We start from the raw sequence: 57,531 nt of genomic DNA on the forward strand, positions 1-57,531 counted from the left end.
GGCGTCAAGGGCGCCCAGCTCCGCAAGATCGAGCTGGCCCGGCCGCGCAGCGTGATCGGCAAGAACACGGTCGAGGCCATGCAGGCGGGCATCGTCTACGGCTTCGCGGGCCAGGTCGACGGCGTCGTCCAGCGGATGAAGCGCGAACTGGCCGACGAACCCGAGGACGTGACGGTGATCGCCACCGGCGGCCTGGCCCCGATGGTCCTCGGAGAGTCCTCCGCGATCGACGAGCACGAGCCCTGGCTGACGCTGATCGGCCTGCGCCTGGTCTACGAGCGGAACGTCTCGCGCATGTGACGCCCCGCGCCCGGTGTGCGGGCGCACGGCCACGCGACGGGTGTGCCCGGAGGACGCCGGGCGGAGCCCCTGCTTCCCCGGCCGCGGCGCTCCCGGTGGTCGGAGCCCGCAGAGGGGCGGGCCCCGGGGCCCACGGACGCCCGGGCGGCGGCCCGGCCCGTGGACGCCGTCCGCGGGCGCGGTCACCGGCAGGCCCCTGCAAGCGGAGGCGAGGGTCCGCCGCGGGTCCGCACCGGAGCGGCGGCGGGCCCGTGGGCGGGTGCCGGGCGGTTCCCGCAGGGCCGCCGCGGAAGCCGTCGTGGTGCCGCACGCACGCCGCGCCGCAAAAGAGACGTTAAACGAATTTTGTCCGATTAGCGCGTATCGTCGGCCCATGCCCACGCCATACGGATCCCGCGGCGGCATGGCGTTCAGCACGGACGAACTGCGTGTGCTCCGCCGCGCTCTCGCCATCGCCCTCAACCCCGACCAGTCCCCTCGCGCCGACCGGGGCGACGGCCCCGGCGCGAACACCGCCCAGGAGTATCTGCGGCTCGCACAGTCCGTGGACGAGGCCGTCCGCGAGGCGGGCCGGCTGCGGGCCTTCCTGCTCGCCGACCTGGCGCGGTACCGCGACGCCCTCCCCGGCTCCGCGAGCGGCTATCTGGAGCTCCTTCAGGAGGCCCTCGCCGCGGGCCACGACCCCACTCCCGAGGATCTCGCGGCCCTTCGCTCCCTGCGTCGCACGCCGCTCTCCACGGCCCTCCTGGAGCGCTGCCAGGGCATCGCCGAGGAGTCCGTGCGCGCCCGGCTGGCCGCACGGGCCGCCGCCCGGGCGTCCGCGGCGACCCCGTCGCGCGTCCGCCTTCAGGCCCTGCCCGGGGGTCGCGCCGCGGCCGGGGACAAGCAGGAGCCCCGCCCGGCGTCCCCGAAGCCCGCCCGCCCGGCCCCCCGCCCGGACCGCCCCATCCCCACCCCCGGCGAGGTCTTCCCGCCACGCCGCCGTCCGGCGCCCCCGCCCGAGAAGCGGGCGGCCGGATAGCTACTCTGGAGGGCATGGACTACGTATCCGCGCTCCTGCCCCCGGTCGTGATGGCCGCGTTCTTCACCGCCCTCGTCGTCACGATCGTGAAGAGCCAGGGCGGCCCGAACAAGGCCAAGGAGGACGCCGCCGTGGACGCGGCGATCGCCCGCGCGGAGGCCGACCGCCGGCCCACCCCGTCGGACCGCCCGACCGAGGCCTGACACCGGTCGCCATCGGCTGCTCACAGGACGTACGGCTCATCGCGGCCGTACGTCCTTTTTCGTACCCGAAGTACGTCAATAGCCAGGCATTACGACATCTCCGACTATGGTGGCGATGTGCCCCGCCAATTGGGAGACCTCGAAGACGCCGTCATGACGCGCATCTGGCAATGGAACCGCCCGGTGACGGTGCGCGAAGTGCTGGAAGATCTCCAGCAGGAACGGTCCATCGCCTACACCACGGTCATGACCGTAATGGACAATCTCCATCAGAAGGGCTGGGTGCGCAGGGAAGTCGAAGGCCGCGCCTATCGATATACCGCGGTCTCCACCCGGGCCGCCTACTCCGCCGCACTGATGAACGAAGCCTGGTCGAAGAGCGACAACCCCGCGGCGGCCCTTGTCGCCTTCTTCGGCATGATGTCGCCGGAGCAGCGCCAGGAGCTCAGGGACGCGATCCGCGTCGTTCAGCGCGACCCCGCGGAAGAGACCGCGGAACCGGAGCGGGAAGGGTCTTCGCAAGGAGCGGCGGAGGGTTCTCCCGAACAGGATGCCGAGGGCGCCCACGGCGCGGACGGGGCGGGGCGATAGCGTCCGGTCATGTCGTCAGCGCAGCCGCTTCCCAATGCCGCAGCAAATGCCGTCACGGTCCGTCGGGCCAGGACCGGCGATGTGCCGGCCGTACGCCGTCTCGTGGACCCGTACGTGAGCGAAGGCATCCTGCTCGACAAAGCGACCGTGACGCTTTACGAGGACATCCAGGAGTTCTGGGTCGCGGAACGCGACACGGACGCGCAGGTGGTCGGCTGCGGTGCCCTCCACGTGATGTGGGAAGACCTCGCGGAAGTGCGCACGCTCGCCGTGGACCCCCAGTTCAGGGGCGGGGGTGTGGGCCATCATGTGCTGGACAAGCTGCTGCACACCGCCCGCTGGCTGGGTGTGCGGCGGGTATTCTGCCTGACCTTCGAAGTCGACTTCTTCCGGAAGCACGGCTTCGTGGAGATCGGTGAGACTCCGGTCGACGGAGATGTCTACAGTGAGCTGCTGCGTTCCTATGACGAGGGTGTCGCCGAGTTCCTCGGTCTCGAACGGGTGAAGCCGAACACCTTGGGCAACAGCCGGATGCTTCTGCACCTGTGATCCCGCTTCGACGGCAAGCGGAAGCGGGACTCAGCCCGGCGCCGAACCCCTATGTCCGAATCGCGCACGTTTCCCGCGTTCCCCGGGTTCTGAACCTCTGCCGAGGGTTTGTGTTTTCCAGAGAAAAGCGGTTTCCTTTCCGCGTACTGCATTTTCGATGAAAGGAAATCCGGTGGCACAGAAGGTTCAGGTCCTTCTTGTCGATGACCTCGACGGCGGCGAGGCGGACGAGACCGTGACGTTCGCTCTGGACGGCAAGACCTACGAGATCGACCTCACCACCGCCAACGCGGACAAGCTCCGCGGTCTGCTCGAGCCCTACACCAAGGGCGGCCGGCGCACCGGTGGCCGTGCCACGACCGGCCGTGGAAAGGGCCGTGCCGCATCCTCGACGGGCAGCAAGGACACCGCCGAGATCCGGAAGTGGGCGAAGGAGAACGGCTACAGCGTCAACGACCGCGGCCGCGTCCCCGCCGAGATCCGCGAGGCCTACGAGAAGGCCAACGGCTGAGCAGTCGTCCGCGGCCCTGCCGCACACGTCCGCATCAGACGGGCCCGGTGGCAGGCGTTCGCCGCCGCGTCCACGAGCCGTACGAGGTCGGGGGTGCCGCCCGCGCCCCCGGGCCCGGCACCGCGGCGCCCGACGGCGGCGAACGCCGGCAGTGACGGCTCCACCTCGCGCCCCGGCTTCGGGGGCCGCAGCCATTCGGCGGCCCCCTGCGGCGCCCCGGCCGGGACGGTGCACCCCGGGGGCGCCGGGGCGGGTACGCACCCGCCCCGCCCGTGAGCGGTGAGCTCCAGGCCGATGCCGCCCCACTCCAGCCAGTCGAGCAGCCCCGGCAGCTCCTCGGCGCTGCCCGCGGCGACCAGGAGCAGAATTCCGTTCCCCGCCCTGGCGACCGGCCCGGTCCGTCCACAGCGCCGCAACAGAGCCGTTCCGGCGTCCGCCGGCAGCTCCAGAACGTCGAACCGCAGCCCGGTGATCAGCCGTACCGGTGGCCCTTCGGCCGTAGCCCAGCCAAGCTCGTTCTTGTACCACCTTGCGCCGCCGTCATCGAGCGGCACGCGAGGTGCCGGGAGAGTGAAGGCCATGTCCGTGGAACTGCCGGGAGGACCCCGTGGTTACGGATCGTCAGGCAATCGTCACGCATGGTGCCGGGACGGAGGTGACAAGGGCGTGCTCGGGGGCGCAAGGGTGTTCGCCCGTAGCTGAGGGAACCGGCGTGCGCCGCATGGAGTGTCCGTCCATACGGGTAAGACATCCCTAGTGGGGACGGGTGACACGCGGGCTCCGGGGTCTCACGTTCGCCATCGGCGTACTGATGGCACGGGTAACTGCCTGGCCTGCGGGAACATCGTCTCGCACCATCGGGTTGGAGCATTTGTCGGCGTTCGGGGCAGGAGGCCACAGACGGGTGTCGGCAGTTGGAATGAGCGGTCCCCGCTTGCGGGACTAAGCTGCGGAAGGACAGGGAGGGGATCGACCCCTAACTGACTGACCGCTCTGAGGAGCGATTAACGATGTTCGAGAGGTTCACCGACCGCGCGCGGCGGGTTGTCGTCCTGGCTCAGGAAGAAGCCCGGATGCTCAACCACAACTACATCGGCACCGAGCACATCCTCCTGGGCCTTATCCACGAGGGTGAGGGTGTCGCCGCTAAGGCCCTGGAGAGCCTCGGGATTTCGCTCGAGGCGGTCCGCCAGCAGGTGGAGGAGATCATCGGCCAGGGCCAGCAGGCCCCGTCCGGGCACATCCCCTTCACCCCTCGTGCCAAGAAGGTCCTGGAGCTGTCGCTCCGGGAGGCTCTCCAGCTGGGCCACAACTACATCGGCACGGAGCACATCCTGCTCGGCCTGATCCGCGAGGGCGAGGGCGTCGCCGCCCAGGTCCTCGTGAAGCTGGGCGCCGATCTCAACCGGGTGCGGCAGCAGGTCATCCAGCTGCTCTCCGGTTACCAGGGCAAGGAGGCCGCCACCGCCGGCGGTCCGGCCGAGGGCACGCCCTCGACCTCCCTCGTCCTCGACCAGTTCGGCCGGAATCTCACCCAGGCGGCCCGCGAGTCCAAGCTCGACCCGGTCATCGGGCGCGAGAAGGAGATCGAGCGGGTCATGCAGGTGCTGTCCCGCCGTACCAAGAACAACCCGGTCCTCATCGGCGAGCCCGGCGTCGGCAAGACCGCCGTCGTGGAGGGCCTGGCGCAGGCCATCGTCAAGGGCGAGGTGCCCGAGACCCTCAAGGACAAGCACCTCTACACCCTCGACCTCGGCGCGCTGGTCGCCGGCTCCCGCTACCGCGGTGACTTCGAGGAGCGCCTGAAGAAGGTCCTCAAGGAGATCCGCACCCGCGGGGACATCATCCTGTTCATCGACGAGCTCCACACCCTGGTGGGCGCGGGTGCCGCCGAGGGCGCGATCGACGCCGCCTCCATCCTGAAGCCGATGCTGGCCCGTGGTGAGCTGCAGACCATCGGTGCGACGACGCTCGACGAGTACCGCAAGCACCTGGAGAAGGACGCGGCCCTCGAGCGCCGCTTCCAGCCCATCCAGGTCGCGGAGCCGTCCCTGCCGCACACCATCGAGATCCTCAAGGGTCTGCGCGACCGCTACGAGGCGCACCACCGCGTCTCCATCACGGACGAGGCGCTGGTCCAGGCCGCGACCCTGGCCGACCGGTACATCTCGGACCGCTTCCTGCCGGACAAGGCGATCGACCTGATCGACGAGGCCGGTTCCCGGATGCGCATCCGCCGGATGACCGCTCCGCCGGACCTCCGCGAGTTCGACGAGAAGATCGCCGGTGTCCGCCGGGACAAGGAGTCCGCGATCGACTCCCAGGACTTCGAGAAGGCGGCCTCCCTCCGCGACAAGGAGAAGCAGCTGCTGGCGGCGAAGGCCAAGCGGGAGAAGGAGTGGAAGGCCGGCGACATGGACGTCGTCGCCGAGGTCGACGGCGAGCTGATCGCCGAGGTCCTCGCCACGGCCACCGGCATCCCGGTCTTCAAGCTGACGGAGGAGGAGTCCTCCCGTCTGCTCCGCATGGAGGACGAGCTCCACAAGCGCGTCATCGGCCAGAAGGACGCCATCAAGGCGCTGTCCCAGGCGATCCGGCGTACCCGCGCCGGTCTGAAGGACCCGAAGCGCCCCGGTGGTTCGTTCATCTTCGCCGGACCGTCCGGTGTCGGTAAGACCGAGCTGTCCAAGACGCTCGCCGAGTTCCTCTTCGGCGACGAGGACGCGCTGATCTCCCTCGACATGTCGGAGTTCAGCGAGAAGCACACGGTCTCGCGCCTCTTCGGTTCCCCGCCCGGATACGTGGGTTACGAGGAGGGCGGCCAGCTCACCGAGAAGGTGCGCCGGAAGCCGTTCTCCGTCGTCCTCTTCGACGAGGTCGAGAAGGCCCACCCCGACATCTTCAACTCCCTGCTCCAGATCCTGGAGGACGGTCGTCTGACCGACTCCCAGGGCCGGGTCGTGGACTTCAAGAACACGGTCATCATCATGACGACCAACCTCGGGACCCGGGACATCTCGAAGGGCTTCAACCTGGGCTTCGCCGCCCAGGGCGACGTCAAGACCGGCTACGAGCGGATGAAGGCCAAGGTCAACGACGAGCTGAAGCAGCACTTCCGGCCGGAGTTCCTCAACCGCGTCGACGACACGGTCGTCTTCCACCAGCTGTCGCAGGACGACATCATCCAGATCGTCGACCTGATGATCGCCAAGGTGGACGAACGGCTGAAGGACCGCGACATGGGCATCGAGCTCAGCCAGGAGGCCAAGCTCCTGCTGGCGAAGAAGGGCTACGACCCGGTCCTGGGCGCCCGTCCGCTGCGCAGGACGATCCAGCGCGAGATCGAGGACCTGCTCTCCGAGAAGATCCTGTTCGGCGAGCTGCGTCCCGGTCACATCGTGGTGGTCGACACCGAGGGCGAGGGTGAGGAGAAGAAGTTCACCTTCCGCGGCGAGGAGAAGTCGGCTCTGCCGGACGTCCCGCCGATCGAGTCGGCGGCCGGCGGCAGCGGGCCGAACCTGTCGAAGGACGCCTGAGCGTTCCGAGCGCACGTCGAAGGGGCTGCCCCCGGACCCGAGGGTCCGGGGGCAGCCCCTTGGTGATGCGTGCGGCCGGGAACGGGACCTCCCCCGCGGCTGGACTGCCGCGGGGGAGGTACGCGCCGCCCGGGAGGCCCGGACCGTACCCCCGTGGGACGGACCCGGGCCACGGGCTTCAGCAGACGTCCGGCTTCCGCCAGGTGCACTCGAGATCGGCGGGTGCGGTCCGGGGGGCGTTCCGCAGGGCCGGTTCGGACGTGGTGGCGATCGTGCCGCCGGCCGTGTCGGACCTGGCCAGCGTCACCACGATCGCGTCCTCGATGCTCTTCACGGAGGACGCGAGGTGGTTGTTGAGCACGATGCTGAAGACCAGTTCGCGGCCACCGGCGTCCTCGACGTACCCGGAGAGCGCCGAGGCGCCGGTCAGGGAGCCGGTCTTGGCACGGGCGTTGAGGGCAGCCGGGGTGTTGCACATACGGGTGCGGAGCGTGCCGCCGACGGCGCGGTCGGGGTTGCAGGCGACCGGCAGCGACGCGTTCCAGTCGGCGTACCAGGGCGCGTCGCGGACCGCGAGCAGGAGGCGGGTGAGCTGGTCGGCGGGGAAGACGTTCATCCGGGACAGGCCGGAACCGTCCGCCTGGCGCAGTTTCGCCGCCTCGACCCCCTCCTTCCTCAGATAGCCGTCGATGGCGGAGAGCCCCGCGCTCCAGGTGCCGTGTCCGGACGTCTCGTAGCCGAGCGTCTTGGTCAGCGTCTCGGCGTGCATGTTGTTGGACAGCTTCATGAAGGGCAGCATCAGTTCCCTGAGCGGCATGGAGCTGTGGGTGGCGAGGACCTTCGCGCCGGGTGGCGTGGGCCTGCCCAGGCGGGGGGTGCCGGCGACGCGTACGCCCTGCTCGGCCAGGGCGTCGGCGAAGACGGACGCGGCGTAGCCGGTGGGCTCCCAGACGGTGATCCACTCCTTGGTGGTGGAGCCGCCGACCGGGATGTCCCCGCTGATCACGATGGTGTTGGTGCCGTGCTCGCGCTCGACGGCGAGGGTGTCGGTCCCGCCGGCGGGCACGGTGCGGCCCCGGACGTCGACCCGCACGTAGTCGGTGGGCGGGGTGAGCTTCACCTTCGGCCTGTCGCCCGCGGTGGCGCCGGGGGACGCCTCCACGATGACGGTCCCGGAGTCGTAGTCGGTGTCGGGTGCGACCGTCAGCGGGGAGATCTGGGCGGAGTAGTAGGAGGACTCGTCGTCCGCGGCCCAGGAGCGGCCCAGACGCTGGGTGTCGAACCGGGTGTCGTCGGCGACGATGCGGCCGGTGACCGCGCGGATGCCCGACTCCCGCAGCTGCGCGGCGAGCCGCCCGTAGTCGGAGGCGAGTGCGGTGGGGTCGCCTCCGCCGCGGAGGTACAGGTCGCCGTGCAGGACCGAGCCGTGACGGCGGCCCGTGGACAGGACGTCGGTACGGAACCGGTGGTCGGGGCCGAGCAGCGCCATGGCCGCGGCGGACGTGGCGAGTTTCGTGTTGGAGGCGGGCATCAGCCGGTCGCCGGCGTCGCGTTCGTAGAGCCGCTCCCCGGTGGTGGCGTCGGCGACGACGACGCTCGCGGCACCGCCGTCCATCCGGGGGTCGGCGAGGATCGTGTCGATGGCGCCCTTGAGTCCGGTGTCGGACGGCCCCGCCCCGGCGGGTGCGCTGCCGCTGCTCCAGGCGAGTGCGGCGACGAGGCCGAGGGCGAGTGGCCAGGTCCGGGCGTGGAGGACACTGCGGCGGAAGCGGTCACGGCGGAGCCGCCCGCTCCGGTTCAGGCTCATCACGGGTCTGCTCATGTCACAGGAGGATGGCGGACCGGGCCGGGGGCGGGAAGGAGGCGTGACGCAACACCCGTGCTATTCGGGCATCCTGACGGTCACTGAGACATGGCCGGGAAAGCCGTCCGCCCCCAGGACCAGGGCGGGATCGCCGACGACGAGGATCCGGCGGAGCCCGTCCACGGCCGTGAGCGGTGACAGGTCCACGGGTTCGTCCTGCCACAGGTGGACGACGGAGAGGAAGGGCAGGCCGGGGAAGAGCTCCGGGACGCGGCGCAGGGTCGGTTCCGCCCGTCTCAGCTCCACTTGGACCCCCTCCACGTCCGGTACCCGTGCCACGACGGCCAGTTGGCTGTCGTCGAGGAGGAGCGTGGTCAAGGGGCCCACGGCCGAGAGGTCGGTGAGGGCGGGACAGCGGTCGATCTCGACGTCCCTCGGCGGCACGGGTGCGTCCGTCAGGCAGTCGAGGCCGGTCAGCCGCGGGTTCCGGGAGATCCGGACCGCGGGAGGCGCACAGGACCGGACCGTCGCGGCGATGAGCTCCTCGGGCAGGTCCCCCTGGAAGTGCACCGCGCGGCCGCCGCCGAGGGCGGCGAGCGAGCGCGCCTGCTCGCCGTTGCGCACCGTGAAGTACAGCCCCGAAGGGTCGATCGCGGCGATCACGTCCCTGGCGTACTCGGCGTGGTCGTACCGGTCCCAGGACCACACGAGCTGCGAGCGCACCCGCACCGAGGGGTGCCCGGCGTACCGGGCGAGGAAGGGGACCGCCGCGTCGGAGTCGACGAGCGAGGCGGTGACGACCGTCATGTGCGCCACGTCGTCGCCCCCCGCCTCCTCGGGTCCCGGCAGCAGGTCGAGCACCAGGGGGCCGGCGGCGGACAGGGCCCGGGCCTCCTGGACGGTCCTCGGCGGAATGGCCTCGGCCGTGCGGCTCAGCAGCGCCTCGCGGACGGACGGCGCGATCTCCGTCGCCTGTTCCATCGCCGCCGCAGCGACCACCAGGATCCGCAGCTGTGCGGCGCGGTCGGGCGCCGCGTCCGCAGCGGCGAGCAACTCCGTGAAGATCTCGGCGCATTCGCGCGGCCGTGCATGGGCCACGCTCATGCGGATCACGTCCTCCCACTGGTCGTCCGCCGCGTGCCGGACGAGGACGCCGATGTGCCACTCGTCGACGATGGCCTTGGCGGCGAGGTGGTCCTGGAAGGTGCGGTGCACGAAGTCCACCGCGCCGGGGGAGGATTCGCGCAGCAGCCCGCTGCGGTGCAGCAGATGGGCGAAGACCGCCTGCGGGTCCCCGGCGGCGGCCGCCTCGGGGACCGCCGGGATCGCGCCGAGGACCAGCGACTCGGCCCGGGAACGGTCCATCTGGGTCCGGCCGTTGAGCGTCATCCAGTACGCCAGCCGCTGCACGAGCTGGATCTGCGGGGCCTCGGCGAGGTCGACCCCGGAGGGCGCACCCATGTCCCGCTCCCGGTCCCGGCGGGTGAGCAGCATCGCGAGCGCCGCCTCGTAGAGGGCCTTGCGGCCCCGGGGGAGGAAGCCGCGCCGGTCGCGGTGGAGTGCGCAGATCAGCCCGCACATCAGGGGGTTGGTGGCGAGGGCGGCGAGGTCCTGCTTGCTGCGGAGGGCGTCCTGGAGCGGTTGCTCGTACGTTCGGGCGTCGGCACCCGCGGCCCGGTGCCAGCGCTGGACGAACGTCGTGACCGCCCGGCGGCTCATGGGGGAGAGGGTGAGGTCGGTGAAGCCGTCGGCGGCGAGCCAGTCGTCGCGTACGGCGGAGGGCCGGGACGTGACGAGCCAGCGGTTGCCGGCGCCGTAGGCGCCCAGCAGATCGCGGAGCCACCGGCGGGTGCGGCTCCGCTCGGCCTCGGGGACCTCGTCGACGCCGTCGACCAGGATCAGTCCGCGACCCGCGGTGAGGACCCGGTCCGCCCAGTCCTCGGGCGGGGTGAGGGGGCAGCCCACGGCCGACAGGAACCCCTCGGGGGCGGGCAGCCGCTCGCCGTGGCGGGTGAGGGTGCGCAGAGGCAGGACGAAGGGGACGCGGTCGTGGAGGTAGCTCATCCGTTCGTCCGGGTCCTCACCCGGGACACGGGTGGCGGACACGGCCAGCCACTGGACGAGGGTGGTCTTGCCGGAGCCGGCGACGCCGCGGAGCAGCACCCGGTCGTGGGCGGCGAGGGCCTGGTCCGCGGGCACGGGCTCCGCCTCGGGATCGTCCGCGCCGCGCGCCCTGCCAGGCCACCGGACGCCGTCGCCCGGCGGCTCCTGGCGGTCCGCGGCCGGTCCGGGCTCCAGGTCGGGCCCGGTCGGGTCCGTGGCCGGTGCCGGGCCGGTCCGCGGGTCAGGGGCCGGTGCCGTCCGGGCGGAGGCGTCCAGACACAGGTAGGCGACGTCCAGAGGCCACTCGTCCGGTGAGTCGTGCAGGTCGATGCCGTAGATCGTGAGGTCGCCGTGCCTCCGCGCGACGTACTGGAGGTAGCGGCGCTCGAACTCCGTGTCACGGGCGTCCGCGCGGGGCACCCGCCGGATCAGCTCGTCGAGCTTCCTGATCAGCTCGGCCTGGGTGCGGCTCTGCTCGACGAGGGTGCGGGCGACGAAGGACGAGCGCTGGGTGAAGAACTGCAGGATGTGCAGGCAGGCCCACTCGGTGATCGAGTCGAGGTAGAGGGTGGCGTCCGCGGACAGTCCGGCGGCTGCGCGCCGTGCCGCGGGCGTGGTGCGCAGCCGCCGGGCCAGTTCGCGGTGGCCGTGGCGGACGGCCTGGACGTCGTCCATCTCCAGCTCGCCGAGGGCGAGCAGGGTCCGGGCCAGGGCGTCGGCGACGGCTTCGGCCTCGTCGCCGGGGAACGGCGCCTCACCGGGGCGGGCCAGCGACTCCCGGACGAGGGTGCCCGCGAGCTTGTGGACGTCCCGCTCGGTGAGGGTGCGCTTCTCGCCCCGGAACGAGACCAGGCCCGCGAGTCGTACGGGTCTGTCCGTGAGGGCCGCGCCGACGCCCTCCTGCACCAGGAGGCGTCTGACGAGCGGGGAGAGCGCCGCCGACGCGAGGCGGCTGCCGATCAGTGCGGGCTCCATCGGACTCTCCCCCGTGTCCAGAGGGGCATATCCCCTCAAACCTCGCGTTCCGGGCGCACCGCCCGAAGTCAGTCAGCGCTCGTGGCTAACGGGACTTTGGTCCCGAAACGGACGGACTTTGGTCCCACCGCCCGTGACAAGGCGCACAGGCGTTTCCGAGCCTACTAGGGCGCTTAGTGGGGTTGCGGGGCCGTGCGCGGGGGTGTCCGGACCCTCAGGGGTGGCGTCGGGGGCCGTGCGGGCCCGGTGCGGCGGCGGTCCGGACCGGTCAACGTATCTGTGCAGCCCCCACGTGCTAATAAACCATCCTTCGTCCGGAGATTTCGGGCAATGGCGGACGAGAGTTGCGGTTCCGTCAAGGGTGCCGCTCACAGGCGCGGCTCTACGACGAGATGTCGTAGATGGGGTGTTTGAGCCGGGTTGGGGGTGCGGGTTACCAAGGTGTTGCCCCGGTGCTCAGCCATCGGGTCGCTTCATGTCCCACAGCCCGGAGGTTCTCCCCGTATGTCGAAGCGCACCGCCCTCACCCGTTTCCGCCCGTCCGTGCTCCGTACCCGTGGTGCCGTCGTGGCTGCCGGACTCGGCGCCGCGATGGTCGTCGGAGCCGGTGCCGGTGTCGCGTCCGCCGACACGGTCGAGAGCGCCCCGGCCGCGGCCGAGGCGAAGCCGGTCGCGGCGAAGAAGGCCAAGGCCAACGGCTGGGTCAAGCCGGTTTCCGGCTACACCCTGACCGCCAGCTTCAACCAGGGCGGCGCCATGTGGTCCCACAAGCACTCCGGCCAGGACTTCGCCGTTCCGGTCGGCACCCCGGTCAAGGCCGCCAGCGGCGGTGTCGTCGTCAAGGCCGGCCCGAACGGCGGCGGCGACGGGTCCGCCTACGGCAACGCCATCGTGATCAAGCACGGCAACGGCAAGTACTCCCAGTACGCGCACCTGTCGAAGATCAACGTGCACGTCGGCCAGAGCGTGAACGCCGGCAAGCTGATAGCCCTGTCCGGCAACACCGGCAACTCGTCCGGCCCGCACCTGCACTTCGAGATCCGTACGACCCCGAACTACGGCTCGGCCCTGAACCCGGCGAACTTCCTGCGTGCGCAGGGCGTCACCATCTGACGTTCCCCGCAGGGCGGAGTACGGCTCACTCCCGCGGGCCGTGATGGGCCTGCGACACCAGATCGACGGCGACCTCGAGGACGGCTTCACGCTTCTCCTCGGGGTCGCCTTCGACGTTCTGCATGAAGAACATCCCGGCGTGCATCGTGAAGAGCGCGCTGACGCAGCGAACCCGGTCGGTCAGGGCCAGGCCCGGCTCCTGGATCAGCCGGGTCATCGTGATCATGCGCTCCTTGAAGGTCTCGCCGATGCTCAGTTCGCGCACGGTGGCCTGGTTCTCCTGCATGAAGCGGAAGAGCGGGTAGGCCCCGACGAGGGCCTCCTGGTAGCGGCGGAGGATCTCCTGCTTGGTCTCCAGGGTGTGCGGCTGCCCCTCGGCCCAGGCGATGAGCTCGTCGATCGGCCGCGTCAGATCCTGGAAGAGGCTGATGACGATGTCTTCCTTGGTCTTGAAGTGGTAGTAGAGCGCCGCCTTCGTCACGTCGAGCCGCTCGGCGATCTCGCGCAGCGACGTCTTCTCGTAGCCCTGCTCGGCGAAGAGCTCCAGGGCGACGTCCTGAATGCGCTGGCGGGTGTTGCCTCTGGCCATGGGGCTCTCCTGGGACGGATACTTACTTGACGCCCGGCTAGTTACGGGGCTACCTTCCCCAGTGTAGTGAACTAGCCGGGCGGCAAGTAAGTGCACAGGGGAGTGGAACGGGTGGGAGCACAGGAAGCACAGCAGGGAGCGGAGCCCGGCGGGACCGTGACCGCCGAGGAGGCCGCGGGCGATCCGTCGGCCGCGCCGCAGCCGCGCAGCGTCCGTGTCGTCCTGCTCGCGCTCATGATCGCGATGCTGCTGGCCATGCTCGACAACATGATCATCGGAACCGCCATGCCGACGATCGTCGGCGAGCTCGGCGGCCTCGCGCACCTGTCCTGGGTGGTCACGGCGTACACCCTGGCCACGGCCGCCTCCACGCCCATCTGGGGCAAGCTCGGCGACATGTACGGCCGCAAGGGCGTCTTCCTCACCTCGATCGTCGTCTTCCTGATCGGCTCGGCCCTCAGCGGGATGGCCCAGGACATGGGCCAGCTGATCGGCTTCCGCGCCGTCCAGGGCCTCGGCGCCGGCGGCCTCATGGTCGGTGTGATGGCGATCATCGGTGATCTCATACCGCCCCGGGAGCGCGGCAGGTACCAGGGCATGATGGCCGGTGTGATGGCCCTCGCCATGATCGGCGGGCCGCTCGTCGGCGGCACCATCACCGACCACTGGGGCTGGCGCTGGAGCTTCTACATCAACCTGCCCCTCGGCGCGGTCGCCCTCGCGATGGTCGGCGTCGTGCTGCACCTGCCGAAGCGCGACCGGATGGCGAAGGTCCGGGTCGACTATCTCGGCGCGGCCCTGCTCACGGTCGGCATCACCGCGATCGTGCTCGTCACCACCTGGGGCGGCACGGAGTACGCCTGGGACTCCGCGGTGATCATGGAGCTCATCGCGATCGGCGTCGTCGCCCTCGTCGGCTTCGTCCTGATGGAGACCAGGGCGGCCGAACCGATCATGCCGCTGCACATCTTCCGCAGCCGCAACTTCACCCTGATGTCGGTGATCGGCTTCCTGACCGGCTTCGTGATGTTCGGCGCGGTGCTCTTCCTGCCGCTGTTCCAGCAGTCCGTGCAGGGCGCCTCCGCCACCAACTCCGGTCTGCTGCTCCTGCCGATGCTGCTGTCGATGATGGTCGTGTCGCTCATCGCGGGCCGGGTCACCACCAGCAGCGGCAAGTACAAGATCTTCCCGATCATCGGCGGCGCCCTCATGGTCGTCGGCCTCTTCCTGCTCGCGCAGATGGACACGGGCACGTCGCGGCTCACCTCGGGCCTCTACATGGCGGTCCTCGGCGCCGGCATGGGCTTCCTGATGCAGATCACGATGCTTGTCGCGCAGAACAGCGTCGAGATGAAGGACATGGGCGTCGCCTCCTCGGCGACCACCCTCTTCCGCACCCTCGGCTCGTCGTTCGGCGTCGCGATCATGGGAGCCCTCTTCACCTCCCGGGTCCAGGACGAGATGGCGGCACGGGGCGGGTCGGTGGCGACCCAGCAGTCGGCGCAGCTCGACGCGGCGAGTCTGGCGAAGCTGCCGGAGCAGGTGCGGGAGGCGTACCAGTTCGCGGTGGCCTCCGGTACGCACTCCGCGTTCGTGCTCGGCTCCGCGGTCGCGGTGATCGGCTTCGTCGCGGCGTTCCTGGTCAAGGAGGTGCCGCTGAAGGGCGCCGGTCCGGCCCGGCCGGAGGACGACGCGGCCGCAGCCCCCGAGGGCGGCGCGAAGGTCGCGGAGGCGGTCTGACCTCGGGCACGGCCCGCAAACGCCCCCCGGTGCACGGCACGGGGGGCCGTCGGCGTCCGGGACCGCGTCGAGGGGTGCGGGTGCCGGTGCCGGCGCCGGCGCGTGGACGCACGGGGCCGGCGGACGAACCGGGCGGCCCGGACGAGCCACCGGTGTCCGGCGCACGCCGGGCACCCGGGGAGCGCCGGACACCCGGGGCGTCTGGCCCGGATGCTCGCCGGCCCTCGCCCGTCCGCCATGGCCGCGGCGCACCGGAGGCGATCAGCTGCGGGAGGGCCGCTCGGGGACAGTGCGGCAAGGGCCGCCGACCGGGAGCCGTGGTCGTCGGTCAGGGAGCAGCCATGCGGGAACGATCGGTCCGGGAGCGCCGGCCCGACCGGGGGCCGTTGGGGGCGTCAGTGGGCTGCAGTGGTCCGGGAGGGGCCGGTCCGGAACGACGCGTTCGTCGGGTGCAGTGGTCCGGGAGGGGCCGGTCCGGGAACGCCGGCCCGACCGGGCGCGTGCATTCCGCGGCGTCGTTCCGGAACCATCGCCGCGGGCACGGTCATTCCGGGAACGCCGGCCTGGTGAAACTGCCCGTGTTCGTCGGCGCGTGCTCCGGCAGCCAGAGGACGGCGATCGCTCCTCCGGCGGCGCCCGGTGACGCGACGCCCTCGGGCGCGGCGTTGCGGAAGGTCAGCCGGGCGCCGAGGACGCGTGCCTGGCCGACCGCGATGGTGAGGCCCAGGCCGTGACCCGTCCCCGCCCGGTCGCTCGCGCCGGTGCGGAACCGGCTCGGTCCCTCGCGCAGCAGCGCCTCCGGGAAGCCGGGACCGTGGTCGCGGACCCGGACCACCCGGCCCTCGACCGTGACCTCGATCGGTGACCCGCCGTACTTGGCGGCGTTGGTCAGCAGATTCAGCAGGATCCGCTCCAGCCGCCTCGGGTCCGTGCTGACCCAGGACTCATGCACGACGCTGACCCGGACGTCGGGGTCGAGCACGGCGACCCGGCGGCTGACGAACTCGCCCAGGGCGATCTCCTGCAGCTCGGCCCGCTCCGACGCGCCGTCCAGCCGCGCCACCTCCAGCACGTCCTCGACCAGCGTGCGCATCGCCTGTGCCCGGTCCCGCACCAGCTCGGTGGGGCGGCCGGGCGGCAGCAGCTCGGCCGCCGTCAGGAGCCCGGTCACCGGGGTGCGGAGCTCGTGCGCGATGTCCGCGGTGACCCGGCGTTCCGCCTCGATGCGTTCGTTGAGCGCGTCGGTCAGCGCGTCGACCGCCCGCGCCAGCTCGTCGGTCTCGTCCCGCACGACTCCGCCGACGGCCTTCCGGACCCGTACGTCCGTGTTGCCCTGGGCCACCCTGCCCGCCGCCGCGGCGGCCTTCCGCAGCCGGCGGGAGAGCTGACCGCCGATGAGTACGCCCAGCGCACAGCCGCCGAAGACGACCGACACCGAACCGATCACGAGGGCACGGTCGAGGTCCTTCATGATGTCGGCGCTGCGGTCGGGCATCCGGCTTTGCAGGGACAGCACATCGCCGTTGCCGAGCGGCACGGCCGCCCAGATGGTGGGTGCCGCACCCTTCCCCTGTACGTAAGTGGCCTGCCGTCCGTCGGCGAGCAGGCTCCGCAGCGGCCGCGGCAGCTGCGGGTCGTTGAGCTTCGCGCCGAGCTTCGGCTCGGTCCTCGGCTTCGTGGTCTCGTATATGCGCTGGGCGAAGAGCAGCCGGCTCATCTGCAGATCGCGCGAGGTCTCGAGCATCGACACCCGGGCGGCGTTGTGCACGACCAGGCTCAGCGCGACAGCGATCAGCGCACCCACCGCGGCGATCGCGATGCTGATCTTCCAGCGGACGCCGGTCCGCAGGGCCGGTCTCCTCATGCCTTGAGCTTGTACCCGAAGCCGCGGACCGTCTCGATCCGGTCCTGGCCGATCTTCGTGCGGAGCCGCTGCACATGGACGTCGACGACGCGGGTGTCCCCGCCCCATCCGTAGTCCCAGACGCGCTCCAGCAGCTTGTCGCGCGAGAGCACCGTGCCGGGTGCCGAGGAGAACTCCAGCAGCAGCCGCATCTCCGTGGGCGTGAGCCCGACCGGCCGGCCCGCCCGGCGCACCTCCATGCCCTCCGTGTCGACCTCGAGGTCACCGAAGGTCAGCACTCCTCCTTCGCCCGGACGGCCCGGCTCGCCGGAGTCCCCCGCGACCCCGCCCGCGTGGCCGAAGCGACGCAGCACGGCTCGGATCCGGGCGACCAGCACGGCCCCGTCGAAGGGCTTGGTGACGTAGTCGTCGGCCCCGGCCTCCAGCCCCAGCACCACGTCGATCGAGTCCGCCCGTGCCGACAGCATGATCACGGGCACGGTCGACTCGTCCCGGATCCTGCGGCAGAGGCTGACCCCGTCGAGACCGGGCAGCATCACGTCGAGCAGCGCGATGTCGGGCCTGTTCGCCCGGAACGCCTCGAGACCCGCCAGTCCGTCCGGCATGGCGGTCACGGTGAAGCCGTCGCGTTCCAGTGCCAGCTGGGTGGCCTCGCGGATGACGTCGTCGTCCTCGACGAACAGCACATGTGTCTCGGCCATCCCTCAGCTCTCTCGGCTCTCGTCTCTCGATCGTGGTCCGCGGTGGTCCGCGGTGGTCCGCGGTGGGCTGCCGGTTCTCCGGCAGGTGTCCGGGGACGCCCGGCGTCGCCCCCGGGGCGTCCGTCCCGTGCGCGTCGGCGGTGTGCGACGCCACGGCGGGCACGTGGGTCAGTCCTCGCTCGGGGCCGACGTGGCCGGCGGTTCCTCCTCACCGCCGACGACCCGGCTGTACTCGTTCTGCAACCGGTCGCGCTCGGTGAACCGCGTCCCCGACCAGCGGTAGGTGGTCACGATCTCGCCCGACGGGTACGTGACCGGGTCGCCCTCGGCGTACACCTGCTGGGTGACGATGAGGTCCCCGCGGTCGATCGTCGCGTAGACGGCGGGCTCCTCCTTCGCGAAGACATTCTCGTACGTCCCGCCCGTCGCCCGGTACACATAGGTACCGATCCCCACGGCATCCCCGCACGACATCAGGTTCACCACCACGTCCGGCGCCTCCGCGTTGTCCGTGAGGTTCCCGTACGAGGTGTCGATCGCGTAGGCGTCGGCCGTGCAGGGCCGCAGGTCCGCCTTGACCCGCTTGCTGACCTTGGGGTCGCTCTTGAGCAGCGCGACCGGGTCGACCTTCTTCCAGGGGGAGGCCGAGGTCGCCGCCGCCGACGGGGACTGCGCCACCGGATCCGTGCGCGCCGGCCCCTCGTCGCGGGTGCCCGTGCCGCCGGTGGAGCAGCCCACCGCGAGCAGCCCGAAGGCGGCGAGGCCGGCCATCGCCGTGACACTCGCCGCCCATGGGCTGAGCAGCCCTCCGGGAGGGGGACCGCCCCGCGGGCCGGTCCCTTCCTCGGGGCCGCCGCCTCTGATCAGGCCGCGCAACGCTCCTGCCCCCGTTCCTCACGCCGTGCGTGCGAGTTGTCCCGACGATGCGAACGCTCCAGGGTCCGGGCGCCCAGCTCACGGCTCTCCAGCTCCTGGCGGAGCCGGGCGAGCGCCCGGTGCAGCGTGCTCTTCACGGTACCCGTCGACATGCCGAGCGCGGCGGCCGTCTCCTCGGTGCTCATCTGCTCCCAGTGCCGCAGCACGACCACACTGCGCTGCTTGGGGGCGAGCACCTTCAGGACGTCCATGAGCAGGGCCCGGTCCGCGTGCTGCTCGGTGACGTCCTCGACGCTGGCGTCCGGCAGCTGCTCGGTCGGGATCTCCTCGAGCTTGCGGGCCCGCCACCACTCCGTACGCGTGTTGATCATGACACGGCGCAGATAGGCGTCGGCGAGGGACTTGTCGGCTATGCCGTCCCAGCGGCCGTAGGTCCGCACCAGCGCGGTCTGCAGGAGGTCCTGGGCGTCCACCGGGTCGGGGACGAGCCGTCGTGCGCTGCGCAGCAGCGCCTCCTGCCGCGTACGGACGTACTCCTCGAACTCGAGCACCTCTGCGTGCGCCATTCCAACCGCCTCCGTTCCCCGTTCAGCCCCGTGACAAGCCGTGTGTTTCCGTGGTCTCGCTTACGCCACAAGAAGCTACGGAGCAGTTGTCACGAGGCTGTGCGGAGAAGCCGTCGGACGGCGCACGGCCATCCATCGGTTGTGTAACAGGCGGGGTCGGCCACCGATTCTCAGGTCAGAGGCAACCGGAACCGATCATTCTCCAGGGGTTCGACCAAACCGTCCGAGACCAGGCCGTCCAGGGCGCGGGCCCGCTGGACGGGCTCGTCCCAGACCCGGTCGAGCACGGCGCGCGGCACGGGCCGCACGGACTCCCGGAGCACCGCGAGGAGTTTGCCGCGCACCTGCCGGTCCGTGCCGGCGTAGGTCTGGCCGCGCCGGGGTGGTCCGTCGTGCGCCGGCTTCCCGGCGAGGCGCCAGGCGCACAGCCCGGCGACGGGGCAGCGCCCGCAGTCCTCGTTGCGCGCGGTGCAGACGAGAGCGCCCAGTTCCATGGAGGCGGCCGCCCAGCGGGCCGCCCTCGGCTCGTCGTCCGGCAACAGCTCGCGTGCCAGCCGACGTTCCGCGGCGGTCGTCGCGTTGGGCGGGTACTGGACGCCGGTGACCGTACGGGCGAACACCCGGCGGACGTTGGTGTCCAGGACCGGGTGCCGCTGCCCGTACGCGAACGAGGCCACGGCGGCCGCCGTGTACTCGCCGATGCCCGGAAGGGCGAGCAGCTGGGCGTGCTCCCTGGGCACGTCGCCGCCGTGCCGCTCCGTTATCGCGACCGCGGCTCCGTGCAGCCGCAGCGCCCGGCGTGGGTAGCCGAGGCGGCCCCAGGCGCGCACGGCCTCGCCGGGAGCCTCGGCGGCCAGGTCCGCGGGGCGGGGCCAGCGGGCCAGCCACTGCTCGTACACCGGGAGGACCCGGTTGACGGGGGTCTGCTGCAGCATGAACTCACTGACCATCACGCCCCACGCACCGGCCTCGGGGCGGCGCCAGGGCAGATCACGGGCGTGCTGGTCGAACCACGCGATGACGGGGGTGTGGAGTTCGGCGGCGGCCTCGGCGGCGCCGGGCACACCGTCCGGGTCGGAGGGGACGTCGGTCACGGAGGAGGGCATCTCGGTCGCAGTCATGGCACCTCCGATCCTGGCATGTTCAGCGCCGGACGCGGCGGACGCGCTCCGGGCGGTCCCCGACGGGGTCCGGGTCGGAGTACACACCCGCGTCCGGATCGGTGTATTTCCCGTCGGGGGTGGCGGGGCAGCGGGGTGGCGGGGCTCCGGGGTGGCGGCGCGTGGCGGTGACGGGTTGGGGTGACGGGTGGGGCGCCGGCCCGCCCGTGCCGGACGGGACACCGTGGCGCCGGCCGCGCCTGGCGGATCGCCGGACCCGCAGCCACGTCGTGCGGGTGGCGCACCCGACGGCGAGGCGGGTGAAGGCCATGGGCGCAGCATCAGGGGGAACGGCCGGCCGGGCGATCCGCGGCCGTACGGGCGCGGGTGCCGAGGGCACGGGGGCATCGGGGCACGGGCACGGGGGAAAACGAGCACGCGCTCGACCGTCGTCGCGGCGGCGATCGCCGAGGGGCGCTCGGGAACGACCGGTCGCCCGCGGCGGGCACGGCACCCGTGCGGCGCGGCCCCGAGAGGGCGCGCGGCACGGACGTTCCGAGTCCCGCGGCGACATGACGGCTCGCGGTGCACCCGGCCCGGAGCGGCGGCGAGCGGGCCGGTTACGGGGGCTGCCATCCGGTGCGCACCCAGGCCGCGCACCCCCCGGCACACACGCGCGCGCCCCGCAGAACCGAAGAGCACCGGGTCCGTAGCCCGCGGCGTCGTGCACCCGGTGCGGGGGAGGACCGGGCGAAGCCGGTGCATCGAGGTAGGGAGGGGAGCTGCCGCCGTCCAAGGCCCCGAGCGTGGGCGGAGTGGCCTCGCACACGCGGCGCGATCGGCCCCGGCCGCCCGTCCCCCGTCGGGGTTTCCGGCCCGGTCCGGCCCGCGGTCGCGCACCCGGCGGGACCCTGCCGGCCTCTCAAGGGGGCCGGAATCAGGGGCGCATGATGATGATCGGCACATTCGGGAGCCATGAGCGGCGGGTGGGGCCCGAGTTGCCCGCCGATCTCTCGTACAGTTCGGTACGTGGGATCTCTGCGCAATCCGGTCGGGCCCCTTCCCTCCTCCATCTACTGGCGGCGGAGGGCGGTCGCGCTGCTGCTGTTCGCGCTGCTCGCACTGCTGATCGCCTGGGCCGTCACCTCAGGTGGCCCCGGCGGTGGGACGAGCGACGACGGCAAGCCGGGCGGCGCCAAGCCCGCGCCCTCCATCACGCCGGGCCCCAGCGGTTCGGGACCCGCGATCAGTGAACAGCCCGGCGGGCGGGACGAGTCGGGCGACACCGGCGAGGGCGACGGCACGGGCGGTGACGCGGGCACGGACACCGGCGGCGGTGACGGGAAGAACGGCGACCCGGGCGCGGGCGGCGCGGCCAACGGCGGCGCGGCGAACGGCGGTGGCACCGGCCCGGCCGAGCAGGTCCCGGCGGGCTCCTCACTCCCCGACTGCGCCCCGGGCTCGGTCGAGTTGACGGTCCGCAGCGTCAAGCCCGCCTACGCCCCCGGGGAGCGCCCGCGGTTCGAACTCGCCGTGCACAACGGCTCGTCCGTCACCTGCAAGGCCGATCTCGGGCCCGGAAACGCGGTGTTGACCGTGTCCGCCATCAACGACGGCGAGAACGACAAGGTGTGGTCCTCGAAGGACTGCCCGAGCGCCGGCGGCTCCCTGCTCCTGAAGGTCCCGGCGGGCCGGACCGTGACCCACACCGTGGACTGGGACCGGCGCAGGAGCGCCCCGCAGTGCGCGACCCCGCCGGCGGGACCCGCGGCACCGGGTTCGTATCTGCTGGAGGCGGCGTTCCCGGGGGCGTCCGTGGCTCCTGCGTCGTTCCGTCTCGAGAAGGACTAGCTGGACCGACATGCCGGCAGAACGGGCAGAACGGGCAGGACCGGTGCCGGTTTCGGGCCGCAGGGGGCGTCGGACCCCGTGCGGAACGGAAAGGCAGGACCTGGCCCCGGCCGGAGAAGCACGCGTGCGGCGACCGCCGCGACGTCACGTCACGCGGCGCGGTGTGCGGCCATCGCGCACCGTCGCCGCACGAGGGCACGGCCGTCAGACGTAGCGCTCCAGGATGGACGACTCGGCGAGGCGCGACAGGCCTTCCCGGACGCTGCGGGCGCGGGCCTCGCCGACGCCGTCGACCGTCTGGAGGTCGTCGACGCTGGCGGCCAGCAGCTTCTGCAGACCGCCGAAGTGCTCGACGAGCCGCTCGATGATCGCGCCGGGCAGCCGAGGCACCTTCGCGAGCAGCCGGTAACCGCGCGGGGAGACCGCGGAGTCCAGGGTCTCGGGTGAGCCGCTGTACCCCAGGGCCCGTGCCACGATGGGCAGTTCCAGCAGTTCGGCGTGCGTCAGGTCGTTGAGTTCGGCGAGCGCTTCGTCGACCGTGCGGGAGCGCTTGGCGGTCGGCTCCGGGACGTAGTCGCGGATGACGAGCCCGCGCTCCGGCTCCACGCCGGCGATCAACTCGTCGAGCTGGAGGGCGAGGAGCCGGCCGTCGGTGCCGAGCTCCACCACGTACTCCGCGATCTCCGTGGCGATCCGTCGCACCATCTCCAGCCGCTGGGCGACCGCGGTGACATCGCGGACCGTCACCAGGTCCTCGATCTCCAGGGCCGAGAGCGTGCCGGCGACCTCGTCCAGCCGGAGCTTGTAGCGCTCCAGCGTGGCCAGCGCCTGGTTCGCCCGGGACAGGATCGCCGCGGACTCCTCCAGGACCCGCCGCTCGCCGTCCACGTAGAGCGCGATGAGGCGCATCGACTGGGACACGGAGACGACGGGGAAGCCGCACTGCTTGGAGACGCGGTCCGCGGTCCGGTGCCGGGTGCCGGTCTCCTCGGTCGGGATGGAGGCGTCGGGAACGAGTTGCACCCCGGCTCGGTGGATCTTGGTGATGTCCTTGTCGAGGATCAGCGCACCGTCGAGCTTGCACAGCTCGCGCAGCCGGGTCGCCGTGAACTCCACGTCCAGCACGAAGCCGCCCGTGCACATGGATTCGACCGATTTGTCCATTCCCAGGACGATGAGACCGCCCGTGCTGCCCCGAAGAATGCGCTCGAGACCGTCACGCAGAGCGGTGCCCGGGGCGACCGCACTGAGCGAGGCGCGCATCAGCGCGTCCGTGCCGGATCCCCCGGGGCCTCCGCCGGACTTTCCGGGTGCTGAGCCCCGGTCGTTGGCTGCCACTGCACTCCTCCGGCTCGTACGGGCGGGCGAGACCAGGGCAAAGTCTACCGGCGCGCGTCGTCCGCCCGTGGGGCCTCTGCCCTACGCCCGCGTGGGAGCACCCTCAGTGCGTCCCCCATGTCGGCGACTTCCGTGACCTTCATACCAGGCGGGACCTTGCCCGGATCGGACGGGACCAGCGCGTGCGTGAAGCCCAGGCGGTGTGCCTCGGCCAGCCGGCGCTGGACCCCCGTGACGCGTCTCACCTCGCCCGCGAGGCCCACTTCGCCGATCGCGACCAGGTTCTTCGGCAGCGGGGTGTCACTCGCCGCGGAGGCCAGCGCCAGGGCGACCGCGAGGTCCGCCGCGGGCTCGGAGAGCTTCACGCCGCCGACCGTCGCGCTGTAGATGTCCCTTTTGCCCAGGGCGCTGATCCGGCCCCGCTGCTCCAGCACGGCCAGCATCATCGACACCCGGGAGGTCTCCAGCCCGGACGTCGTGCGCCGGGGCGAAGGGATCTGCGAGTCCACGGTCAGCGCCTGCACCTCGGCGACCAGCGGGCGGCGGCCCTCGAGCGTCACCGTGAGGCAGGTTCCCGGCACGGGCTCGTCGCGCCGGGTGAGGAACAGCCCGCTGGGGTCGGCGAGTCCGGTGATCCCCTCGTCGTGCAGCTCGAAGCAGCCGACCTCGTCCGTGGCCCCGTACCGGTTCTTGACGCCGCGCACGAGGCGCAGCCGCGCGTGCCGGTCGCCCTCGAAGTGCAGGACCACGTCCACGAGATGCTCCAGCAGACGGGGTCCGGCGATCGCACCGTCCTTGGTGACGTGGCCCACCAGCAGCGTGGACATCCCGCGCTCCTTGGAGGCCCGGATCAGCGCGCCCGCGACCTCGCGGACCTGCGCCATCCCGCCGGGCGCCCCGTCGATCTCGGGGGAGGCCACCGTCTGGACGGAGTCGAGGACGAGCAGGGAGGGCTTGACGGCGTCGAGATGGCCGAGGACCGCGGACAGGTCGGTCTCGGCGGCGAGGTACAGATGGTCGTTCAGCGCGCCGATCCGGTCGGCGCGCAGCCGTACCTGGCTCGCGGACTCCTCGCCCGTCACGTACAGCGTGCGGTGGTCGTCGCTCGCCGCCTTCGCCGCGACGTCGAGCAGGAGCGTGGACTTGCCGACGCCCGGCTCTCCCGCGAGGAGCACCACGGCGCCCGGGACCAGCCCTCCGCCGAGCACCCGGTCGAGCTCGTCGACGCCGGTCGTGCGGGCGGCCGCCTGCCGGCCGTCCACCTGGCCGATGGGCACGGCGGCGTTGGTGACCCGGCCGGCGGCGGTCGTGCGGACCGCGGGCGCCCCGTGCTCCTCCACCGTGCCCCACGCCTGGCACTCGGGGCAGCGCCCGAGCCATTTGGCGGTCGTCCATCCGCATTCGGTGCAGCGGTAGGACGGCCGGTCCTTGGAGGTCTTCGTACGGGCAGCCATGCGGGAAACCGTAGCGGCGCGCACCGACAACGCGCCCCCGGGTGCCGGACGAGGGCTCCGCCGCGCGGGCGGCGGGCATGCCCGGTGACGGTCGCACATGCGGTGCGCATAGGCCAGGTTGGTAAGCACAATCACCCGCACCGTGGCAAATGCCACTGTTCTCTTTCGAGGGATCGCTTCACCCGTATGGATTAAATGTGCTCAAGTCGCGCGAAGGGTGTGCCAGCCGCTGCCTACGGTCGCCAGGTGACGAGCAGCATGCTGGAGCCCCCCGCGCAAACCACCGGCGCACACCGCGCACATCGCCGTGCGCCCCGGCCCGCGCTCGGGCAGACCCCGCCCGCACGGTACGAGCCCCATCTGGACGGGCTGTTCACCTACTGCCTGTCCGTGCTGTGCGACCACGACGCCGCGACGGCCGTGCTGGGCGAGGTCCTGGCCGTCGCCGAGCGGCACCACGGCCGCAGCCCCGCCGACGAGGAGCGGCGGAGGGCCTGGCTGTACGCGCTGGCCCGCTGGGCCTGTCTGCGGGCGCTGAGCGAGCAGCGGCGCCGCAGGCGCCAGGGGCCGGGGGCGCACGCCGCCCGTACGGGCGCGCACGCGGCGCGGACCGGGCCGCACGCCGCAGGGCCCTCGGCCGCGGAGGAGCGGGACGAGCCCCCGGTGACCCCGGAGTCCGAGGAACGGCACCGCGCGGAGCTCTCCCGGCTCGCCTGGCCCGAGGCCGCGGGTACCACCCCCGAGCAGCGTGAGGCACTGGAACTGGCTGTGCGTCACCGCCTCGGATCCCGTGACGTCGCCGCCGTGCTCGGGCTGGAGCCGGCCACGGCCCGCGAACTGCTCTCGTCCGCCGCCTGCGAGGTGGAGCGCACCCGTGCCGCGCTCGCCGTCGTCGAGACCGGGAACTGCCCCTCCGTCGCCCGGCTCACGGAGGACCGCCGGGTGCTGCTCTCCGCCGCGCTGCGGAGAGAGCTCGTCCGTCACGTCGACGACTGTCCGCGCTGTCGCCGCGCGGCCGAGCGCGCGGGTGCCGCGGGACCGTGGCCGGGCTCGACCGTCACCCCCGCCGCGCTCCCCCTGGTCGTCGCACCCCGGGCCGAGGCGCACGCGGCGATGCTGCACGTCCCGCGCGCCCGCGCCGCCGCGCCCCGCTTCGGCCGCGACGGCTTCCCGCTGGACCCGAAGGACCACGCCGCCCGGCGCGGCCGGCTGAGGGCCCGCGCCGTCACCACCACCGTGGTGGCGACCGTCGTCGCCGCGCCGGTGCTCGCCCTCTGGGCGGCCTACCGGGGTGCCCCGCTGACGGGCGAGGCGCGCGACGGCTCCTCGGTCTCCGCGAGCGAGGCCGACGACGCGCAGTCCCTGGGCGGAGCCCCGTACGACCGCTACGAGAACGCGGGCAACGCCCGCCGGGACGGCCCGGGTCCCCGGGGCACCGGGGGCCTGCCGAGCCCCGGGGCCGGGGGAGTCACCGTCGAGGTGATCAGCCCCGGCCTCCCTCCCGGTTTCGCAGGGGCGGCGGGCCACGGTTCCGGCCGGCTCTCCGTCGAGGCGCAGCCGTACGGCGAGTCCACGATGCTCACCCTCACCGCCTCGGGCGGCTCCCCGGTCTCCTGGTCCCTGTGGACGGACGCGCCGTGGCTCTATGCCGACCGCACCTCCGGCACGCTGGCCCCGGGGGAGTCGGTCGTCGTCCGCGTCCATGTGGACCACGCGGCCGAACCGGCCGGTCCGTGGAGCGCCCGTGTCGGAATCGACCCCGCCGGAACGGTCCTGCAGATCCGTGGTGAGGGGTCGCCGCAGACCCCGCCGCCTTCGTCGGAGCCCCCGCCGTCCACGGAGCCTCCGCCGTCCTCGGAGCCCCCGCCTTCGTCCGAACCTCCGCCGTCCACGGAACCTCCGCCGTCCACGGAGCCCCCGCCGTCCTCGGAGCCCCCGCCCTCGTCCGAGCCTCCGCCGTCGTCGGAGCCTCCGCCGTCCTCGACCGACCCGTCCCCGCCGCCGCTGAGCGAGGCTCCCGCCACGCCTGGCTGACGAAGCGTTTCTCCCGGGCCGGGGTGCGAGACGCCCTGCACCCGGCACCGGGCGTGCTCGCGGCCGGCCGGGAGCACGCTCATGAAGCAGGGAGCACGCCCGTGAAGGGGAGCGCCGGGTGCACTCCCACCCCGGCACCGCAGACGACACCGCCCGCGCGCCGTGTCGATCCCGCCGCCGCCCACGGGGCCGGCGGGCCCGGGCGCGCCGACGGGACGGTCCTCACCGGGAACGGCCGGTGCCGGAACCGTCCGTGCGGGGTCGGCCTCTGCCGGAGCCGCCTACGCGGGGTCCGCCGGGTGCGGAGCCACCAGCGGGAGCTGCGAGGCCAGCCGGGCCTCGCACAGTTCCACGAGCACGTCGTACGCGGCCTTGCCCATCAGCTCGGTCAGTTCGGGCCGGTAGGTCACATAGACCGGCTCGCCCGCCCCGTGCGCCGAGGTCGCCGACGTGCACCACCAGTGCAGGTCATGGCCTCCGGGGCCCCACCCCCTGCGGTCGTACTCGCCGATCGAGACCTGGAGGATCCGTGTGTCGTCCGGCCGGTCGATCCACTCGTACGTGCGGCGGATCGGCAGCTGCCAGCACACGTCGGGCTTGGTCTCCAGCGGCTCCCGGCCCTCCTTGAGCGCCAGGATGTGCAGGGAGCAGCCCGCGCCGCCCCCGAACCCCGGCCGGTTCTGGAAGATGCACGAGCCCTTCCAGCGCCGCGTCTGCCGGTCCCCGTCCTCGTTGACCTCGGCCCAGCCCGAAGCCCGCCCCACGTCGTGGAACTCCCAGAGCTCGGGCGTGAGACGTGCCACATGCTCGGCGACCCGCCTCTCGTCCTCCTCGTCGGAGAAGTGCGCACCGAGCGTGCAGCAGCCGTCGTCCGCCCGGCCCGCCTGGATGCCCTGGCAGCCGCTGCCGAAGATGCAGGCCCAGCGCGAGGTCAGCCAGGTCAGGTCGCAGCGGAAGACCTGTTCCTCGTCCGCCGGGTCCGGGAACTCGACCCAGGCCCGGGCAAAGTCCAGGCCTTTCTCGTCCGGTTCGGCGTGTGTAGGGCGGTGAGAACTGACGGTGGGCTTCTTCGGCTGGGCTTTGTCCGGCTTCGCCTTTTTCGTCTTTGGCACGACTCCAGCGTATGCGCGTCGCCGCAGTAGCGTTCCGTACATGAGACTCGGAGTCCTCGACGTCGGTTCGAACACAGTGCACCTTCTGGTGGTGGACGCCCACCCGGGCGCCCGGCCGCTGCCCGCCCACTCCCACAAGGCGGAACTGCGCCTGGCGGAGCTGCTCGACGGTGACGGGGCCATCGGCCCCGACGGCGTCGACCGGCTGATCGGCACGCTCAACGACGCCCTGCAGGCCGCCGAGGACAAGGGCTGCGAGGACGTGCTGCCGTTCGCGACCTCCGCGGTGCGGGAGGCCGCCAACGCCGACGACGTCCTGTCGCGGGTGAAGGCGGTGACCGGAATCGACCTCCAGGTCCTCACCGGCGACGAGGAGGCCCGGCTCACGTTCCTGGCCGCCCGCCGCTGGCTCGGCTGGTCGGCGGGCAAGCTGCTGGTGCTCGACATCGGCGGGGGCTCGCTGGAGATCGCCTGCGGGATCGACGAGGACCCGGACATCGCCGTCAGCCTGCCGCTCGGCGCCGGACGGCTGACCGCCGGGATGCTGCCCGGCGACCCGCCCGCCCCGGAGGACGTCCGCGGACTGCGCCGCCACGTGCGGGCACAGATCGCCCGTACGGTCGGCGAGTTCAACCGGCTCGGCAGGCCGGACCACGTCGTCGCCACCTCCAAGACCTTCAAGCAGCTCGCCCGGATCGCCGGAGCCGCCCGCTCCGCCGAGGGCGTGTACACCCAGCGCGAACTGAGTCGGAAGTCACTGGAGGAGTGGGTTCCGAAGCTCGCCGCGATGACGTCCGCGCAGCGCGCCACCCTGCCCGGGGTGTCCGAGGGCCGGGCCGGCCAGCTGCTGGCAGGAGCGCTGGTCGCGGAGGGTGCGATGGACCTCTTCGGCGTCGACGAGCTGGAGATCTGCCCGTGGGCGCTCCGCGAGGGGGTGATCCTGCGGCGGCTGGATCACCTCCCCAACCTCTGATGCGGGCCCGTAATCTGTCCCTCGTGGCAGAACCAGTGGTGCGCATCCCGGATGCGAAGGTCGCCCTGTCGACGGCCTCCGTCTATCCGGAGTCGACGGCGACGGCCTTCGAGATCGCCGCGCGCCTCGGCTACGACGGCGTCGAGGTCATGGTCTGGACCGACCCCGTCAGTCAGGACATCGAGGCGCTGCGCCGGCTCTCCGACTATCACGAGGTGCCGATACTGGCCGTCCACGCGCCGTGTCTGCTCGTCACGCAGCGCGTGTGGTCCACCGATCCCTGGGTGAAGCTGCAGCGCGCCCAGGCGGCCGCCGAGAAGCTCGGCGCGTCGACCGTCGTCGTCCACCCGCCGTTCCGCTGGCAGCGGCAGTACGCCCGGGACTTCGTCTCCGGCATCTGGCGGATGGCGAACGAGACGGACGTGCGCTTCGCCGTCGAGAACATGTACCCCTGGCGGTACCGGGACCGAGAGATGCTCGCGTACGCCCCCGACTGGGACGTCACCAAGGAGGACTACCGGCACTTCACGATCGACCTCTCGCACACGGCGACGTCCCGCACGGACACCCTCGCCATGGTCGACCGCATGGGCGACCGGCTCGGCCACGTCCACCTCGCGGACGGCAAGGGCTCGGCGAAGGACGAGCACCTGGTGCCGGGACGCGGTGACCAGCCGTGCGCGGAGCTGCTGGAGCGCCTGGCCGGCAGCGGCTTCGACGGCCACGTCGTGATCGAGGTCAACACCCGGCGGGCGATGTCGGCCGCGGAGCGCGAGGCCGACCTCGCGGAGGCGCTGGCCTTCACCCGGCTGCACCTGGCCTCGGCCGGCGCGCCGTCGCGGGGCGGTCTCCCCGGTGCGGCGGGCCCGGGCGGATCATGACCGGCGACGCGCCCAGGCGGCGCGGCCGACCCGCCCGCACCGAGGCGGAGACCGGCCCCGGCGCCCGGGAACGGATCCTCGAGGCGGCCCGCACCGAGTTCGCCGAGCGCGGTTACGACAAGACCTCGGTGCGGGGCATCGCCAAGGCCGCGGGGGTGGACCCCGCCCTCGTCCACCACTACTTCGGCACCAAGGACGAGGTCTTCGCCGCCGCCATCGAGGTCTCCTTCGAACCGGCGCTGGTGGTGCCGGCGATCCTCGGCGAGGGCAAGGACGGCGTCGGCGAGCGGCTGGCCCGCTACTTCATCGGGGTGTGGGAGAACCCGGTGACCCGCGCCCCGCTGCTCGCGATCCTCCGCTCCGCGCTGACGCACGAGGCGGCGGCGAAGGTGCTCCGCGGCTTCGTCCTGCGGCGGATGCTGGAGCGGATCGCGGCCGACCTCGACGTACCGGACCCGAAGTTCCGGGCCGAACTGGCGGCCTCGCACATGATCGGCATCGCCATCCTGCGCTATGTGATCCAGGTGGAGCCGCTGGCGACGGTGGATCCGGAGGAGATCGTCGCGATGGTCGCGCCGACGCTGCAGAGGTACCTCACGGAGGCGTGAGCCGGGACGGGGCCCGCGGTCCGTGCGCTCCGGGCCGTCGGGGGGCCCGGATCCGTGACCGGGATCCGGGACCTGGATCCGGGACCTGGAGCGGGACCTGAGCCGGGCCGGCCCGCGAGGGCCCCCGCGGCCGGCCCGGTGAGCTGACCGAAAGGCGGACCTCCGTCCCGCATTTCGGACAGGGCGTCCAGATCTTGGAGCATCGGCGTACGCTCGAGAAAGCCAGAACTGTCTGAAGGAGCGAGCGACGATGCCCGAGCTGAGGTCCCGCACAGTCACCCACGGCCGCAATATGGCGGGCGCCCGCGCCCTTATGCGGGCCTCGGGCGTAGCGAGCGCGGACATCGGCAAGCCGGTCATCGCGGTCGCCAACTCCTTCACGGAGTTCGTCCCCGGGCACACCCACCTCGCCCCGGTCGGCCGGATCGTCTCGGACGCGATCCTGGCCGCGGGCGCGGTCCCCCGCGAGTTCAACACGATCGCCGTCGACGACGGCATCGCGATGGGCCACGGCGGCATGCTCTACTCCCTGCCGTCACGCGACCTCATCGCGGACTCCGTGGAGTACATGGTCGAGGCGCACTGCGCCGACGCCCTGATCTGCATCTCCAACTGCGACAAGATCACCCCGGGCATGCTGATGGCCGCCATGCGCCTCAACATCCCGGCGGTCTTCGTCTCCGGCGGCCCGATGGAGGCCGGTCAGGCCACCCTCGTCGACGGCACGGTCCGCAAACTCGACCTGATCAACGCCATCGTCGACGCGGTCAACGAGAACGTCTCCGACGAGGACGTGCTGCGGATCGAGGAGAACGCCTGTCCGACCTGCGGCTCCTGTTCCGGCATGTTCACCGCCAACTCGATGAACTGCCTGACCGAGGCCATCGGCCTCTCCCTCCCGGGCAACGGCTCGGTCCTCGCCACCCACACCGCCCGCCGCGCCCTGTACGAGAACGCGGGCCGTACGGTCGTCGAGATCACCAAGCGCTACTACGAGGAGGGCGACGAGTCCGTCCTCCCCCGCAACATCGCCACGCGTGAGGCCTTCGAGAACGCCATGGCCCTCGACATCGCCATGGGCGGCTCGACGAACACCATCCTCCACCTGCTCGCCGCCGCCCAGGAGGCCGAGCTCGACTACGACCTGACCGACATCGACGCCGTCTCGCGCCGGGTCCCGTGCCTGGCCAAGGTCGCGCCGAACGTCGCCCCGGGCGGCACGTACTACATGGAGGACGTCCACCGGGCCGGCGGCATCCCCGCCATCCTCGGCGAGCTGTACCGGGGCGGACTGCTGAACGAGGACGTGCACACCGTCCACTCGGCGTCGCTTGCCGAGTGGCTCAAGACCTGGGACGTCCGCGGCGGCTCCCCGTCCGCCGAGGCCGTCGAGCTGTGGCACGCCGCCCCCGGCTGCGTCCGCTCGGCCACCGCCTTCTCCCAGTCCGAGCGCTGGGAGTCGCTGGACGTCGACGCCGAGGGCGGCTGCATCCGCTCCGTCGAGAACGCCTACTCCAAGGACGGCGGTCTCGCCGTCCTCAAGGGCAACATCGCCGAGGACGGCTGCGTCGTGAAGACGGCGGGCGTCGACGAGTCGATCTGGACCTTCGAGGGCCCGGCCGTCGTCTGCGAGTCGCAGGACGAGGCCGTCGACAAGATCCTCTCCAAGGTGGTCAAGGAGGGCGACGTCGTCGTCATCCGCTACGAGGGCCCGCGCGGCGGCCCCGGCATGCAGGAGATGCTGTACCCGACCTCCTTCCTGAAGGGCCGCGGCCTGGGCAAGGCCTGCGCCCTCATCACCGACGGGCGGTTCTCCGGCGGCACGTCGGGCCTGTCCATCGGCCACGCCTCCCCGGAGGCCGCGTCCGGCGGGGCCATCGCCCTCGTCGAGGACGGCGACCGCATCCGCATCGACATCCCGAACCGCTCGATCGAGCTGCTCGTCGACGACGCCACGCTCGCCGCCCGCCGCGAGGCCCTGGGCGGCGTCTACGCGCCGAAGAACCGCGAACGCAAGGTGTCCGCGGCGCTGCGGGCGTACGCGGCGATGGCGACGAGCGCGGACAAGGGCGCGGTGCGGGACGTGGACAGGCTCGGCTGACAGCCCGATCACCCGGTGCCGTGGCCCGGTCACCGCACCGGGCAAGCCCCGTCGGCTCTCCGGCCGGCGGGGCTCCGCCCGTGTCCGGCGGCCTACCAGCGCGACGGGTCCGTGGCGTCCACGGCGAACACGCTTCCGTCGGGAGCGGACGCGAAGACCTTGCCGTGAGCCGTGACGGGGGCGGGCAGGGCGGAGGTGTAGCGCCCCGTGCCCATCCGCGGCTCCGTCTGGCCGAGCTGCACGCCGCGTCCGGCGTCGACGGCCAGGAGCCGCCCGTCGGCCCCGCTGAGGTAGACCCGTCCTCCGTCGACGACCGGCCGTGAGGACCGGGCCATGTACGTCTCCAGCCGCCAGCGCTGGCCGCCGCCGTCCGCGGTGTCCACGGCGAGCAGTGAACCTCCCGTCCCCGCCAGGTAGACGGTGTCGCCGGCCACCGCGGCCTGGGCCTGGTCGACGTCGACCCGCAGTGGGACACGGCGGGCCTCCCGGGTGGCGGTGTCGAGGCGTACGACGGCGGTGGTGAAGTCGTCGGAGTCGGTCGCCAGGAGGAAGAGCGCGCCGGGCGACGCCGACGGCACGGGGGACAGCGCGCCCTCCAGCCGCTTCTCCCAGCGCACACCTCCGTCGCGGGTGCCGATGGCCCGGACGGTTGTGCCGGCGCCGTCGGCACCGGGGGTGACCGCGAGGACGGTGCCCGAACCGCGCGGGCCCGGCGCCCACTGGGTGCCCGGCGCGCCCCGCCGCTTCCGCCACAGCTCCTCGCCGGTCGCGCCGTCGAGCGCCCGGACGTCCCCGTCCGCACCCGCGAGGAGGACGCACCCGTCGGCGTGGCCGACCGTCGTGTCCGAACCGATGCCCGCGGTCCAGCGCGTCGCCCCCGACTCCGGATCGAGCGCCTCGAGACGCTGTCCGCCGGCCGTGGTGACGTGCAGCAGTCCCCCGGAGAGCACCGGGGCCCCGGCCTCGTAACCCGCGCCTACCTCCGGCCCCGCGCCGGCTCCGGCGGCCCTGCGCGTCCACAGGGGCTTTCCGTCGAGCACGGACAGCCGGGCCGCCGTCACGCCCGGCGCGGCGCAGTAGACGGCGCCGTCGTGGGAGGAGCACGCGGGCGTGCGCAGGGCGTCGGTGCCCTTCGCGAGGAGGGTCTGCCAGGCGGTGAAGGCGGGCTCGCCACGGTGGGCGACCGTGGCGCCGGCAGGGCGGTCACCGTCGCCCGCCGCCGTGCGGACCCCCGCGTACGCGCCCGCGAGCAGACCGAGGACGAGGCTGCCGACGGCGGCGTACCGGACGAGGCGCCGACGGGGCCGGGCGGCCGGTCCCGGATCCTCCTCCTGCGCGTCTTCGTCCCTCGCCGAGGACGGGCCCCGGTCCGTGGGCCGCCTGTCCGCGAACGACCGTTGCAGCGGTATGTACGCCGTCGCCACCTCACCCACCGGCGTGCGCAGTTCGGCCATCACCTCGTCGGGCGCCGGCCGTTCGTCGGGGTCCTTGGCCAGACAGCGGGTCAGGAGCGGCAGCAGCTCGGCGGGCACTCCGGTCAGATCCGGCTCGTTGTGGACCACTTGATAGGCGACGATGTAGGGGCTGCCGGAGTCGAACGGACCCCGTCCCGTGGCCGCGTGGACGAGGACCGCGCCCAGCGCGAATATGTCGGCGGCGGGACCGACGTCCCGGGGCCGCTGGAACTGCTCCGGCGCCATGAACGGCGGAGTGCCGATCAACTTCCCCGTCTCCGTGCGCAGATCGCTGTCCGAGGGCCGGGAGATGCCGAAGTCGATGACTTTCGGACCGTCGGCCGCGAGCAGCACGTTGCTCGGTTTGAGATCGCGGTGGACGACCCCGGCACGGTGGATGTCGCGCAGCGCCTCCGCGAGCCCCGAGCCCACCCTGCGCAGCTCGTCGAGGCTCAACGGCCCGTTCCGCTTGACGCGTTCGGCGAGCGTCGGCCCCTCGATGAAGAGCGTCGCCATCCAGGGGCGCCCGGCTTCCGGGTCGGCGTCGACGACGGGCGCGGTGAAGGCACCGCTCACCCTGCGGGCCGCGGCGACCTCCTGCCGGAAACGGGCCCTGAACTCCGGGTCCGTGGCGTGTTCCGTGTGGACGACCTTGATGGCCAGACGCAGTCCGGACGCCGAGGTGGCCAGATGCACGACACCCATGCCCCCCGAGCCCAGACACCGCTCGAGGCGGTACTGCCCGGCGTACTCAGGATGTTCCGCTTCCGGGACCGGCCCGGTGCTGCGCAGCGGCGGCATCGTCCACCCCCGTGTTCTCTGTCCGCAAGCGCGACTCACGGAGCCTAGTCGATGGTGCGTACGAGTCGACGGGGCTTGCTAGCCTGCGTGGCGCACGTATGTCGTTCGGAACGCGGGGGAGGGCGGCATGGCCGTCGAAGGAAACGAGAGCGTGGCGGAGGCGGAGTCCGGGGCCCTCGCCGAGCCACGCGCCACGAGACGCTACGCGGTCGCCCCCGGCTACCGCGTGAACGTCCGCAGCGGGCCCGGCACCCAGTACCAGATCGTCAGGGTGCTGCAGTACGGCGCGCGGGTGCCGATCAACTGCCAGAAGCCGGGCGAGACCGTCACCGGCCCGTACGGCACGTCGAACCTGTGGGACAACATCGCCAACGGCCAGTTCGTCTCCGACGCCTACGTGAACACGGGCAGCGACGGCTACGTCGCCGTGCGCTGCGCCTGACCGCTCGGACGGCCCGCACGTGGCGGGGCGGGTGGCCGAGCGCCGGGGCGCCGGGCGGCCGGGGATAATCGGGTGCGTGAGCGAGAACCGCGACGACAGACCCCACCGCAGCCGTGACACCGGCTCCACGGCCGGCCCCGTCGGCGAGTCCGGCGCCGGGAGCGTCGGCCGCACCGGGCCGCAGCCGGAGGAGATCCGGTTCTTCGGCACCACCTGGGTCCGTCACGACGGCGGCTACGGTCTGCGCCGCGTCGCCGTCGCGGCCGGCTCGCTCGCCGCGGCGGTCGCCGGATGCCTCGTCCTGCGGTTCGCCTACCAGGGCCTGGAGACCGCCCGGGTCGGCGGCTTCGTGAACCTGCTCGTGATCGTGACGTTCGCGGTGTGCAGCGCCATCGCCTTCCGCAAGACGTGGGAGAGCTTCTCGCGCCGTTCCGTCGACCCCGCGCGCGAGGAGTCCCTGCGCAGTCTCCGGATGATCGGTTTCATCGGGGCACTGCTCGCCTACTTCTTCCGCTCCCTCACCGAGGCGCCGGGGGAGAAGCTGCGCCGCGGGGAGTACGAGGCGGCCGTCGCCCGGTACGAGAAGCGCCGAGGCGCGCGCACCGGGAACCCGGCGGCCCGGAAGAAGCCGAAGCGCAAGTGACCGGGCCGCGCCATGACGGGGCGCATGACGCACGCGGTACGGCGACCGGGGCCTGACACCCGCGGGCACCGCCTCCCGTTCGAGTCCGTGGCCGCCCAGTACGAGGCGGCCCGTCCCGGCTGTCCGCCCACCCCTGCTCGACGCGGTCGAGGACTCACCGGCACACCTCTCGCGGGCTCCCGCGTCGTCGACGTCGGCGCCGGCACGGCAATCGCCACCCGGCTGCTGCGCGACCTCGGGGCCCGTGTCGTCGTCGTCGAACCCGGCCCCGCCACGGCCGGCGTGCTGAACGGCGTGCTCCCCGGCGTCCCGCTGGTAAACGGCTCCAGGACGGCCCCGGCTCGGTCGCGGTCGTCGGCGGCGGGCTGACCGGGATCGAACTCGCCGCACTCGCCGGGTCCCAGGCCCGGTGGCGCGTGAGCCTGCACACGCAGGGACGGATCGGTACGGGTTTCCCGCCGCGCGCCCGCGATCACGTCCTTCGCGTCCTGAGCGAGCGGGGCGTACGGATCGAGGAGGGCCGGCGATCGAGGGCCCCGGGGCCGTGGACGCCGACGAGGTGGTCCGGGCGGCCTCGATGATCCCGCACACCGAACTCGCCGCGGCCGCCGGCCTCCCGCTCGACCCCTCGGTCCGTATCCGGGTCGACGGCGCGCTCCGCTCGCCGGCGTGTCCCGAGGTGTACCGCGCGGGGACGCGGCCGCGGCGAGCTCGCCGAGGGCGGGCGCGCTGCGGATGGCGTGCGCGACCGCGATGCCCATGGGTTCGCACGCCGCCTCGTCGATCGTCTCGGGGTTCCGCGGGCGGGAGCCGTTGCAGCCGGCCGTGCGCTTCCTGACCAGTGCGGAGCCCCGGCCGCCGGGACGCCCTCGTCCGGTCCGTCCGCCCCGACGACAGCCCGCGACCGCTTTTCTGACGGGGCGTCCGTCCGCCCGGGTCAAGGAGCGGGTCGTCCGCTCCACCGTCGGACCGCTCCGGCCGGCCGTGGGCCCTCCGGCTGACGCCGGGAATGTCATGACGGAGCGCACCGCGTCTTGACGCCCACCCCCTCCGGATGGATTATTCATCGCATGATGAATAATCCGTCGGAGGGCACTCCGGCACCGGCCGTCCACGCGCGCGCCCTCACCGTCGTGCGCGGCTCCCGCACCGTCCTGCGCAACCTCGACTTCGACGTGCCGCCCGGCCAGATCACCGGACTCCTCGGCCCCTCGGGCTGCGGCAAATCCACCCTCATGCGGGCCGTCGTCGGCACCCAGGCCCGGGTCACCGGCACCCTCGACGTCCTCGGCCGGCCCGCCGGGCACGCCGCACTGCGCTCCCGCATCGGCTACGTCACCCAGGCACCCTCCGTCTACGACGACCTGACCGTCCGCCAGAACCTGGACTACTTCGCCGCGGTGCTCGACCCCGGCCGCGCCGCCGCCGAACGCCGCCGGCGCCATGTCTCCCAGGCCCTCACGGACGTGGACCTCGCCGCGCACGCCGGCTCACTCGCGGGGAGGCTCTCCGGCGGTCAGCGCAGCCGCGTCTCCCTCGCCGTCGCCCTCCTCGGAACGCCCGAACTGCTCGTCCTCGACGAGCCCACCGTCGGTCTCGACCCCGTCCTGCGCCGTGACCTGTGGGACCTCTTCCACCGCATCGCCGCCGAACGCGGCACCACGATCCTCGTCTCCTCGCACGTCATGGACGAGGCCGAGCGCTGCCATCGGCTCCTCCTGCTGCGCGACGGCGAACTCCTCGCCGACGACACCCCCGACGCCCTCCGCCGCCGCAACGACACCGCCACCGTCGAGGACGCCTTCCTCCACCTCGTCGACACGGCCAACGCCCTCCAGGAGACCGCCCGATGAACGCCCAGCCGACACCCCCGACCGTGCCCGCCACCCTGGCGGCTCCGCGACGCGCGCTCTCCCTGTCCCGCACCCTTGCCACCGCGGCCCGGGTCCTGCGGCAGCTGCGGCACGATCCCCGCTCGATCGCCCTGATGCTGCTGGTGCCGTGCCTGATGCTCTTCCTGCTGCGCTACGTCTTCGACGGCAGCCCGCAGACCTTCGACGCCATCGGCGCCTCGCTGCTCGGTATCTTCCCGCTGATCACGATGTTCCTGATCACCTCCATCGCCACACTGCGCGAGCGCACCTCCGGCACCCTCGAACGCCTGCTCGCCATGCCACTCGGGAAGGCCGACCTCATCGCCGGCTACGCCCTGGCCTTCGGCCTGCTGGCCGTCGTCCAGTCCGCCCTCGCGACCGGGCTCGCGGTCTGGTTCCTCGGCCTGGACGTCGTCGGCTCCGCCTGGCTGCTGCTCCTGGTCGCCCTGCTGGACGCCCTGCTCGGCACGGCCCTCGGCCTGTTCGTCTCCGCCTTCGCCGCGTCCGAGTTCCAGGCGGTCCAGTTCATGCCGGCCGTGATCTTCCCCCAGCTCCTCCTCTGCGGCCTCTTCACCGCCCGTGACAACATGCATCCCGTCCTCGAGGGCTTCTCGAACGTGCTGCCCATGTCGTACGCCGTCGACGGCATGAACGAGGTCCTCCGTCACACCGACGTCACCGCCGACTTCCTCCGCGACGTCCTCGTCGTCTCCGCCTGCGCCCTCCTCGTGCTCTCCCTGGGCGCGGCCACCCTCCGCCGCCGTACCGCGTGACCGTCCCTCGGACACCGCCGACACCACCGCCGCCCCGGTGCGAGGATGTCCATGTCCGTGGGAGAAGCCGGGAGCGACCGGTCACGGACATGGACGACCCACGTGCACACGCACCAGCCCGGCGAGGTGACCCGCATGACCCAGACAGTCGCAGTCCTCGGCACCGGCAAGATCGGCGAGGCCCTGCTCAGCGGCATGATCCGGGCCGGCTGGCCCGCCTCCGCCCTGCTGGTCACCACCCGCCGGGCGGACCGCGCGGAGGAGCTCCGCACCCGTTACGGGGTGGAAGCCGTCACCAACGCGGAGGCCGCCAAGCGGGCCGACACCCTCATCCTCGCCGTCAAGCCCCAGGACATGAACAGGCTTCTCGACGAGCTCGCCCCCCATGTCTCGGCGGACCGCCTCGTGATCAGCGCGGCCGCCGGTATCACCACCGCCACGATCGAGAGCCGGCTCGCCGGCAACACCCCCGTCGTCCGTGTCATGCCCAACACCCCCGTCCTCGTCGACGAGGGCATGTCCGTGATCTCGGGCGGCAGCCACGCCACCGCCGAGCACCTGGCCCACACCGAGGAGATCTTCGGCGGAGTCGGCAAGACCCTTCGCGTCCCCGAGTCCCAGCAGGACGCCGCCACCGCCCTCTCCGGCTCCGGCCCCGCCTACTTCTACTTCCTCGTCGAGGCCATGACGGACGCCGGCATCCTCCTCGGCCTGCCCCGGGCGCAGGCCCACGATCTGATCGTCCAGGCCGCCATCGGCGCGGCGGTGATGCTGCGCGACTCCGGGGAGCACCCGGTCAAGCTCCGCGAGGCCGTGACCTCCCCTGCGGGGACCACCATCAACGCCATCCGCGAACTCGAGAACCACGGAGTCCGCGCCGCCCTCATCGCCGCGCTCGAAGCGGCCCGGGACCGCAGCCGCGAACTCGCCTCCGGCAACGGCTGAGCCGCCGAGGCCGGGTCGGCCCCGGCCCCGCGGCCCCGGCCCCGCGGCGGCAAGGCCGCGCTGCGAGCCGGTGCTCACCTCTCGCCGGTGCTCACCTCTCGCCAGCGCTCACTTTCCGGCTGCGGCCACCAGCTCGTCCGTCGTCACGACCGTCGCGAACCCGCCGCCGTGCAGCGTCACGGCGGTGGCCCGCGCCAGCTCATCGGCCCCCAGGCTCCAGCCGAAGGGCCCCGCGAGGTCGAAGGTGTACGTCGCGTCCAGCGCGAACAGCACCTCGTACCCCAGGTTGCCGCCCATCCGCGCCGTGGTCTCCGCGCACATGTTGGTCTGGATCCCGGCCACCACGAACTGCCGCACGCCCTGGGACCCGAACCACGCCGCCAGGTCCGGCGTCCCGTAGAACGCCGAGTTCACGGTCTTCGTCACCAGCAGCTCCGGTCCGTCGCCCTGCCCCCTCCTCTGCTCCACGTAGTCCTTGAACTCGTTGCCCGTCCGACCCGCCCGCAGCGGTGACCCCGGCTTCGACGAGTCATGCCGTACGAACACGACCGGACGGCCGCTCGACTGCCACGCGTCGATCAGCGAGGCGATGTTCTCGTCCGCCCCCGGATTGTTCCGCCGTCCCCAGAAGACCTCCTCCTCGAATCCCTTCTGCACATCCACGACGACCAGCGCTGCGTTCTCCGCAATCTCCATACCGCCATGCTGCCCCCGCGCAGGCACCCGCCACAGAGCCGCAAAAGTCAGCGATCGATGGTTTACTGCCAACCATGGCCCCGACGGCAGCCGCACCTCAGCGCATCGCCCTCCTCGCCTTCCCCGGTATTCGGGCCTTCGACGTCTCCGTCATCCACGAGGTCTGGGGTGTCGACCGGACCGACCGCGGCGTACCGCCCTTCGAGCTGCGCCGCGCCGCCACCGACCGCACACCCGTGCCCATGCGCGGCGGCCTGAGCCTCACCCCCGATCGCACCCTCGCCTGGCTCCGCCGCGCCGACCTCGTCGTCGTGCCCGGTCTCGACGACCACCTCGCCCCCGCCCCCTCACCGGTCCTCGACGCCCTCCGCCACGCCCACCAGCGGGGCACTCCGATCGCCGCACTCTGCGGAGGCGCCTTCACCCTCGCCCAGGCCGGGCTGCTGGACGGCCGCCGCGCGATCACCCACTGGAACCTCACCCACCTCCTGCGCCGGCACCATCCCCGGGTCACCGTCGTGCCCGACGCGCTCTTCCTCCACGACGACAACCTCTGGACCTCCGCCGGGACCGCGGCCGGCATCGATCTGTGCCTCCATCTGGTCCGGGTCACCCACGGCGCCGAAGCCGCCGCGGCCATCGCCCGGTCCATGGTCACCGCCCCCTTCCGCACGGGCACCCAGGCCCAGTTCATCGAGCACCCCACACCCCGGGCCGACCGCGACGCCGACGCCCTCGCCGCCGTCCGCGAATACGCCCTCGCCCACCTCGCGGAGCCGCACACCGTCGCCTCGCTCGCCGCGCGCGCGGGTATGTCGCCCCGCTCCTTCGCCCGTCGCTTCCAGGCCACCACCGGAACCACCCCCCTCCACTGGCTCATCACCCAGCGCGTCGCGGCCGCTCAGAAGCTCCTCGAACTGACCGATCACCCCATTCCCGAAGTCGCCCGCCGCGCGGGCTTCGGCAGCGAGGTGACCATGCGCCAGCACTTCACCGGCCACCTCGCCACCAGCCCGCGCGACTACCGGGCCGCCTTCCGTCAGCCGGCCGGAAGCAGCCCGATCGCCCGATAGGCGCGGTCCACCAGAGGACGGGCCAGCCCCCGTGCCCTCGCGGCCCCCGCCCTCAGCACCTCGTCCACATAAGAGGGATCGGCCGCCAGCTCCGCGTGCCGCTTACGCAACGGCCTCAGCAACTCCACCACCGCCTCGGCCGTGTCCTTCTTGAGCGCGCCGTAGGACTCATACACACCTGCCAGGCTCTCCGGGTTCCCGTTCTCACAGGCGGCCAGGATCTCCAGCAGATTCGCCACGCCCGGCCGGGTGTCGCGGTCGAGGACGACGTCCTGGCCGCTGTCCGTCACCGCGCGCATGATCTTGCGTCGCACCACGTCCGGATCGTCGAGCAGACAGACGATGCCGGCCCCGCCGTCCATGGACTTCCCCATCTTCGACGTCGGGTCCTGCAGATCCATCACCCGCGCGGCCACCTGCGGATGAGTGGCCTTCGGAACGGTGAAGACGTGCCCGTACCGCTGGTTGAACCGCGTCGCCAGATCGCGCGTCAGCTCCACGTGCTGGGCCTGGTCGTCACCGACCGGGACCTCGTCCGTCGCGTACGCGAGGATGTCCGCCGCCATCAGCACCGGATAGGTGAGCAGGGAGAGCCGGACGCTCTCACCCGCGGCCCGCGCCCGGGCGCCCTTCTCCTTGTACTGGATCATCCGCCGCATCTCGCCGTCCGTGGCGGTGCACTCGAGCAGATAGGAGAGCCGGGCGTGCTCGTCCACGTGGCTCTGCACGAACACGGTGCACAGCTCCGGATCCAGTCCCGCCGCCAGGAGCAGCGTCGCCGCCTGCCGGCTGAGTCTGCGCACCCGAGCCGGATCGTGCTCGACGGTCAGGGCGTGCAGGTCCACGATGCTGAACAGGGCGTCGGAGCGGTGCTGGTCCGTCTCGGCCCACCGGCGCACGGCCCCGAGGTAGTTCCCCAGAGTCAGATGCCCGGTCGGCTTGATCCCGCTGAAGGTCCTCGTCATGTGTCCGTCTCCTCCTCGGTCGGAGCCGCCACCACCGGCGGGCCCGGCTCCCGGAGGGAGGAACGAAAACGGCCGCCGAGGCGGCGGCCGTGGGTGCGCGCGTGACTGTCGGCCGCCGTCAGGCGGCCCACCACTGAAGGGTGCACGCGTGCGTAGTCATGTCCAGAGAGTACGCCGGGGGAGCGAGGTTGACACGCAAATCGCCGATCCGTATAGTTCTTCGAGTTGTTCGACGTGAGCACCGACTCCGGTCGGCCCCGGACAGCCATCCCGCAAGAACCACTCCCAGCGAGCGACATCCTGTCGCCTCGCTTTCCGTGCGCTTTTGCGAAATGAGGAATCCGCGTTCGAATGGACGCGCCCCGATTAGCGTCGGAGACAGTGATTCCGCTAAAGTCTCACTCGTCGGAACGGCCCGGTGGCCGGAAAGACAACCCCCTCTGACTGGGAATCAGGCCCGAAAGGATCTGATAGAGTCGGAAACGCCGGAAAGGGAAAACGCGAAAGCGGAAGAACGGCCCGGCAGCCCGCTCCAGCGGGTGGCAGGAACGGAAATCGGATCTGCTAAGCTGGAAACACCGAAGGGAAGCGCCCGGAGGAAAGCCCGAGAGAATGTTCTGCGGGTGAGTACGAAGGAAGCGTCCGTTCCTTGAGAACTCAACAGCGTGCCAAAAGTCAACGCCAGATATGTTGATACCCCGTCCATCCGTTCGGATGGTCGAGGTTCCTTTGAAGAAAACACAGCGAGGACGCTGTGAACCGGGAAGACTATTCCTCTTCCTGGTTCCGCTCTCGTGATGTGTTCGCCCCGATCACGGGGAAGCATTCACGGAGAGTTTGATCCTGGCTCAGGACGAACGCTGGCGGCGTGCTTAACACATGCAAGTCGAACGATGAACCTCCTTCGGGAGGGGATTAGTGGCGAACGGGTGAGTAACACGTGGGCAATCTGCCCTGCACTCTGGGACAAGCCCTGGAAACGGGGTCTAATACCGGATACGACCACTGAGGGCATCCTCGGTGGTGGAAAGCTCCGGCGGTGCAGGATGAGCCCGCGGCCTATCAGCTTGTTGGTGGGGTGATGGCCTACCAAGGCGACGACGGGTAGCCGGCCTGAGAGGGCGACCGGCCACACTGGGACTGAGACACGGCCCAGACTCCTACGGGAGGCAGCAGTGGGGAATATTGCACAATGGGCGAAAGCCTGATGCAGCGACGCCGCGTGAGGGATGACGGCCTTCGGGTTGTAAACCTCTTTCAGCAGGGAAGAAGCGAAAGTGACGGTACCTGCAGAAGAAGCGCCGGCTAACTACGTGCCAGCAGCCGCGGTAATACGTAGGGCGCGAGCGTTGTCCGGAATTATTGGGCGTAAAGAGCTCGTAGGCGGCTTGTCACGTCGGTTGTGAAAGCCCGGGGCTTAACCCCGGGTCTGCAGTCGATACGGGCAGGCTAGAGTTCGGTAGGGGAGATCGGAATTCCTGGTGTAGCGGTGAAATGCGCAGATATCAGGAGGAACACCGGTGGCGAAGGCGGATCTCTGGGCCGATACTGACGCTGAGGAGCGAAAGCGTGGGGAGCGAACAGGATTAGATACCCTGGTAGTCCACGCCGTAAACGTTGGGCACTAGGTGTGGGCGACATTCCACGTCGTCCGTGCCGCAGCTAACGCATTAAGTGCCCCGCCTGGGGAGTACGGCCGCAAGGCTAAAACTCAAAGGAATTGACGGGGGCCCGCACAAGCGGCGGAGCATGTGGCTTAATTCGACGCAACGCGAAGAACCTTACCAAGGCTTGACATACACCGGAAAGCATCAGAGATGGTGCCCCCCTTGTGGTCGGTGTACAGGTGGTGCATGGCTGTCGTCAGCTCGTGTCGTGAGATGTTGGGTTAAGTCCCGCAACGAGCGCAACCCCTGTCCTGTGTTGCCAGCGGATCATGCCGGGGACTCACAGGAGACCGCCGGGGTCAACTCGGAGGAAGGTGGGGACGACGTCAAGTCATCATGCCCCTTATGTCTTGGGCTGCACACGTGCTACAATGGCCGGTACAATGAGCTGCGATACCGCGAGGTGGAGCGAATCTCAAAAAGCCGGTCTCAGTTCGGATTGGGGTCTGCAACTCGACCCCATGAAGTCGGAGTCGCTAGTAATCGCAGATCAGCATTGCTGCGGTGAATACGTTCCCGGGCCTTGTACACACCGCCCGTCACGTCACGAAAGTCGGTAACACCCGAAGCCGGTGGCCCAACCCTTGGGAGGGAGCCGTCGAAGGTGGGACTGGCGATTGGGACGAAGTCGTAACAAGGTAGCCGTACCGGAAGGTGCGGCTGGATCACCTCCTTTCTAAGGAGCATCTAGATTCCGCAAGGAATCCAGAGCCACTACGTCGGCAAACGTCCGACGGTGGTCAGCTCATGGGTGGAACGTTGACTACTCGGCACACTCGACCGGTTTCCCCGGTTGCCTAGTACTGCTCTTCGGAGCGTGGAACGGGACGGGGATCGGGTGAGGGTGTCGGGCACGCTGTTGGGTGTCTGAGGGTGCGGACTTGATGTCTGCCCTTCTTGCGCCGGCCCCGGTGAACTCGCTGCTTGTTGTGGCGGGGTGATGGGTGGCTGGTCGTTGCTTGAGAACTGCACAGTGGACGCGAGCATCTGTGGCCAAGTTTTTAAGGGCGCACGGTGGATGCCTTGGCACCAGGAACCGATGAAGGACGTGGGAGGCCACGATAGGCCCCGGGGAGCTGTCAACCGAGCTGTGATCCGGGGGTGTCCGAATGGGGAAACCCGGCAGTCGTCATGGGCTGTCACCCGCTGCTGAACACATAGGCAGTGTGGAGGGAACGAGGGGAAGTGAAACATCTCAGTACCCTCAGGAAGAGAAAACAACCGTGATTCCGGGAGTAGTGGCGAGCGAAACTGGATCAGGCCAAACCGTATGCGTGTGAGACCCGGCAGGGGTTGCGCATACGGGGTTGTGGGATTTCTCTTGACCAATCTGCCGGTTGGTCGACGAGTCAGAAACCGTTGATGTAGGCGAAGGGCATGCGAAAGGCCCGGCGTAGAGGGTAAGACCCCCGTAGCTGAAACATCAGCGGCTCGTTTGAGTTATTCCCAAGTAGCACGGGGCCCGAGAAATCCCGTGTGAATCTGGCGGGACCACCCGCTAAGCCTAAATATTCCCTGGTGACCGATAGCGGATAGTACCGTGAGGGAATGGTGAAAAGTACCGCGGGAGCGGAGTGAAATAGTACCTGAAACCGTGTGCCTACAAGCCGTGGGAGCGTCGGACGTGCTTTGCGCGTCTCGTGACTGCGTGCCTTTTGAAGAATGAGCCTGCGAGTTAGCGGTGTGTAGCGAGGTTAACCCGTGTGGGGAAGCCGTAGCGAAAGCGAGTCCGAACAGGGCGTTTGAGTTGCACGCTCTAGACCCGAAGCGGAGTGATCTAGCCATGGGCAGGTTGAAGCGGAGGTAAGACTTCGTGGAGGACCGAACCCACCAGGGTTGAAAACCTGGGGGATGACCTGTGGTTAGGGGTGAAAGGCCAATCAAACTCCGTGATAGCTGGTTCTCCCCGAAATGCATTTAGGTGCAGCGTCGTGTGTTTCTTGCCGGAGGTAGAGCACTGGATAGGCGATGGGCCCTACCGGGTTACTGACCTTAGCCAAACTCCGAATGCCGGTAAGTGAGAGCGCGGCAGTGAGACTGTGGGGGATAAGCTCCATGGTCGAGAGGGAAACAGCCCAGAGCATCGACTAAGGCCCCTAAGCGTACGCTAAGTGGGAAAGGATGTGGAGTCGCAGAGACAACCAGGAGGTTGGCTTAGAAGCAGCCACCCTTGAAAGAGTGCGTAATAGCTCACTGGTCAAGTGATTCCGCGCCGACAATGTAGCGGGGCTCAAGCGTACCGCCGAAGTCGTGTCATTGCGATATGTACCCCCAACGGGGATCGTGATGGGTAGGGGAGCGTCGTGTGCCGGGTGAAGCAGCCGCGGAAGCGAGTTGTGGACGGTTCACGAGTGAGAATGCAGGCATGAGTAGCGATACACACGTGAGAAACGTGTGCGCCGATTGACTAAGGGTTCCTGGGTCAAGCTGATCTGCCCAGGGTAAGTCGGGACCTAAGGCGAGGCCGACAGGCGTAGTCGATGGACAACCGGTTGATATTCCGGTACCCGCTTTGAAACGCCCAATATCGAGCCCATTAATGCTAAGGCCGTGAAGCCGCCGGCTGAGTCTTCGGACGAGGTCGGAGTGGTGGAGCCGCTGACCCAAGGTGGTAGTAGGTAAGCGATGGGGTGACGCAGGAAGGTAGTCCAGCCCGGGCGGTGGTTGTCCCGGGGTAAGGGTGTAGCCCGAGAGATAGGCAAATCCGTCTCTCATGGAGGGTGAGACCTGATGCCGAGCCGATTGTGGTGAAGTGGATGATCCTATGCTGTCGAGAAAAGCCTCTAGCGAGTTTCATGGCGGCCCGTACCCTAAACCGACTCAGGTGGTCAGGTAGAGAATACCGAGGCGTTCGGGTGAACTATGGTTAAGGAACTCGGCAAAATGCCCCCGTAACTTCGGGAGAAGGGGGGCCACGTCTGGTGATGAGTCTTGCACTCTGAGCTGGGGGTGGCCGCAGAGACCAGCGAGAAGCGACTGTTTACTAAAAACACAGGTCCGTGCGAAGCCGTAAGGCGATGTATACGGACTGACGCCTGCCCGGTGCTGGAACGTTAAGGGGACCGGTTAGCTTGGATTCGTCCGGGCGAAGCTGAGAACTTAAGCGCCAGTAAACGGCGGTGGTAACTATAACCATCCTAAGGTAGCGAAATTCCTTGTCGGGTAAGTTCCGACCTGCACGAATGGCGTAACGACTTCTCGACTGTCTCAACCATAGGCCCGGTGAAATTGCACTACGAGTAAAGATGCTCGTTTCGCGCAGCAGGACGGAAAGACCCCGGGACCTTTACTACAGTTTGATATTGGTGTTCGGTTCGGCTTGTGTAGGATAGGTGGGAGACTGTGAAGCTTGGACGCCAGTTCAGGTGGAGTCGTCGTTGAAATACCACTCTGGTCGTGCTGGATGTCTAACCTGGGTCCGTGATCCGGATCAGGGACAGTGTCTGATGGGTAGTTTAACTGGGGCGGTTGCCTCCTAAAGGGTAACGGAGGCGCCCAAAGGTTCCCTCAGCCTGGTTGGCAATCAGGTGTTGAGTGTAAGTGCACAAGGGAGCTTGACTGTGAGACCGACGGGTCGAGCAGGGACGAAAGTCGGGACTAGTGATCCGGCGGTGGCTTGTGGAAGCGCCGTCGCTCAACGGATAAAAGGTACCCCGGGGATAACAGGCTGATCTTCCCCAAGAGTCCATATCGACGGGATGGTTTGGCACCTCGATGTCGGCTCGTCGCATCCTGGGGCTGGAGTCGGTCCCAAGGGTTGGGCTGTTCGCCCATTAAAGCGGTACGCGAGCTGGGTTTAGAACGTCGTGAGACAGTTCGGTCCCTATCCGCTGTGCGCGTAGGAGTCTTGAGAAGGGCTGTCCCTAGTACGAGAGGACCGGGACGGACGAACCTCTGGTGTGCCAGTTGTCCTGCCAAGGGCATGGCTGGTTGGCTACGTTCGGGAGGGATAACCGCTGAAAGCATCTAAGCGGGAAGCCTGCTTCGAGATGAGGACTCCCACCCACTTGATGGGGTAAGGCTCCCAGTAGACGACTGGGTTGATAGGCCGGATATGGAAGCCAGGTGACTGGTGGAGTTGACCGGTACTAATAGGCCGAGGGCTTGTCCTCAGTTGCTCGCGTCCACTGTGTTAGTTCTGAAGTAACGAACATGCCGAGACCACGTGGTGGTCGGCCGGTTCGACATCTTCATAGTGTTTCGGTGGTCATAGCGTTAGGGAAACGCCCGGTTACATTCCGAACCCGGAAGCTAAGCCTTTCAGCGCCGATGGTACTGCAGGGGGGACCCTGTGGGAGAGTAGGACACCGCCGAACAATTTTTAGCCTCAACCCCCGGGTTTCACCCGGGGGTTGAGGCCTTTTTGCGTTACCCCCCTGTCCCGGCCGTGTTCTCGGTTTCCTAGGCTGCGGGTATGCGCTATGACCTCGTGATCTTCGACAACGACGGCGTCCTCGTCGACAGCGAGTTGTTGTCGAACACGATCCTCGCCGCGTATCTGACGGAGTTGGGGCACCCCACCTCCTGTGCCGAGTCCATCCGCGACTACATGGGCGCCGCGGTGCACCGGGTGCACGACCTCGTGCTGGAGCGGACGGGGAAGCGCCTCCCCGACGACTTCGACGACACGCTGCACGCCCGCGTGTTCGCCGCCTTCGAGCGCGAGTTGACGCCCGTCCCGGGTGCCCCGGAGGTTCTGGGCCGGCTGAAGGCCGAAGGAGTGCCCTACTGTGTCGCGTCCTCCGGGAGCCATGAGCGCATCCGGGTCGGGCACCGGAAGACCGGCCTGGACGCATGGTTCCGGCCGGAGAACGTCTTCAGCGCCCAGGACGTGGGCCGCGGCAAGCCGGCGCCGGATCTCTTCCTCCACGCGGCCGAGCGGATGGGTGTCGCCCCCGAGCGATGCGTCGTGGTCGAGGACAGCCCCCTCGGTGTCACCGCGGCCCTGGCGGCCGGCATGGACGTGTACGGGTTCACCGCCATGACCCCGGCCGAACGGCTCGCCGGTGCCCGTGGCCACTTCACGGACATGACCGAACTCCCCGGATTGCTCGTGTGATCCATCTACCCCCGGGTAGTCGAGCGGCTTACGCTGTGCGGCCATGACGGACGCGCGGTTGCGGCACGGTCGGGCCTCGTTGGCGCTGAGCTTCTTCGTCCAGGGCGTGGCGTTCGCCCTCCTGGTGACGCGGATACCTGCCATCCAGGACCGCTACGGCATATCCGACGGACTGCTGCCGCTCTTCCTCGCGGCCGTGCCGGTCCTCGCAGGCGCCGGCAGCGTCGCCACCGGGAAGCTCGTCACGCGGCGGTCGCCCGTTTCGGTACTCCGGTGGTCGCAGCCGGTGGTGCTGCTCTCCCTGCTGGCCGTCGGCGCGGGCAGCAGGGTGTGGCAGGTCGCCCTGGCGCTGGGGGTGTTCGGGCTGGCCGTCGGCGCGCTGGACGCCTCGATGAACATGCTCGGAGTCAGCCTGCAGCAGGCGTACGGCCGCAGCATCATGCTCGGCTTCCACGCCACGTACAGCCTCGGCGGGATTCTCGGTGCCTCGCTGGCCTGGGCCGGTGCCCACTGGGACCTGCCGCTCGCCGTGTCGTACCTGCCGGTGGTCCTCGTGCTGCTGCCCGTGGCGCTGCTCGGTAGCCGGTGGTACGTGGACGCCGTCGATCCGCCGTCCGCAAAGGACACGGACGAGCCGGGCGGTGGGGCCACCGTTGCGTCCGCGGTCCCCTTCACGCTGCTCCTGCCGCTGTGCCTGGTGATGGCGTTCGCGTACATCGGGGACTCCACCGTGTCGAATTGGAGCGCGAAGTACCTCCAGGACGTGCTGGGGGGTTCGGAGGAGCTCGCGACCGTCCCGTACAACGCCTACATGGTGACCACGCTGCTCGGGCGGGCCGTGGGGGATCTCGGGGTCCGGCGGTTCGGGGCCGTGGCCGTCGTGCGGTGCGGGACGGCCCTGGCGGCGGGCGGGTTCGCCGTCGTGGCGCTGGCGCCCGGACCGTGGACGGGCCTCGCCGGATTCACCCTGCTGGGACTGGGCCTCTGCGTGATCGTGCCGCAGACGTTCGCCGCGGCGGGCCGGCGGGCCGTCGTGAACGGCGGTCCCGGGGCGAGCAACGCGGCCGTCGCACGGCTCAACGTCTTCAACTACGTGGGGTTCCTGATCGGGGCGCCGTTGGTCGGGGGACTGGGGGACGCGTGGAGCTACCGGGGAGCGATGCTCGTTCCGATGGTGTTGGTGCTGGTGACGTTGCTGTATGCCAGGTCGTTCGAGCCGGAGTCCGACCGATACGGTGTCGACCATGAGCGGCCGCGCACTGTTGATGTGGGACGAAGCGGTAACGAAGTATGACTTCGGGGCCAGTCATCCGATGGATCCCGTACGTCTCGCGCTGACCATGGGGTTGGTGCGGGCCTACGGGCTGGACCGCGCGGTGGACGTCGTGGCGGGCAAGCCCGCCGGCGAGTCCACGCTGCGCCTGGTGCACCGTGAGGACTACGTGGCGGCCGTGCGGGCCGCGTCGGAGAACCCGCGGGCCGCGGACCAGGCGTACGGCCTGGGCACGATGGACGATCCGGCCTTCGCTGGAATGCACGAGGTGTCCGCGACGATCGCGGGCCAGTCCGTGGGAGCGGCCGAGGCGGTGTGGCGGGGCGAGGCCCCGCACGCCGTGAACTTCGCCGGCGGACTGCACCACGCGATGCCGGGTTCGGCCGCGGGCTTCTGCATCTACAACGACGCGTCGCTGGCGATCGCCCGGCTGCTGGAGCTGGGGGCCGAGCGGGTCGCGTACGTGGACGTCGACGTGCACCACGGGGACGGTGTGCAGGCGGCGTTCTGGGACGACCCGAGGGTACTGACGATCTCCCTGCACGAGCATCCCCGGATGCTCTTCCCGGGCACGGGGTGGCCGGAGGAGACGGGCGGCTCCGGGGCGGGCGAGGGCTCGGCGGTGAACGTCGCCCTGCCGGCGGGGACGGGGGACGAGGGCTGGCTGCGCGCCTTCCACGCCGTCGTGCCGGAACTGCTCGCGGACTTCCGGCCGCAGGTCCTGGTGACGCAGCACGGTGCGGACACGCACTTCGAGGACCCGCTGGCGCATCTCGCGGTGTCGCTCGACGCCCAGCGGCTGGTGCAGGAGGCCTGCCACTCCCTCGCGCACGAGTACGCGGAGGGCGGGCGCTGGGTGGCGCTCGGCGGGGGCGGTTACGCCGTCGTGGACGTGGTCCCGAGGTCCTGGACCCATCTCGTGGGGATCGCGGCCCATGCGCCGGTGGACCCGGAGTCGGTGATCCCGTCCTCGTGGCGGGACGAGGTGTACGCGCGGACACGGCAGTTGGGGCCGGGCCGGATGACGGACGGGCGCACGCCGACGTGGCGGCCCTGGGAGGACGGCTACGACCCGGCGGACCGGCTGGACCAGGCGGTGCTGGCGACACGTCGGGCGGTCTTCCCCCTCCGGGGCCTGCTCGCGTAACCGGTGTCGCCGCCCCCGGCGCGAATCCCGGCCGTTACGCCGACTGTGGGGTGTGCAGGGCTTTCCCCGGTGCGGTGGCGGGCGCTGCGGGACGATCGTCGCTGTGTTGAGCAGAGGGGCGCTGCGGGCGCATCTGTTGGCGGCGGGGCTCGCCGGCCCGGTGGCGACGTCCCGGGAGGCGAGCCTGCGGAGCTACCGGCTGTTCGCGGCACGCGATCCGAGGGTCACGCTCGGGATCGATCCCGAACGGGCCTGGGCCGAGCGCGATCTGATCGCGCTGATGGCGGACCGGTGCGGGGTCTCCGACGACCCGGAGCACGTATCCGGCCAGGATGTCATCGACCCGGAGCGCACGTTGAGCGGGCTCGAGGCGTTCGCCGGGCGGCTCGCGGCGGTCGCGGAACGACGCGGCACCGTGCTGTTCGGGACCGGGCATCCGCACCGGCTGCTCGGGTTCTACGCCGCGCTGGCAGACGCCCTGTCGGCGGTGGGCTGTCTCGTTCTCACACCCGCGCAGGGGCGATGTGTCGACATAACGACCCGGTTCGGCGTACGTACGTACACCCTCGACTACGTACGGGGAGTCGCGATGGTGCGGGAACCGGGAGCGCGGCACCCGGGGAGTGAGACCGGCGTGCACTCCCACTCACCCCTCCCGGTACGGGCCGTGCTGGAGGGGGTCGCGGAGGCCGGGGGCCCTCTGCCCGAACTGGTCGTCGGGGACCACGGCTGGGTCTGCGGTGCAGGTCAGCTCGGTTTCGAGACCATCGGCCTGGCGGACACGGATGATCCTGCACTGTTCGTCGGCGAGGCGGAGGGGCGGGTGTCCGTCGCCGTTCCCCTGGATGACGCTGTGCGGTCCGATTACTACCGGCCGCTCACTCGCTATGTACTCAATCGAGCGTGTCTGTCACAGTAAACGGCCGATGGCTGCTCCTCTTCCCCACTCGCACCACCCGCCCCTACTCTGGGGAGTGAGCGCACCGCGACGAAGAGTCACCGGAGGGGAAGCCGGTGGGCGTCGTGTGCGGAAGGTACAGGTGGGTCATGGCTGCTGGCGAAAGGCCTCTCAACGAGGTCAAGTTCCTGACCGTGGCGGAAGTCGCCTCGGTGATGCGCGTGTCGAAGATGACCGTGTACCGCTTGGTGCACAGCGGTCATCTGCCGGCGATCCGGGTGGGGAGGTCCTTCCGGGTCCCGGAGCAAGCGGTTCACGAGTACCTCCGGGAATCCTTCGTGGGGGTCGAATCGGCCTGAGATGCCCCTCGGATTACAAGCTCGGAGCTCGGGCCGGTAGGCTAGGCCGACGTAGGTCGTGTGGGCCCAGACGCCCCGCACCGAGTGAAGAGAAGTGAGCGAGGGTAGTCGTGGGCTCTGTTATCAAGAAGCGGCGCAAGCGGATGGCCAAGAAGAAGCACCGCAAGCTGCTCAAGCGCACGCGTGTTCAGCGTCGCAACAAGAAGTAAGCGGCAGCTGTCGCGAACGTCGTGGCCCCTTTCACCTGCGCGGTGGAGGGGCCACGGTGCTTTTCGGCCGGTGCTGTCGTGCGTTGGGATCAAAGAGCCGGGAAGAAGGCCCTGCGGTCATCACAGCGCAACATCAACCCGCTACGGTGACGCATAGCCAGGACCGAACGGAAGGCGCTGATCTTGGGCAAGGTCGTGCTTGTCACCGGTGTGGCCCGGCAGCTCGGGGGCCGCTTCGTACGCCGTATCCAGCGGGACCCCGAAGTGGAACGGGTGGTGGGCGTCGACGCGGTGACTCCCGAGCACCGTCTCGGCGGAGCCGATTTCGTACGGGCCGACATCCGGCAGCCCGCCATAGCGCGCGTACTGGCCGAGCACGACGTGGACACCGTGGTCCATCTGGACGTCACGGGCACCCCTCTCGGGTCCGGGGGCCGTACGGCGGTCAAGGAGACCAACGTCATCGGCACCATGCAGCTGCTCGGCGCCTGCCAGAAGTCGCCGACCGTCCGGCGCCTGGTCGTCAAGTCCAGTACGAGCGTCTACGGCTCCGCCTCGCGTGATCCGGCCGTCTTCACCGAGACCACGCCGCCCAAGTCCCTGCCGAGCGGCGGCTTCGCCAAGGACGCCGTCGAGGTCGAGGGGTATGTGCGGGGCTTCGCGCGCCGCCGTCCGGACGTGGCGGTGTGCGTGCTGCGCTTCGCCAACATCCTCGGACCGCGCGCCGACTCACCGCTCGCGGACTACTTCTCGCTGCCCGTCATGCCGACCGTCCTGGGCTACGACCCCCGGCTCCAGTTCGTCCACGAGGACGACGTCGTCGACGTGCTGCGGATCGCCTCCCACGAGCCCCGCCGCGGCACGTTGAACAGCGGCACGTTCAACATCGCGGGCGACGGCGTGCTGCTGCTGTCGCAGTGCTCGCGCAGACTCGGCCGCCCCACGGTGCCGGTGCTGCTGCCGGCCGTGACCTGGGTCGGTTCGGCGCTGCGCACGGTCGGCATCACCGACTTCTCGCCGGAGCAGATCCGGCTCCTCACGCACGGCAGGGTGGTCAGCACCGTGCAGATGCGCGAGACACTGGGCTTCGACCCCGACTACACGACCGCGGAGACCTTCGCGGACTTCGCGCGCAGCCGCGGGCCGGGCCTGCTGCCGCCGGAGACCCTGGCCAGGGCGGTCGACAAGGTCGCCGCGCTGTCACCGGCCGGTGGCGCCACCCCTCAGAGCGCCGGATAAGGAGCGCGAGCAACGATGGCGGACGCCAAGGTCATTCCGTTCGACGACGACCGGTCGCGCAACGGCTCACCGCAGCGGTCGGTGCGGCGCCGCACCGGATCGGGCCGGCGGAAATCCGTGGCCGAGTCGGCGCGTGAGATCCCGGTCGGTTCCGTGCCGGGACAGCTCGGCGGGGAGCGGGCGGTGCCGAGGGACGCCTCGGCCGGTGGCGGTACGGGCGCGGACGGGCCGTCCGCGCAGCCGCCGCGCGGCCCGGGGATCCCCGGAGCGGACACCGGCTGGGACCAGCGCATCGCGGGCGGGCTGGCGTTTCTGCGCCGCCGGCTCACCGGTGACTACGACGTCGACGAGTTCGGCTACGACAAGGAACTCACCGACCAGGTGCTGATGTCGCTGCTGCGGCCGTTGTACGCGAAGTACTTCCGGGTCGAGGTGAAGGGCATCGAGAACATCCCGTCGGAAGGCGGGGCACTGGTCGTGGCCAACCACTCCGGGACGCTGCCGCTGGACGGGCTGATGATGCAGGTGGCCGTCCACGACAACCACCCGGCGGGGAGGCATCTGCGGCTGCTCGCCGCGGACCTGGTCTTCGTGCTGCCGGTGATAAACGAACTGGCGCGCAAGGCCGGGCACACGCTGGCGTGCACGGAGGACGCGGAGCGGCTGCTGCAGCGGGGCGAGGTCGTCGGTGTGATGCCCGAGGGCTTCAAGGGCATCGGGAAGCCGTTCAGCGAGCGCTACAAGCTCCAGCGGTTCGGGCGGGGCGGTTTCGTCTCGACGGCGCTGCGGGCGGGCGTGCCGATCGTGCCGTGCTCGATCGTCGGGGCCGAGGAGATCTACCCGATGATCGGCAACGCGAAGACGCTCGCGCGCTTGCTGGGATTCCCGTACTTCCCGATCACGCCGACGTTCCCGTGGCTCGGGCCGCTGGGGGCGGTGCCGCTGCCGACGAAGTGGACGATCCAGTTCGGTGAGCCGATTCCGACGGACGGCTATCCGCCGGAGGCGGCCGAGGACCCGATGCTGATGTTCAACCTCACCGACCAGGTGCGGGAGCAGATCCAGCACACGCTGTACAAACTGCTGGTGCAGCGGCGGTCCGTCTTCTTCTGATCGTCCTGGTCACGGCCGCCCGGATCGGTCCCTGACGCAAGGGCGGGGGCCGGATACGCGTCGAGCGTATCCGGCCCCCGCCCTTTGCCTGTCACCGGCCCGGGGCCCACCGGGCTACGGCATGTCCTCGCTGTCGAGACCCAGGCCCGGCAGGAGCCCCGGCAGCAGCGGCGGGATCGTCACGTCCGGTACCGGCGCGGCCGGGTCCGGGAGCCTGCCGGACGGCGACGGGGAGGCGCTGTTCTGCGGAGGGTCGAGCAGGCCGCCCGTGGTGCCCCCGATCAGCTGGTCGTCCTCCACGGCGCCCGAGCCGGACGGCTGGGGCCGGTTGTCGCCGTCCGGGCTGCCGGTGGACGGTGAGGAGGCCGCCGAGGGATGCGTCTCCGAGGAGCCCGAGGAGTCCTGCGGGGACGATCCGGGCTGACTGGACCCCCGGCGCTCCGCCTCGGGAGCACTCGGCAGCAGCGAACGGAGCGGACCGACCTCCTGGTCTATGGCGTCGAAGACCGAGCTCACCTCGTCGCCGACGTCCGTCAGCTGGGCGGGCAGCCGGTCCCGCAGCCCGTTCCACACGTCGCGGTGGCTGTTCGCGAAGGAGGACAGGGTGGCGATGGGACCGAGCGAGCCGTCGCGCTCGTACGCCTGGTGGAGCAGCCGGTGGCCCTCGGAGGCGTCGTGGCGCATCCCGCTGAGGGTGTGCCTGACCTCGTTCACCGACTCGGTGTCCAGCTCACCGGCGCGGCCGCGCTCCATGAGCCGGCGGGCCTCGTTCAGCCGGGTGGAGGCCTGGTCGAGGTAGAGCCCGCCGCGGTCCGCGTCGTCGTCGGCCATACCGAGTTTCAGGTCCTCCATGCCCCGCTTCAGCCCGTAGAGGGAGTCACCGGGGAGGGCGTCGGAGCTGGCGGCCGCCACGCCGCCGAAGGCGCCGGCTGCCACTCCGACGGTCAGTCCTCCGGCCGCGAGGCCCTTGGACCACCGGGAACGCGGGCGGAGTTTCCGGAGCGGGGAGGCCCGATGGGCGCCGCGGCGGGAGCTCCGCTGCTCCGGGACGGTAGGGCCCCCGGACGCGGAGCCCTCCGCGAGCATGGCTTCCATGGCGGCCACGAGCTGGGCTCGCTGCACCACCTTCACATCGGGATCCAACTCCGGCTTCGGCAGCTCACCGAGGCCGTTCGCCAGGGCCAACAGCTGCCCCTGTTCGGCCCGCTCGGCCGAACTCTCGGGCTGCTCGGCCTCCGCGCCCCGGAGCGTTTGCGTCTCCAGGGCCTGGGCGAAGGCGTTCGCCCGCCGGTGTGCCGAAACGTTCGCGATCACTGGCGGCACCTCCTCTCGTCATGACGGTCGACTCCCCGGGTGGTCCGGAAGGTTGCACGACTTGAGCACATCCACACGAAAGAGTGAGTGGCTGCGCGCACGACGTGACCGCAGGGAGCCTGCATTGCGCACAACGAGCGGTTCGGCAGTTGGGTTACGCGCGGAGGATGATCGGACCAGTGCGTCATCAAGTGCTCACGGATGGTGAGTTGAGGGTGGACGGGCCGGGGACGGGCGCGTGGGGGAGGGGTGGTGCCGGTGGGGGTGCGGGGGGCGGTCGGAGCGACGGGCGTCAGCGTGCGTCGTCGGGCAGGAGCCGGGCCAGGGTGCGGACGGCCCGGTACTGGAGGGTCTTGATCGCGCCCTCGTTCTTGCCCATCACGCGGGCGGTCTCGGCGACCGAGAGGCCCTGGAGGAAGCGGAGGGTGACGCACTCCTGCTGCTGCGGGTTGAGCTTTCGGACGGCTTCGAGCAGTGCGGCGTTGGAGAGCGACTCCAGTACCGACTCCTCGGGGCTGCGCTCCACCTCGTTGGCGTCGAGCATCTCGCCGGTGGTCACTTCCAGCCGGAACCGGCTCGATTTGAAGTGGTCGGCGACCAGATTGCGGGCGATCGTGACCAGCCAGGCGCCGAAGTCGCGGCCCTGCCAGGTGAACGTGGAGATGCGCCGCAGGGCGCGGAGGAAGGTCTCGCTGGTGAGGTCCTCCGCCGTCGCCTTTCCGCCGACGCGGTAGTAGATGTAGCGGTAGACGGTGTCGCTGTACTGGTCGTAGAGCCGGCCGAAGGCCTCGGCCTCGCCGGCCTGGGCGCGTTCGACCAGTTCCATCATCCGCGCGCTGTCGCTGTCGGCACTCGGCCTGCGGGCGGTGGTCGAGGTGGCGGCGTGCCGGCCGCCTCGTCTGCCCACCTCTCGCTCGCCGGCCCGCCCGTCGACCACGCCGCTGCGGGCCGGCACCTTCTCGATGCGGTCGGCCAGGGCGTAGCAGGGACCGGCAGGGCCGAGGGCGGCAGGGCTCGCGGCGAAGGCAGGGACGGCGTACGCGGTGGGGACGAAACCGCGCAGGTGGTCGAGGACCACTGCGCGGAGCGTAGC

General features: G+C 70.7%; 48 protein-coding genes and 3 rRNA genes (2 of these 51 only partly in view). 34 read left to right on the plus strand and 17 right to left on the minus strand.

Annotated elements, in window-relative coordinates; translation table 11 throughout:
* The 6 genes from QRN89_RS19635 to QRN89_RS19660 form a co-directional block, all read left to right on the plus strand.
* Positions 1–300, plus strand: the end of a protein-coding gene (locus QRN89_RS19635) for a type III pantothenate kinase (protein ID WP_290350718.1). 498 nt of this gene lie to the left of the window's left edge; 300 of the gene's 798 nt are visible here — the last part of the coding sequence; its start codon lies beyond the left edge, outside the window; the stop codon is at positions 298–300.
* A gap of 403 nt (positions 301–703) precedes the next feature.
* Positions 704–1,321: a hypothetical protein gene (locus QRN89_RS19640; RefSeq protein WP_290353780.1), complete on the plus strand. Its 618-nt coding sequence runs from the start codon at positions 704–706 to the stop codon at positions 1,319–1,321.
* A gap of 14 nt (positions 1,322–1,335) precedes the next feature.
* The gene (locus tag QRN89_RS19645) at positions 1,336–1,524 is read left to right on the plus strand and encodes a hypothetical protein (protein WP_290350719.1); all 189 of its coding nucleotides are present in this window, start codon (positions 1,336–1,338) and stop codon (positions 1,522–1,524) included.
* 117 nt (positions 1,525–1,641) lie between these two features.
* A complete protein-coding gene (locus QRN89_RS19650) occupies positions 1,642–2,115 on the plus strand; it encodes a BlaI/MecI/CopY family transcriptional regulator (protein WP_290350720.1) in 474 nt (157 codons plus the stop codon).
* A gap of 9 nt (positions 2,116–2,124) precedes the next feature.
* On the plus strand, positions 2,125–2,664 hold the full coding sequence (locus tag QRN89_RS19655) for an amino-acid N-acetyltransferase (RefSeq protein WP_290350721.1): 540 nt from the start codon (positions 2,125–2,127) through the stop codon (positions 2,662–2,664).
* Positions 2,665–2,836: 172 nt separating this feature from the next.
* Positions 2,837–3,175 carry a histone-like nucleoid-structuring protein Lsr2 gene (locus QRN89_RS19660; RefSeq protein WP_093660849.1) on the plus strand — a complete coding sequence of 113 codons (339 nt, stop codon included), beginning with the start codon at positions 2,837–2,839 and terminating at the stop codon, positions 3,173–3,175.
* Here QRN89_RS19660 and QRN89_RS19665 read toward each other — a convergent pair.
* Positions 3,154–3,756: an SCO3374 family protein gene (locus tag QRN89_RS19665; RefSeq protein WP_290350722.1), complete on the minus strand. Its 603-nt coding sequence runs from the start codon at positions 3,754–3,756 to the stop codon at positions 3,154–3,156. The two genes, QRN89_RS19660 and QRN89_RS19665, sit on opposite strands and share 22 nt — an antisense overlap.
* Before the next feature lie 429 nt (positions 3,757–4,185).
* Here QRN89_RS19665 and QRN89_RS19670 point away from each other — a divergent pair, with 429 nt between their 5' ends.
* Positions 4,186–6,711, plus strand: coding sequence for an ATP-dependent Clp protease ATP-binding subunit (locus QRN89_RS19670; RefSeq protein ID WP_018892500.1), 2,526 nt, complete (start codon positions 4,186–4,188; stop codon positions 6,709–6,711).
* A 178-nt stretch (positions 6,712–6,889) separates the two neighbouring features.
* On the opposite strand, the gene dacB is transcribed toward QRN89_RS19670, so the two are convergent.
* Together dacB and QRN89_RS19680 are read right to left on the minus strand one after the other, a co-directional pair.
* Positions 6,890–8,518, minus strand: coding sequence for a D-alanyl-D-alanine carboxypeptidase/D-alanyl-D-alanine endopeptidase (gene dacB, locus QRN89_RS19675; protein WP_290353781.1), 1,629 nt, complete (start codon positions 8,516–8,518; stop codon positions 6,890–6,892).
* A 75-nt stretch (positions 8,519–8,593) separates the two neighbouring features.
* Positions 8,594–11,593 (minus strand): NACHT domain-containing protein, encoded by a 3,000-nt coding sequence (locus tag QRN89_RS19680; protein ID WP_290350723.1) that lies wholly within the window; start codon positions 11,591–11,593, stop codon positions 8,594–8,596.
* Between the two features lie 504 nt (positions 11,594–12,097).
* Here QRN89_RS19680 and QRN89_RS19685 point away from each other — a divergent pair.
* Positions 12,098–12,706, plus strand: coding sequence for a M23 family metallopeptidase (locus tag QRN89_RS19685; protein ID WP_290350724.1), 609 nt, complete (start codon positions 12,098–12,100; stop codon positions 12,704–12,706).
* Between the two features lie 25 nt (positions 12,707–12,731).
* Here QRN89_RS19685 and QRN89_RS19690 read toward each other — a convergent pair whose 3' ends face one another.
* The gene (locus QRN89_RS19690) at positions 12,732–13,295 is read right to left on the minus strand and encodes a TetR/AcrR family transcriptional regulator (protein WP_290350725.1); all 564 of its coding nucleotides are present in this window, start codon (positions 13,293–13,295) and stop codon (positions 12,732–12,734) included.
* A gap of 156 nt (positions 13,296–13,451) precedes the next feature.
* On the opposite strand from QRN89_RS19690, the gene QRN89_RS19695 reads away from it, so the two are divergent.
* Positions 13,452–15,035, plus strand: coding sequence for an MDR family MFS transporter (locus QRN89_RS19695; RefSeq protein WP_290353782.1), 1,584 nt, complete (start codon positions 13,452–13,454; stop codon positions 15,033–15,035).
* Positions 15,036–15,579: 544 nt separating this feature from the next.
* Here QRN89_RS19695 and cseC read toward each other — a convergent pair.
* The 5 genes from cseC to QRN89_RS19720 all read right to left on the minus strand — a co-directional run bounded on the left by cseC (position 15,580) and on the right by QRN89_RS19720 (position 20,163).
* Positions 15,580–16,899 (minus strand): two-component system sensor histidine kinase CseC, encoded by a 1,320-nt coding sequence (cseC, locus tag QRN89_RS19700; RefSeq protein WP_290350726.1) that lies wholly within the window; start codon positions 16,897–16,899, stop codon positions 15,580–15,582.
* Complete coding sequence (gene cseB / locus QRN89_RS19705; protein ID WP_290350727.1) at positions 16,896–17,600, minus strand: two-component system response regulator CseB; 705 nt, start codon at positions 17,598–17,600, stop codon at positions 16,896–16,898. Before cseB ends, cseC begins: the two co-directional genes overlap by 4 nt.
* Positions 17,601–17,768: 168 nt before the next feature.
* Positions 17,769–18,371 (minus strand): hypothetical protein, encoded by a 603-nt coding sequence (locus QRN89_RS19710; protein WP_290350728.1) that lies wholly within the window; start codon positions 18,369–18,371, stop codon positions 17,769–17,771.
* A 92-nt stretch (positions 18,372–18,463) separates the two neighbouring features.
* On the minus strand, positions 18,464–19,042 hold the full coding sequence (locus tag QRN89_RS19715) for a SigE family RNA polymerase sigma factor (protein ID WP_290350729.1): 579 nt from the start codon (positions 19,040–19,042) through the stop codon (positions 18,464–18,466).
* Between the two features lie 170 nt (positions 19,043–19,212).
* Positions 19,213–20,163, minus strand: coding sequence for an HhH-GPD family protein (locus QRN89_RS19720; protein WP_390701173.1), 951 nt, complete (start codon positions 20,161–20,163; stop codon positions 19,213–19,215).
* Between the two features lie 1,008 nt (positions 20,164–21,171).
* On the opposite strand from QRN89_RS19720, the gene QRN89_RS19725 reads away from it, so the two are divergent.
* Positions 21,172–21,993 carry a hypothetical protein gene (locus tag QRN89_RS19725; RefSeq protein ID WP_290350730.1) on the plus strand — a complete coding sequence of 274 codons (822 nt, stop codon included), beginning with the start codon at positions 21,172–21,174 and terminating at the stop codon, positions 21,991–21,993.
* A gap of 204 nt (positions 21,994–22,197) precedes the next feature.
* Here QRN89_RS19725 and disA read toward each other — a convergent pair whose 3' ends face one another.
* Both disA and radA read right to left on the minus strand, forming a co-directional pair.
* Positions 22,198–23,331 (minus strand): DNA integrity scanning diadenylate cyclase DisA, encoded by a 1,134-nt coding sequence (gene disA / locus QRN89_RS19730; protein ID WP_290350731.1) that lies wholly within the window; start codon positions 23,329–23,331, stop codon positions 22,198–22,200.
* Between the two features lie 44 nt (positions 23,332–23,375).
* A complete protein-coding gene (gene radA / locus QRN89_RS19735; RefSeq protein WP_290350732.1) occupies positions 23,376–24,785 on the minus strand; it encodes a DNA repair protein RadA in 1,410 nt (469 codons plus the stop codon).
* 258 nt (positions 24,786–25,043) lie between these two features.
* Here radA and QRN89_RS19740 point away from each other — a divergent pair, with 258 nt between their 5' ends.
* Positions 25,044–26,819 carry a BACON domain-containing protein gene (locus QRN89_RS19740; protein WP_290353784.1) on the plus strand — a complete coding sequence of 592 codons (1,776 nt, stop codon included), beginning with the start codon at positions 25,044–25,046 and terminating at the stop codon, positions 26,817–26,819.
* A 281-nt stretch (positions 26,820–27,100) separates the two neighbouring features.
* Here the strand turns inward: QRN89_RS19740 and QRN89_RS19745 are convergent, their stop codons facing one another.
* Positions 27,101–27,931 (minus strand): DUF3109 family protein, encoded by an 831-nt coding sequence (locus tag QRN89_RS19745; RefSeq protein WP_290350733.1) that lies wholly within the window; start codon positions 27,929–27,931, stop codon positions 27,101–27,103.
* A gap of 40 nt (positions 27,932–27,971) precedes the next feature.
* Between QRN89_RS19745 and QRN89_RS19750 the strand changes: the two genes are divergently transcribed.
* The 4 genes from QRN89_RS19750 (at position 27,972) to ilvD (ending at position 32,494) form a co-directional block, all read left to right on the plus strand.
* The gene (locus tag QRN89_RS19750; protein WP_290350734.1) at positions 27,972–28,904 is read left to right on the plus strand and encodes a Ppx/GppA family phosphatase; all 933 of its coding nucleotides are present in this window, start codon (positions 27,972–27,974) and stop codon (positions 28,902–28,904) included.
* Positions 28,905–28,927: 23 nt separating this feature from the next.
* On the plus strand, positions 28,928–29,785 hold the full coding sequence (locus QRN89_RS19755; RefSeq protein ID WP_290350735.1) for a sugar phosphate isomerase/epimerase family protein: 858 nt from the start codon (positions 28,928–28,930) through the stop codon (positions 29,783–29,785).
* Positions 29,782–30,393, plus strand: coding sequence for a TetR/AcrR family transcriptional regulator (locus QRN89_RS19760; RefSeq protein WP_290350736.1), 612 nt, complete (start codon positions 29,782–29,784; stop codon positions 30,391–30,393). The genes QRN89_RS19755 and QRN89_RS19760 overlap by 4 nt, the downstream gene beginning before the upstream one ends.
* Before the next feature lie 250 nt (positions 30,394–30,643).
* The gene (gene ilvD, locus QRN89_RS19765) at positions 30,644–32,494 is read left to right on the plus strand and encodes a dihydroxy-acid dehydratase (protein ID WP_290350737.1); all 1,851 of its coding nucleotides are present in this window, start codon (positions 30,644–30,646) and stop codon (positions 32,492–32,494) included.
* A gap of 92 nt (positions 32,495–32,586) precedes the next feature.
* On the opposite strand, the gene QRN89_RS19770 is transcribed toward ilvD, so the two are convergent.
* The gene (locus QRN89_RS19770; RefSeq protein WP_290350738.1) at positions 32,587–34,749 is read right to left on the minus strand and encodes a protein kinase domain-containing protein; all 2,163 of its coding nucleotides are present in this window, start codon (positions 34,747–34,749) and stop codon (positions 32,587–32,589) included.
* 127 nt (positions 34,750–34,876) lie between these two features.
* Between QRN89_RS19770 and QRN89_RS19775 the strand changes: the two genes are divergently transcribed.
* The 7 genes from QRN89_RS19775 to proC all read left to right on the plus strand — a co-directional run bounded on the left by QRN89_RS19775 (position 34,877) and on the right by proC (position 39,426).
* Positions 34,877–35,191 carry a peptidase gene (locus QRN89_RS19775; protein WP_290350739.1) on the plus strand — a complete coding sequence of 105 codons (315 nt, stop codon included), beginning with the start codon at positions 34,877–34,879 and terminating at the stop codon, positions 35,189–35,191.
* Positions 35,192–35,267: 76 nt separating this feature from the next.
* On the plus strand, positions 35,268–35,834 hold the full coding sequence (locus QRN89_RS19780) for a hypothetical protein (protein WP_435833259.1): 567 nt from the start codon (positions 35,268–35,270) through the stop codon (positions 35,832–35,834).
* 24 nt (positions 35,835–35,858) lie between these two features.
* Positions 35,859–36,203, plus strand: a complete 345-nt coding sequence (locus tag QRN89_RS19785; protein WP_290350740.1) for a class I SAM-dependent methyltransferase — start codon at positions 35,859–35,861, stop codon at positions 36,201–36,203.
* Positions 36,204–36,208: 5 nt separating this feature from the next.
* Positions 36,209–36,415, plus strand: coding sequence for a hypothetical protein (locus tag QRN89_RS19790; RefSeq protein WP_290353786.1), 207 nt, complete (start codon positions 36,209–36,211; stop codon positions 36,413–36,415).
* Positions 36,416–36,907: 492 nt separating this feature from the next.
* A complete protein-coding gene (locus QRN89_RS19795) occupies positions 36,908–37,687 on the plus strand; it encodes an ABC transporter ATP-binding protein (RefSeq protein ID WP_290353787.1) in 780 nt (259 codons plus the stop codon).
* A complete protein-coding gene (locus QRN89_RS19800; protein WP_290350741.1) occupies positions 37,684–38,481 on the plus strand; it encodes an ABC transporter permease in 798 nt (265 codons plus the stop codon). Before QRN89_RS19795 ends, QRN89_RS19800 begins: the two co-directional genes overlap by 4 nt.
* A 135-nt stretch (positions 38,482–38,616) precedes the next feature.
* Positions 38,617–39,426, plus strand: a complete 810-nt coding sequence (proC, locus tag QRN89_RS19805; RefSeq protein ID WP_290350742.1) for a pyrroline-5-carboxylate reductase — start codon at positions 38,617–38,619, stop codon at positions 39,424–39,426.
* 108 nt (positions 39,427–39,534) lie between these two features.
* On the opposite strand, the gene QRN89_RS19810 is transcribed toward proC, so the two are convergent.
* Positions 39,535–40,122, minus strand: coding sequence for a cysteine hydrolase family protein (locus tag QRN89_RS19810; RefSeq protein WP_290350743.1), 588 nt, complete (start codon positions 40,120–40,122; stop codon positions 39,535–39,537).
* 74 nt (positions 40,123–40,196) lie between these two features.
* Here QRN89_RS19810 and QRN89_RS19815 point away from each other — a divergent pair, with 74 nt between their 5' ends.
* Entirely contained in the window at positions 40,197–41,195 is a 999-nt protein-coding gene (locus QRN89_RS19815) for a GlxA family transcriptional regulator (RefSeq protein WP_290350744.1), read from the plus strand.
* Here the strand turns inward: QRN89_RS19815 and trpS are convergent.
* A complete protein-coding gene (gene trpS / locus QRN89_RS19820; RefSeq protein WP_290350745.1) occupies positions 41,162–42,160 on the minus strand; it encodes a tryptophan--tRNA ligase in 999 nt (332 codons plus the stop codon). The genes QRN89_RS19815 and trpS overlap by 34 nt on opposite strands.
* 825 nt (positions 42,161–42,985) lie before the next feature.
* On the opposite strand from trpS, the gene QRN89_RS19825 reads away from it, so the two are divergent.
* The 11 genes from QRN89_RS19825 (at position 42,986) to QRN89_RS19875 (ending at position 55,124) form a co-directional block, all read left to right on the plus strand.
* A 16S ribosomal RNA gene (locus QRN89_RS19825) occupies positions 42,986–44,503 on the plus strand.
* 315 nt (positions 44,504–44,818) lie between these two features.
* Positions 44,819–47,939 (plus strand): 23S ribosomal RNA (locus tag QRN89_RS19830).
* 87 nt (positions 47,940–48,026) lie between these two features.
* A 5S ribosomal RNA gene (rrf, locus tag QRN89_RS19835) occupies positions 48,027–48,143 on the plus strand.
* The 16S, 23S and 5S rRNA genes sit together here, the layout of an rRNA operon.
* A 98-nt stretch (positions 48,144–48,241) precedes the next feature.
* Positions 48,242–48,886, plus strand: coding sequence for an HAD family hydrolase (locus QRN89_RS19840; protein WP_290350746.1), 645 nt, complete (start codon positions 48,242–48,244; stop codon positions 48,884–48,886).
* Between the two features lie 43 nt (positions 48,887–48,929).
* Positions 48,930–50,180, plus strand: a complete 1,251-nt coding sequence (locus tag QRN89_RS19845; RefSeq protein ID WP_290350747.1) for an MFS transporter — start codon at positions 48,930–48,932, stop codon at positions 50,178–50,180.
* The gene (locus QRN89_RS19850) at positions 50,131–51,306 is read left to right on the plus strand and encodes an acetoin utilization protein AcuC (protein ID WP_290350748.1); all 1,176 of its coding nucleotides are present in this window, start codon (positions 50,131–50,133) and stop codon (positions 51,304–51,306) included. Before QRN89_RS19845 ends, QRN89_RS19850 begins: the two co-directional genes overlap by 50 nt.
* A 103-nt stretch (positions 51,307–51,409) precedes the next feature.
* Entirely contained in the window at positions 51,410–52,225 is an 816-nt protein-coding gene (locus tag QRN89_RS19855) for a phosphatase (RefSeq protein ID WP_290350749.1), read from the plus strand.
* A 128-nt stretch (positions 52,226–52,353) separates the two neighbouring features.
* Positions 52,354–52,563 carry a helix-turn-helix domain-containing protein gene (locus QRN89_RS19860; protein ID WP_158687078.1) on the plus strand — a complete coding sequence of 70 codons (210 nt, stop codon included), beginning with the start codon at positions 52,354–52,356 and terminating at the stop codon, positions 52,561–52,563.
* A gap of 110 nt (positions 52,564–52,673) precedes the next feature.
* Positions 52,674–52,772: a 30S ribosomal protein bS22 gene (locus QRN89_RS19865; protein ID WP_003948845.1), complete on the plus strand. Its 99-nt coding sequence runs from the start codon at positions 52,674–52,676 to the stop codon at positions 52,770–52,772.
* A 183-nt stretch (positions 52,773–52,955) separates the two neighbouring features.
* The gene (locus QRN89_RS19870) at positions 52,956–54,011 is read left to right on the plus strand and encodes an NAD-dependent epimerase/dehydratase family protein (RefSeq protein WP_290350750.1); all 1,056 of its coding nucleotides are present in this window, start codon (positions 52,956–52,958) and stop codon (positions 54,009–54,011) included.
* A gap of 15 nt (positions 54,012–54,026) precedes the next feature.
* Positions 54,027–55,124: a lysophospholipid acyltransferase family protein gene (locus QRN89_RS19875; protein ID WP_290350751.1), complete on the plus strand. Its 1,098-nt coding sequence runs from the start codon at positions 54,027–54,029 to the stop codon at positions 55,122–55,124.
* Between the two features lie 114 nt (positions 55,125–55,238).
* Here the strand turns inward: QRN89_RS19875 and QRN89_RS19880 are convergent, their stop codons facing one another.
* Together QRN89_RS19880 and QRN89_RS19885 are read right to left on the minus strand one after the other, a co-directional pair.
* Positions 55,239–56,438: a DUF5667 domain-containing protein gene (locus QRN89_RS19880; RefSeq protein WP_290350752.1), complete on the minus strand. Its 1,200-nt coding sequence runs from the start codon at positions 56,436–56,438 to the stop codon at positions 55,239–55,241.
* A gap of 292 nt (positions 56,439–56,730) precedes the next feature.
* Positions 56,731–57,531 carry the 3' portion of an ECF subfamily RNA polymerase sigma factor, BldN family gene (locus QRN89_RS19885; protein ID WP_290350753.1) on the minus strand. The gene runs 36 nt beyond the window's last position, so the window shows 801 of its 837 coding nt (coding positions 37–837); its start codon lies off the right edge, out of view; the stop codon is at positions 56,731–56,733.

Source organism: Streptomyces sp. HUAS CB01, from assembly GCF_030406905.1.
Taxonomy (GTDB): Bacteria; Actinomycetota; Actinomycetes; order Streptomycetales; family Streptomycetaceae; genus Streptomyces; species Streptomyces chengbuensis.

Bases quoted from the DNA above. Each gene is read 5' to 3' on its own strand.
- QRN89_RS19640 (WP_290353780.1), top strand. From the start codon at position 704: ATGGCGTTCAGCACGGACGAACTGCGTGTGCTCCGCCGCGCTCTCGCC.
- QRN89_RS19645 (WP_290350719.1), top strand. From the start codon at position 1,336: ATGGACTACGTATCCGCGCTCCTGCCCCCGGTCGTGATGGCCGCGTTC.
- QRN89_RS19655 (WP_290350721.1), top strand. From the start codon at position 2,125: ATGTCGTCAGCGCAGCCGCTTCCCAATGCCGCAGCAAATGCCGTCACG.
- QRN89_RS19665 (WP_290350722.1), bottom strand. From the start codon at position 3,756: ATGGCCTTCACTCTCCCGGCACCTCGCGTGCCGCTCGATGACGGCGGC.
- QRN89_RS19670 (WP_018892500.1), top strand. From the start codon at position 4,186: ATGTTCGAGAGGTTCACCGACCGCGCGCGGCGGGTTGTCGTCCTGGCT.
- dacB (WP_290353781.1), bottom strand. From the start codon at position 8,518: ATGAGCCTGAACCGGAGCGGGCGGCTCCGCCGTGACCGCTTCCGCCGC.
- QRN89_RS19680 (WP_290350723.1), bottom strand. From the start codon at position 11,593: ATGGAGCCCGCACTGATCGGCAGCCGCCTCGCGTCGGCGGCGCTCTCC.
- QRN89_RS19685 (WP_290350724.1), top strand. From the start codon at position 12,098: ATGTCGAAGCGCACCGCCCTCACCCGTTTCCGCCCGTCCGTGCTCCGT.
- QRN89_RS19690 (WP_290350725.1), bottom strand. From the start codon at position 13,295: ATGGCCAGAGGCAACACCCGCCAGCGCATTCAGGACGTCGCCCTGGAG.
- cseC (WP_290350726.1), bottom strand. From the start codon at position 16,899: ATGAGGAGACCGGCCCTGCGGACCGGCGTCCGCTGGAAGATCAGCATC.
- cseB (WP_290350727.1), bottom strand. From the start codon at position 17,600: ATGGCCGAGACACATGTGCTGTTCGTCGAGGACGACGACGTCATCCGC.
- QRN89_RS19710 (WP_290350728.1), bottom strand. From the start codon at position 18,371: ATGGCCGGCCTCGCCGCCTTCGGGCTGCTCGCGGTGGGCTGCTCCACC.
- QRN89_RS19715 (WP_290350729.1), bottom strand. From the start codon at position 19,042: ATGGCGCACGCAGAGGTGCTCGAGTTCGAGGAGTACGTCCGTACGCGG.
- QRN89_RS19720 (WP_390701173.1), bottom strand. From the start codon at position 20,163: ATGACTGCGACCGAGATGCCCTCCTCCGTGACCGACGTCCCCTCCGAC.
- radA (WP_290350732.1), bottom strand. From the start codon at position 24,785: ATGGCTGCCCGTACGAAGACCTCCAAGGACCGGCCGTCCTACCGCTGC.
- QRN89_RS19740 (WP_290353784.1), top strand. From the start codon at position 25,044: ATGCTGGAGCCCCCCGCGCAAACCACCGGCGCACACCGCGCACATCGC.
- QRN89_RS19750 (WP_290350734.1), top strand. From the start codon at position 27,972: ATGAGACTCGGAGTCCTCGACGTCGGTTCGAACACAGTGCACCTTCTG.
- QRN89_RS19760 (WP_290350736.1), top strand. From the start codon at position 29,782: ATGACCGGCGACGCGCCCAGGCGGCGCGGCCGACCCGCCCGCACCGAG.
- ilvD (WP_290350737.1), top strand. From the start codon at position 30,644: ATGCCCGAGCTGAGGTCCCGCACAGTCACCCACGGCCGCAATATGGCG.
- QRN89_RS19770 (WP_290350738.1), bottom strand. From the start codon at position 34,749: ATGCCGCCGCTGCGCAGCACCGGGCCGGTCCCGGAAGCGGAACATCCT.
- QRN89_RS19775 (WP_290350739.1), top strand. From the start codon at position 34,877: ATGGCCGTCGAAGGAAACGAGAGCGTGGCGGAGGCGGAGTCCGGGGCC.
- QRN89_RS19785 (WP_290350740.1), top strand. From the start codon at position 35,859: ATGACGCACGCGGTACGGCGACCGGGGCCTGACACCCGCGGGCACCGC.
- QRN89_RS19795 (WP_290353787.1), top strand. From the start codon at position 36,908: ATGAATAATCCGTCGGAGGGCACTCCGGCACCGGCCGTCCACGCGCGC.
- QRN89_RS19800 (WP_290350741.1), top strand. From the start codon at position 37,684: ATGAACGCCCAGCCGACACCCCCGACCGTGCCCGCCACCCTGGCGGCT.
- proC (WP_290350742.1), top strand. From the start codon at position 38,617: ATGACCCAGACAGTCGCAGTCCTCGGCACCGGCAAGATCGGCGAGGCC.
- QRN89_RS19810 (WP_290350743.1), bottom strand. From the start codon at position 40,122: ATGGAGATTGCGGAGAACGCAGCGCTGGTCGTCGTGGATGTGCAGAAG.
- QRN89_RS19815 (WP_290350744.1), top strand. From the start codon at position 40,197: ATGGCCCCGACGGCAGCCGCACCTCAGCGCATCGCCCTCCTCGCCTTC.
- trpS (WP_290350745.1), bottom strand. From the start codon at position 42,160: ATGACGAGGACCTTCAGCGGGATCAAGCCGACCGGGCATCTGACTCTG.
- QRN89_RS19840 (WP_290350746.1), top strand. From the start codon at position 48,242: ATGCGCTATGACCTCGTGATCTTCGACAACGACGGCGTCCTCGTCGAC.
- QRN89_RS19845 (WP_290350747.1), top strand. From the start codon at position 48,930: ATGACGGACGCGCGGTTGCGGCACGGTCGGGCCTCGTTGGCGCTGAGC.
- QRN89_RS19850 (WP_290350748.1), top strand. From the start codon at position 50,131: ATGAGCGGCCGCGCACTGTTGATGTGGGACGAAGCGGTAACGAAGTAT.
- QRN89_RS19860 (WP_158687078.1), top strand. From the start codon at position 52,354: ATGGCTGCTGGCGAAAGGCCTCTCAACGAGGTCAAGTTCCTGACCGTG.
- QRN89_RS19875 (WP_290350751.1), top strand. From the start codon at position 54,027: ATGGCGGACGCCAAGGTCATTCCGTTCGACGACGACCGGTCGCGCAAC.